The organism is Streptomyces sp. NPDC051020 (assembly GCF_040683105.1).
GTDB lineage: Bacteria > Actinomycetota > Actinomycetes > Streptomycetales > Streptomycetaceae > Streptomyces.
This window is the reverse complement of the sequence record NZ_JBFBCG010000044.1, coordinates 1-57671: the sequence shown is the minus strand read 5'-3', so window position 1 is coordinate 57671 and position 57671 is coordinate 1. Positions and strand designations below refer to the sequence as shown.

Here is a 57671-nt window from a genome sequence, read left to right as displayed (position 1 = left end):
CGGACCGGCCGTGGTGCCATCCCAGCAGGTTGGGCGGGCTGCTGTTCGGCGACGTGCACCAGCTCGTCGGCGTAGTAGTACACCCGGCCGAACGCGGACAGGGTGTCGGCGTCGCGTTGCTGCTGCCGCAGGCCGTACGCGTCGTCGTAAGGCTGGAACGTCTCGGGGTCGGAGTGCTGGTCGGAGTAGGCGTCCCAGGCGGCGAGGATCTGCCGGCTGTGCCGCAGACAGATGGCGAGTTGGCTCAGGCAGAGCTGGTGCGCCGGGCTCACGGGTTCCAGTGAGAGGGTCAAGAGGGGCCTTTGGGAGGGCAGTTCGGATGGGCGCGGGGTGCGGCGCGGCCGGTGGCCGGTCATTAGGGCCCCGCGTGTACCTGGCACGCCCACAGGCTGGGCGTCTGGGGATAGGTGTCGCGCAGGGTGCGTACGGCGCCGTGCAGGGCCTCGGCCGTGCGGGCGACGTCGAGCGTGCCGTCGCCCCGGTCCAGGGCGTCGTACACGCCGAGCGCCACCTCCCTCCCGATCATGTCGTCGACGTGCCACAGGGAGCCGACGACATGGGGGAAGCCCGCCATCTGGAAGGCGCTGACGATGTGGACGGCCTCGTCGGCGAGCTCGGGACTGGTGAGCAGGGTGTCACAGGAGGACAGGTAGGCGAGCTGGACCGACGGCAGCCGCAGCCGGGCCAACTCGCGGACGGTCAGAGGGTGTTCGGTGTGGTCGTGGAGGACGAGCCGGCTGCCCGAGGCGCGTTCCAGGTCGCCCAGGGCGTGGCAGGCGAAGTGGGCGTAGGCGTGCCGGTGCAGGGCCGACACGACCGCGGAGTGGGTGGCGGCGGCGTCCGCCAGCAGCTCCGCCCCGGGGAGCAGACGGGCCAGATGGTTGGCCTCATCGCGGGCGCCCGGGAGCGCGGCCTGTCCGGCGGCCTCGGCGACGCTGACGACGAGTGTTCCGCCGCCCGCCGGGCGAGCGGCCCGCCGACGGGCGTGGTGCAGGGCCCGCAGGGTCGGCGTGTACGAGGAGACCACCCGGTCCAGGGCGCCGGGAGCGGCGTCGGTGTCCGCAGGGGCCGCCGCGTGCAGGGGCAGCGTGCCCAGGAGGCCGCCGGGCGACCACCACACACGGGCCGCCCCGGGCAGCCGGTCCAGGACCGGGCCGGTGACCGCCCGCCACAGCCAGGCGAGGGTCTCCCGTACGTCCTGCTGCGCGCGCTGGGACTGCTTGCGCGAGGTTTCCGGTGCGTCGATGCGCACCAGCGCGTCCTGGAAGGTCCGTCGGCGCGTCGCCGTCGTTTTCGGGTCGAGGTCCGGGAGCGGTACGGCGTCGATGGCGTGCTCGGTGACGACCAGGGCGTGGCTGCCGTACGGGGAGACGTTCACCAGGACCACCGGGCCCGCGGCTGCCGTGGCACGCAGTTCGCCCGCGTCCCAGTCCCGCACCGGCCGCAGCAGGCCTAGTTCGGGATGCTCGGCGCGGATCCGGGCGGTGAGGTCGCGCCACTCGGCGGCCAGCCGCTGCCGCACATCGGCGCGGGCGTCGGCGGGGCCGGGCGGTAGGGGCCCCAGGTTGTCGGTCGCCGTGTCGAGGACCTCCCGGAGTTCCTCGAAGCGGTCGGCGAGGCCGGGGTCGGTCTCCCGAAGCCGCGTCAGATCGCTGTCGGCGTCGAAGGCGTGGGAGAGGATCACGCCCCTCGCCTGTTCGAGCAGGCCGACCGCGAGTCCGGGCCGGCCGCAGCGCACCGCGCACGCAGCGGCGGCGGCGCCCAGCCCGACGGTACGGCTCAGCAGGAACTCCTGGTCGTCACGGACGAGATGGCGGGGCGCGACGGAGTGCAGCAGGTCGACCGCCACGACATAGCCGTCCAGGGCGCCGGCCCAGTCACCCAGCTCCGCCCGGACGTCACCCCAGTCCCGTGCGGCGTCCAGGCGCAGGGCGGGCGCGCACTGCTGCTCCAGGGCCGCTTCCCGGAACCGCTCGGCCGCTTCGACCAGATCGGCCTGACGGTGACGGCGGCGGAGCCCCACACCGCGCAGTGCCCTGCCCAGGTTCGCCAGGCGCTGGGTGCGTGTGGGGTGGCCGGACGGGGTGGCCTCGACCGCCCGGCGGTACAGCGCGACCACCTCGTCCTGGGCGGCCGACGACAGCAGGGTGCGGGGGCTCAGGAGTCGTGCGTTCGCGGCCACCGTGAGGGCACTGGGCAGGTCGGGGGAGTCCGGGGGCAGTGCCGCGATGACCGAGTCGGCCAGCTCCCGTGCCTCGCGTGCCTCGTCCATCCGCATCGTCTTCGCGATGCGGAGCAGCAGGGCGACGGCGAGGTTGTGGCGGCGCCAGGGCAGCATCGGGTCGCCCTCCGGGGTGAGGGCGAGCGCCTGCCTCAGGAGCCGTACCGCCTCGTCGAGCCGGGCGACGGGGTCGGGGGCACGCTCGAAGCCCGCCATGAGACTGAGCCCGGTCGAGCTCGCCAGCGCCGCCTCGTGCGCGGGGCCCATGCCGGGCAGTTCGGCGGCCCGGCGCCGGCACGCCTCGGCCTCCCGCAGGTCGTCGCTGTCCTCGATCAGCCGGTACCGCAGACTCAACGCGGCACCGAGGTTGAGCAGCCGCAGCCCGAGCGACCCGTGCCCCTCCCGGGTGAGGGCCACCGACTCCCGATGGACCAGTACGGCCTCGTTCAACTCCTCCGGCTCTCCCGAGCGTTGGAAGCAGGCGATCAGCACCAGGCCGAGGTCGTCGAGCGCCGCAGGACGGTCCGGGTGGTCCGGTGCCATGAGCTTCTCGGCGCGCCGCAGTTGGCGTAGCGCCTCGTCCAGATCCGCCCCGTTCGCCCTCGGGTTGCGCAGGTAGCGGTTGTACAGGGCCATCGCGGGGGCGATGAGCGGCAGTTGCGGGTCGTCCGCCGCCTCCGCGGATGCCATGGAGAGGCCGGTGAAGCCGAGCGCCGCGTCCAGATCGGCCTGGGAGCCGATCGCGACTGAGCGGGCGCGCAGGGCGTTGCCCAGAGCGTTGCGCAGGGCGGCGGTCTCTCCCGGATTTCCTGCCGCCCGCAGCGCCTCGGTGAACACGGCGATCGCCTCGTCCAGATCCGCCACCCGGCCGGTGTGGTGCGCCCTGAGAACGAGCGCCATGCCCAGGTCGTGCCCCGCCGCCGCGGGTCCCTTCAGGTGGCCGTCGACGGCCCGGCGGCACACGTCCACCACCTCGTCGCACTGCTCGCGCGTCGCGCCCTCCACCTGCCGCAGCAGCACCAGCGCCTGCCCCAGGGCGCCGAAGCCGTGGGGGAGATGCGGGTGGCCGGGAGGCAGTTGGGCCAATACGTCCCGCGCGATGCCCACCGCCTCGTGCAGGTCCTCGGCGTCGTACGACTCCAGGTAGCGGTCCAGGAGCAGGCGGCCCAGACCGGCGAGGACGAGGACCCGTTCAGGGGAGGCGGCCGGGATCCGCCTGAGGGCACCGCGGACGAACCGGACCGGATCCGCGTCCGGCAGGTCCCCGAACGGCCACGTCGCCCCCTCGTGGGTCACGATGTAGCTGGCACCTCTGAGCCGGCCCGGGAACCAGGGGTCGTACTCCGGCGTCGCGAGTACGGCGAGACCGGCGAGCCCGATCGCGGTGGCGAGCTGGGCGTCGCGCGAGGGCGACATGGCTGCCAGCAGTACGGCCATCTCGTGGAGCCTGCGGACGGACTCGGAAGCGCCCGGCGGCGGGTTGTGCTGCCGCCCCTCCGCCACGATCTCGAACGCGGCGACCTGGGCCGCCCACTCGTGGGGACCGTCCGCGTTCGCCGGGTCGGGGTGGATGGCTGGATCGTTGGCCGCGTAGCCCGCGGCCACCTGCGGCGGCACCAACGCCGGACCGGCGACCCACACCGGGTAGAGCAGGGTCCCTGCCATGCACCCGTGTACGGCGCCACGGTGCCCGGGGTCGGCCATCGCACGGGCGACGCAGAGCCAGCCGGCTGCGTGCCGGGCCTCCATGTCGGTCCTCGTGTCGCAGGTCCGCAGCAGTCCCCGCAGTTCGGCATCCGCGGCGGGTCCGAACACCACGTCCGCGTCCACACGCCCGTCCGCCGTCCCGGCCCGGTCGAGACGCACGCGAATCGCCTGAAGAAACCAGTCCCGGTCGTACCTCACGCCGTCACTCCCCCCAGCCGTAGCTCCCGACAGCATGTCAACTCATGCTCAACTCCGCTTGATCTCAGGCACACTTGGACCATGACCGCATCCCCCTTCCCTCACGCCGACGATCGGGCCGCGGCGGTGTGCGCCCTGCTCGGCTCGCCCGATGACCTGGAGGACCCCGACATCCGGGGCCTGGCCGAGCGAGCAAGGGACTTGCTGCGGCCGGGCGCGAGCGCCGACGAACTCGCCACCTGCTACCGCGACCTGGACATGGCGCTGCGCCGAGCGGGAGACGCACGGGGCCTGGTCAACGAGTCCCGGAGCGCGAGGGTCCCCGGCATCTCGCACGACATCAAGGTGGCCGTATGTCCCGGACCGGCCCAGTGCACCCGGGTCGAACGGGCCCGCGACCTACTCCCCGCCCCGCCCTGCGCCGTCAACGGCACCCGTATGCGCAAGCGCCGTCTGGGCCCCGGCCAGTGACCCCGCCGGTATGAACCCTCTCCTCGCCACTCTGGGCGGCAAACTCGCCGAACGCTGGCTGAATCTGCTGGTCCTTCCCGGCGCCCTCTTCCTCGCCGCCACGGCCGTCGGCACCACCCTGGGACACCGCCACTGGCACGACATCGACCGGCTGCGCACCACGCTGGACGAACTCGCGACCCGACCCGCCCTCGACCGCGCCGGTACCGCCGCGCTCCTGGTCGTCCTCGTCCTGCTCGCCGCGACCGCGGCCTCACTCGCCGCGCAGTTCCTCGGCGGCGCGATCGAGCGGTACTGGCTCCGGTTCGGCCGCGACCCGCTGTCCCGTGCCCTTACCGCGCGCCGCACCCGCAGGTGGCGGGACCTGGACACGCAGTACGAGGAGGCTCACGACGGCATCTCTGCGCCCAACGGCCAGCCGTCGGCCCCGCCGGACGTCCAGGCGCGCATCGAGAACCTCGCCGAGGCCCGCGACCGCGTCGCGCTGCGCAAACCGACCCGCCCCACCTGGTACGGCGACCGCGTCCAGGCGACGGCGGAGCGCGTCCACACCACCTATGGAGTGGACCTCGCCGCCCTCTGGCCACGGCTGTGGCTGATTCTCCCCGAACCCGCCGTACGCCAGATCCAGTCCGCCCACGACTCCTTCGCCGCCGCCGCCCGCCTCGCCGCCTGGGCCGTGGGCTACGCCCTGCTCGCCTGCTGGTGGTGGCCGGCCGCCTTGGTCGCCGTCTGCTGCGCGGCCGTCGCCCGCTCCCGCGCTCACGACGCCCTGGACGCGTTCGCCGAGCTCATCGAGTCCGCCGTCGACGTCCACGCCCGGGAACTGGCCGAGAGGGTCGGCCTGATCGGGGCGGACTCGGCGGTGCTGGGCCATGGGGTGGGGGGCCGGATGTCGGAGCTGTTCAGGAAGGCCGGGTGACGGCTCCCTACAGGCCCTGGACCCGGCGGCCCGTTGCGGAGGCGAATCCCAGCGGCAGCTGGGCCAAGGCCGGCTTGGTGGCTTCGATGTGGTCGGCGGCGGTGTTGGAACCTGCGATGCCGGGCCGCAGCAGGCCCACGACCGGCTCGCCGGACCCGCCCAGGCCATGGCCGACGAACCCCATCAGTGGATGGTGACCGAAGGCCTTCTTCCAGGTCGCGGCGGCATCCTGCTTCTCGGAGTGGGCCAGCACGAGGACCCCGTTGCTGTCCACGATCACCTGCCCGTCCGCGTCCGGCGCCGCATCATCGGCCAACTTCCAGACATGTTTCGTACTTCGGCCCGGGCCGTGCGCAGTGCGGCCAGAACCCGCTTCCGTCCTGCGGCCAGCTGGCCGATCAGGCGGGAGACCGTCCGGCGGGTCGGAGGCCACCGGCCCGAACACGGCCGGCTCCGCCCGAAGGCCGGTCTTGCGGATCGTCTCCACCGGTTTGGGTGCGCGGGCTGTTCCTGGTCGGGCCGCCGCTGTCCGTCACGCTTCTCCCGCTGTGGGAACTGCGCCGACTGCGCACTCATTTCGGTCTGACCGTACGCGGTGTGCTGCGGCAGGACGCCCGTGTGCCGACATAGCTCCGGCGAGGTGCGCGGGGCCCTGCGCGCGCAGGGCCCCGCGTTACTTCAGCAGCCCGTACGGTCCTCCGTCAGGGTGCCCTGCTCGGTCCGCAGTGTGCGGTCGTAGCAGCCTTCCGACCCGTCCAGCCGGTAGTGCTCGCTCGACGTGCCGACAGCATGGCGCTGGTCCCGCGGGACACCCAGCGTCCAGGCGGCGTCGCCGGTGTTGGTGTCGTCGAGCCGCGACCAGGAGATGCGCTTGCCGGCGCGGACGACCGAGGTGTCGGCGCGGTCCCCGATCGTGAGGACGGTGCGCAGCCGGTTGTCCGTGCCGATCGTGATCTCGCCGTCCATGGTGTAGACGCGGTGGGTGTGCGCGACGCGCGCCGGGCCCCGGCCGTCGACGGTCACCGTCTCGTCGTCGTCCCAGCGGGCCGTGAGCCCGTCGGTGTTCTCGTCCTCCGTCCAGCGGTGGACGGAGGTGTTGGCGAGGGTGCGCGAGACGGTGGTCTCGACGCGCCCGTGCGAGGTGTCGACATAGCCGGCGACGGTCAGCCGGTGGCCGCCCTTGGTGTCCAGACGGTTCAACGAACCGGGCGTGACCGTCGTCGAGTTGGCCAGGTCGCTCTGATCGTGCTTCGTGAGCGCCCCGGTGACGTGCTCGCTGCCCTCGTCCTGCCAGACCAGCACGTTGGCGGGCGTGCTCCAGCCGCTCTGTCCGGCGGGCAGTCCGGCGACGGACACCTCGACGCGGTGCTCGCGCCCGTCGTTGAGGATGCCCGCGAACGGCGTCAGGTCGTACTCGATCGGCTTCACGTCGAAGGCACGCGGCGCCGGAACGACGTACCAGAGGAAGGGGTTGGACCATCCTCCGGTCCATACGTTCGGGAACGGCGCGGCTATTCCGGCAAGTTGGCCGTCGACCTTGATCTGCACCTCACGGTACGGGCCGTTGTCCGCCTTGCAGGAGTACGGAGCGGAGTCCGGCACGGTGAGGTACCAGAACTCCTCGCAACCGCCGCCCGAGCCGGTGGCGTACACCTCGGCGACGATGCGCTCCGAGTTGCGCGGTGTGGTGAGCCGGGCGCCGTCCAGCGGGATCACCTTGTCGGGCGTCGCCGCCGGCTTCGTACGCCCCTCGGCGGTGTAGAAGGTCAGCGTGACCTTGACATCGATGACGCCGGTGTACGTCTCATTGACGACGTTGCCGATGAGCATGTCGACGTCCTGCCCGCGGCGAAGGGTGTCGCCGTAGTGCGTGACGTCCTTCTCCACCGACCAGTTGATGCCGTCGACCGAGGGCTCGGGCGTGGACGTACGGAACATCTCCACGCCGCCGATGCGGAGGTAGCCGAGCCGGTCGAACTGGCGCCCCTTGACCTTTCCGTCGAGGCGCAGCACCACCTTGCTCCAGCGGTCGCCGCACTCCTCGGGCGGGGTGTAACTGCCCCTGTACGGCGTGAAGTCGCGGAACTGCGCCTCGGCGACGGTGACTTGGCAGGAGCGGGTCGGTGGCTTCGCGACGGGCGGCGCCGCGGTCAGTGGGTCGTGCCAGTCGGTGCCGAACTCCGTGGGAACCGGTTCGGCAGCGACCGCCGGGCTTGCGCCGAGGGCCGAACCGGCGGCCAGCACCAGTCCGGCGAGCATGGACGTGATCTTACTCTTCATGGGTCAGGAGTGAAGCGCGGGACGAACAAGTGCACCAGAGGCGAAAATTCGACCTTGGCGCGTTTTGTCCCCTCATGCGTAAAAATCAATTGGCGCGACTGCCGGCGGAACGCGAACCTTGCACGGTTTGAGCCACTCCCCACCCCCTCAGCGATCCGTGGGACGTTATGCAGATTCGCGATCCTGTGGATCGGCGTGTCAAGCGACTTGAGCATCACCTCCTGATTCGCGGGGCGTTCGACCGGTATCGTCCAGACATGGACACCACTGCTTCACCCCGCGTCCTCGTCATCGGGCTTGATCCGTATCGGGTGCCCGGGTTGTGGGATCCCGAGCCGGTAGCCAAGGCGATCGAGGCGGGACTGACCAAGTTCGCCGAACATGGCGTGGGCGTCGAGACCTGCCTAATCGGCCTCGATGGAAGTGATGACGTGGCAGCGGTCGTCGGGAATGCACTGCGAGCCCATCCGTGGGAGTGCGTCACCGTCGGCGGTGGCCTGCGGCACTCAGACGATCAAGTTGAACTCCTCGAGCAAGTAATCAACCTGGTTCGGCGGCACGCACCCGATGCGGTCATCGCGTTCAACAGCACCCCAGCCACTACCTACGAGGCCGCTGCCCGTTGGATCGAGTGACGACAGTAAACTTCGGGACTTGAGCGTCACCTCCCGAAGAGTTGCGCCGGCTGCGGAGGCTTGCCGCCGAGCAGGCGCAGACGATCGAGGTGCGGCGAAAAGCGGCGGTCCTCTTCGCGAAGGAGAGCGATCGATGAGCGAGGTGTACGCGTTCATCGAGGCGGAGAAGACCACCCACCATCCCTGTTCTTCGGAGGGAATCCCCGTCTTCAGGCGGGGAGGAAATCCGATCCATGGGAAGCGCCTCGCCCGTCACGGCCCGAGCGGTTCAGGAGCAACCGCACAAGCCGAGGGGTGACCGGCATGAACCAGCTTGCAGCGAAGATCGGAGTGGTCTTCTTCGTGATCTGGGGAATCGTGCTTCGACGATCCGCCTGACAAGCGGAGGCAGCAGGAGCGAGCAAGCAGCGACCAGGGCGGTCCCGGGTGCGAGTGACCGCTTCGTGCGGGATCGTGGCAATGAAGCGGCGGTGCCACGTCGAGACGTACGCCCGGTGATCCAACCCGGAGAATTCATGGACAGGAAAATGCCGCCGGCGCCGCGTTCAAAAATGTGGAGCTGCGCCGATGATGCGGTGCGTCAAGCAGGCGGGTACGGACGTCGAGAACTCTCGGACATGTCCGGCGCTTTCAAGGACTTTGCTGATTTTTTTCGGCAATACGGAGTCCCAGCAGGGTATTTGATTGCCAGTACAACGGGGTGCACCCCTGGCGCAAGGGCGTACCTTGTGCCAGGGGTGCGGTCAGGGAAGGGCTGCCGTGAGGGTCAGCGAACGGCGTAGGCCTTGATCAGGGTCTGCTCGATCTTGCTGCCGTTGGTGTCCTGCGCCTTGACGCGCAGTGACACATAGCCCTTTGCCGGGTTGCTCACGGACACCTTGTAGTGGCCGTCGACCTTTGCCTTCACCGTCGCGGGGCTCCAGGTGGCACCGTCGTCGGCGGACATCTCCACCTCGACCCCGTCGATGTCCGGGGTGGCGCCGGTCTGGAGCGCGAACGCCAGGTCGAAGTGGTAGGTTTTGCCACCCTTGGCGGTGTTCTCCGCATCCAGGTCGAAGCCGTACTTCGGCCAGAGGAGCGCCAGGTTCTCCTCCCCGTTCGCCGGCCGGGCGGACCTGAACGTCCAATCGGTGCGGGTCGCTGTGGACAGCGGGAACCACGCCGGGTGCGACGTGTCCATGGTGATCCGGTAGGTCGCCGGGTCAGGACTGACCGGCCCCAGCATCATCAGCGCGCGCGTCGTCTCGGCGAGGAGCTTCCCGTCCTGGTACACCCGTACCTTCGCCTTGTCGGCGTCCGCGCCGAACCAGCCGAAGTGCTCCGGTGTGCTGTCGCCCATCTCCGGCACGATGAGGGTCATGTCGTCGCCCTCGCGGACCGCGAGGGTGTTCGCCGGGCCGGCCGGGCCGTTCGCGGCGCCCAGCCAGGTCTCCTCATGCCGCTCGCCCGGGCTGTAGCTGCGGAGCACGTTATTCAGGCTACGGAGGATGTTGGGGGCGTCCGGGAAGACCGCGTGGGACCACCGCATGTCCTTCAAGGTCGGCCACTTGCTGCCGGTGGAGTGCCACTCCTCCCGGTCCAGCGGCCCGTCGGCGAACTCCACGATCTGGACGATGAGGCGCTCCCTCGGGCGGACCACCGATGCGGCCTCGCCGAGTCTGGTGCCCTTGGTGGCGCGGTAGTGGGACTTCACCACAGCCGAGTTCTCCGCGGTGACCGCGTCGACGGGGTCAGCCGGAATTCCACCGGGGACCATCAGCGCGATGTTGTACACGTAGGGGCTGCTGGCGATGCCGTGCAGGTTGACCTGCGCGGGACCGCCGGCCATCCGGTCGAAGAGCACCGCGCCTTCGTCCCGGTTGAGGGTCCAGGCCGGGATGGCCGTGCGGGCGGCGAACGGCACACTGGCGTCGAAGGTACCCGGCTGGTCGCCGACGATGATCACTGCCTTCGCGCCGGCATCGGCCACGGCGGCGATCTGGTCGGCCGTCTTCCGGGTGGCATCGTTGGTGACGACCGCGAGCGTGCCACTGACGTCCGTGCCGGCCAGGTCCTCCGGCTGCCCCTTGCCGGCGTCGACCGCCCGGAGCGTGCTGGGGCCGTCCAACCGGGCCGCATTGAACACGGGTTCAAGCGGGAGCGCGCCACCCTGCCCGGCAATGGACGCACGGATCGCCGGGGCGTACCTGCGCTGCTGGAAGTTGAACTCGAACGTGCCGAGCTTCACCGGCTCGGTGGGCACCACGTAGGCGTGGTCCCAGATCGGGCCGATCATGAACTTCGTGAAGTCGATCCCGTAATTGCCTGGGAGCTGCTGACGGTACCCGAGCTTGTAGCCGTTCGGCTCGGACTCCTTGGGCGTCGCGACTTTGACCTCCTTGCCCAGCTGGGCATCGAGCGTGATCGTCTTGTCCGCCTTCAGTTCCACCATGGGATCGCCGGCGAGGGTGCTGTTCAGGATCTCGACTCCGGCCTTGTCCCTCGTGTAGACGATACCCATGACGGAGTAGCGTCCCAGCGGCACTGAGACGGTCGTCGTTCCGTCCTGGAGGTTGGGCCGGATGATCTCGTCCTGGTCCAGGTCGAACACGATCACGTCGGCGCTCTGCGCCGGGTTTCCGTTCCGGTCGATCGCGTTGACGGTGAGGTCGACGGTGGGCACCCCCTTCGTCGCGCCGACGGTGGTGTGGATCGCGGTGCCGTCGGGCGCGGTGGCGGTGATGACACCGGTGTAGTCGCCCAGGACGCAGAGTTCGGGGTGGTAGGTCACCGTCATGCTCGCGGTGGAGTGCGCCGGGACCGTCACGCTGGTCGCGCTGAGCGTGAACGTGCCGTCCGGTGCGGGCCCGGTCTCCCCGGAGGTGGCCAGGCGGAGCGACAGCGTCTTCTCCGCGCCGGAGGTGTTGACGTAACTGACCGTCTTGGTGACCGGCGCGCTCGCGGCCGTCGACTTGCCCATGCTGACGACGGCGGGGCTGGAGTAGACCGTGGCGTCGATCGCCTTGGGCACGTCGACCCGGCCGCCGCCCTGCTGGTAGGCCGTGTACGAGCCCTGCTTGGCGGTGCTGACCAGCACCTGCTTGAGCCGGTCGGCGGTCCAGTCCGGGTGGCGCTGGGCGAGGATCGCCGCGGCGCCGGCCATGTGCGGGGTGGCCATCGAGGTGCCGCTGGCCGAGGTGTAGTTGCCGTCGACCGGGCTACCCATCGAGGTGCCGGCGGCGCGCGCGGCGACGATGCCCACGCCGGGTGCGGTGATTTCCGGCTTGACCGCGAAGGTGTCCTTCACCGGGCCGCGGCTGGAGAAGCCCGCGAGCAGCTCCGACTTGGACACCGCGCCGACGGTTAGCGCGGCGTCGGCGGCACCCGGCGAACCCACGGTCGACTTGCCCGAGCCCTCGTTACCGGCCGCGATGACGAACAGCGCGCCGGAGGACTCGGTGAGCTCATTGACGGCCTGGCTCAGCGGGTCGGTGCCGTTACTGGGGAGCTCCGAACCCAGACTCATGCTGACGACGTCCGCACCCTCGGCCACCGCCCACTCCATGGCGGCGATGACGCCCGACTCGGCTCCGACTCCGGCGTTGCTGAGGACCTTGCCGATGTACAGGTCGGCGCCCGGCGCCACACCCTTGTACGTGCCGCCCGACGCGGCACCCGAGCCGGCGATGGTCGAGGCGACGTGCGTGCCGTGACCGTGGTGGTCGACCGCGTCGGGGTCGTCGGTGAAGTTCTGGGTCTTCTTCACCTGCCCCACCACATCAGGGTGGTTGGGGTCGATACCGGTGTCGAGGACGGCCACCTTGGTGCCGGTGCCGTCGTAGCCGGCCGCCCATGCGGTCGGCGCGCCGATCTGCGGAACGCTCCGGTCCAGCGTCACCTTGACCGGCTTGTCGAGCCAGAGCTTCTTGATGCCGTCGGCCAGCTTCGGTGCCTTCGTCGTGGCCGTGCGGTCGTCGTCGACCGCCTCCCAGAAGGTCGCTGCCTTCTTCTTGCTGGCGTGCAGCGCCACCGCGTTGGCGCTGGGCAGCTCGTCGGCCTTCACCGAACCGGCCGGCGCGGCCTGCTTGAGCGCCTTGCCCGCCTTGCCCGGCGCGCCGGCGTAGGTCGCGATCAGCGGCACGGCGGGGCGGTGCGCGTCGTCGTAGCCGTACTCGACCAGCTTGGTGACGTTGAACAGCTCGCGGTCGAGCTCGTTCGCGGCGAGGTAGGGCTGAGCCTTGTCCGGGACGACATAGAGCTCATCGCGCACCCGCAAGGTGGAGAACGCCGCCGGAGTGCCGTCAGGCGTGGGCGCGATCGTTGCCGCCTGGAAGCCGTTGGCGTGGCGCTCCAGCGTCACCACCTCTCCCGTGACGAGTGTGAGCTTGTGCGTGGCGACAACCGGGCTGTCCTGCTGCCGCTGGGCAGCCTGAGCGGCCGACGCGGCCGGTGCCGCTGCGGCGACGGGCAGGGTGCACAGTGTTCCGGCCACACAGGCCGCGGTGAGCACCCCCAGGACCGTTCGCACTGGACGGCGTGTCAGCCGGTAGGCTATGGGCGTGGTTGAGCGGGCTGAGGATCTGGTCGACCCAGCCCGTCGTGACTGTCTCATTGAGGCGATGACCTTCTCTGAGAGGGAATGAAGGCGCGCGAAAGTCACGCGGTCGCGGGAATTCGGCGCCGCGTCGGATCACCGCATGGGGATGCGGTGTGTGGTTGTGCTGCACTTTCAGGTGCGAGCGGTGCAGCAGTACAGGACGGCGGACCGCGTGCCGTCTCGCGGTGTCGGCCATGGGCCGCCGCTGTGTCAGCTTGGTGGTGTGGCAGGGGAACCTCGCTGCGCTGTGGGGTCCGGAAACTCGGGCCGGCCGGAGGGAGTGGCCGGGGCTGCAGGATTCGGTCGTGCGGTCGGCGAGGTGGGGCAGGGCAGGGGTTCGGGGATCAGGCCGTGGGCCAGTGCCGCCGTCACGGCGCCGGTGCGACTGTCCACCCCGAGCTTGGCGAAGACACGGACCAGGTGCGTCTTCACTGTTGCTTCGCTGATGAACAGCGCGCGTGACACCTGACGGTTCGACAGTCCCTTCGCGAGCAGGACGAGAATCTCTGTCTCGCGTGGGGTCAGTGTGGACTGCGGTGCCCGCATGCGGCCGAGCAGCCGAGTGGCGACGGGCGGAGCCAGCACGGTCTCGCCGGCCGCGACGGCGTGCACTGCGGAGATCAGCTCGTCGACCGGCGCATCCTTGAGGAGGTAGCCGGTCGCACCCGCCTCGACGGCGGCAAGGATCTCAGCGTCGGTTCTGTAGGTGGTGAGGACCAGTACCCGGGGCGGGGCCGGCAGGGCCCTGATCCGGCGGGTGGCCTCGACACCGTCCATGCGCTCGCCGCCGCCTCGCCCGCTGTCGGTCGCATCGGTGGCGACGCCTGACACCTCGTCGGTACGGCCGCCCATGCGCAGGTCCATGAGGACCACGTCGACCTCCGTCGACTCGGCGACCATGCGCAGCGCCTCGGCGCCGTCCCCCGCCTCACCGGCCACCACGACTTCGGGCACGTCATCGAGGAGCGCGCGCAGGCCACGGCGCACGACCGGGTGGTCGTCGACGATCAGCACGCGTACCTGCGCCTTGGAGGCGGTCTGCCGCGCGGTCATGAGGGCACCCCATTCGGAATCGGCAGACTGGCAGCGACCGCCGTTCCCTCGCCGATCGCGGATTCGACGGTGAGCGCGCCGCCCAGCTCCTCTATCCGCTGGCGCATCCCGAAGAGCCCGAAGCCGCCACGGGAGTCCTGCAGGGGCAGCTCCGGATCGAAGCCCTTGCCGTCGTCGAAGACATCGAGCGTCACCCGGTCGTCCAGGTAGCACAGGCTCACCACGCACCTCTCGGCGTGCGCGTGTCCGCGCACATTGGCCAGCGCCTCCTGGGTCAGCCGCAGCAGCGCCACATCGCACTCGGCACCCAGCGGGTACGGCTCCCCGTGCAGCTGGAACGCGGTGCTGAGACCGTCCTCGGCACTCCGGTCGACCAGTCGGCGCAACGCCTCGGGCAGGGGCGTCTCGACCAGGGGCGGCGGGCTCAGTTCGTACAGGAAGCGCCGGCACTCGGCGAGGTTCGCCGTGGCGACCTCGGTGGCCGCGGCTGTCCGCTCCTGTGCCAGGGACGCGTCCGGAGGCAGCGCGGCGTAGGTGGCGCGCAACAGCATGATCACGCTCGAGAGGCCCTGCGCGACCGTGTCGTGTATCTCCCGGGCCAGCCGCTGGCGTTCGGCGAGCCGGCCGGCCTCCCGCTGCGATTCCGCCAGCGCGTCCCGGGTGACGATCAGCTCAGCGATGAGCGCCTGGCGCGCCTGGCTCTGCCGGTACAGCGACTGGTACCCGAGCACTGGCAGCGTGGAGACCAGAGCGCCCAGCAGCGGTCCGGCCACCTGGGGGATCCCCAGTGTGCCGGCCTCCGCTCCCTTGGCGGCGACCACGATGACGGTCCCCAGAGCGACGGCAGCGACCGCCAGCCGCAGCGGCAGGAGCAGGACATACAGTGCGAACAGCGGGAACCCCAGCCAGCCGAACCCAGCACTGAACGCCATGAGGCAGGTCCACACCGCGGTCAGCGCGCCAAGCCAGCGCAGTACACGGCCCGGGTTCCCTCCGGTCGTGCCGACGGATTCGGTGGGTTCCTCGCCACGTCGAGAGCCGGCAGGCCTGGCAGTGCCGGCGAATCCCACCGCGTACGTGGCGGCGAGGAGCACGGACAGGGCGGCCACGATGGACGTGTCATGGTTCGACACAGCCGTGCCCGGACCGATCACGACCACGAGGGCCGCAACGAGCGAGGAGACGAACAAGCCGTTCAGCGCATGCCATAGCGTCGGCGGCATGGCGTACGCCGCCCCTCTGGGCTGCCCCATCCTCATCCGCGCCTCACTTCTGGTTCACTTCAGGTGGTCAGCGCAGAGACTAAGCCGTGCACCGGCTCGGGGTCGTGTCCATCGTTCGGTTGACCTGGGAGGGTGCTTGATCCTTGATCGCCCTTGAATGCAATGGTTTTCGAGGCGGATGGCGGCCGCATAGAAGTGGCCTGCCGGGGCTGATGTGCTAGACGGGGGAGAGCGATTCGGACACTGCGCCCGTCTTGCCTCGCCTTCCTCCTCTTTCATCCCCGGACGCCTCGATCCTCCGCAACTGCCACGGACGGGACGTCAACCATGGGGACCGTCGCCGCCCCGGCCCCCATCCGGTCGGCGATCTCCGCATGGGTCAGGCCCTTCGCCATCAGACGCAGGACGTCCGCCTCGCGTTCGGTGAGGCGGGCCGCCCAGGGCGGGGGAGCGGCAGGCCGACGGGCGCCGTGTTCGGCGGCGAGGGCGCGTCCGGCGGCGGGGAAGAGCAGCGAGTCGCTGCGCGCGACCAGCCGGGCCGCCTGGACCAGTTCCTTCGCGGCGGCGCGCTTCAGGAGGAAGTCGGAGGCGTCGGCGCGCAGCGCGTCGTACACGTACGAGTCGTTCTCGAAGGCGGTGACGACGACGATACGGGCGCTTCGGAATCGAGCCCAGGATCTCCTCGGTGGCCCGAATGCCGTCGATTTCCGGCATCCGTACGTCCATCAGCGCCACATCGGGCCGCAGCTCCCGCACCACCGACACCGCCTCCGCACCCGTCGCCGACTCGTCGACGACCTCCAGCTGTCGTCCTCGCGCTGACCGTGTGTGCGGTGCCGGCCGGGGTGACCTCGCTGCTGGCGGTCGGCGAGTGGATCGCGGGCAGGTCGTACTTCTTCGCTGTATTCCACCGTCCGAAATCCGCCCTTTGGCTCAGGCCCGCTGGAAGGATTCCGGCCATGACTGACAGCGCCCCGGGCCGGCAGGCCCGCGAATTGCTCACCAAGGCATCCCAGCACCCGATCGCCAGCCCCCAGCGCGACGCCCTGGTGGCCGAAGCAGCCGTGTGGGCACGGCTGGAGCACGCAGCCAGCATGGACAAGTACACGTCCGCAGCAGTTGATATGGAGTCCGCGCTGGCCTCCCTCGCCGCCCCTGTGCAGAAACTCGGCAGCGAAGTCGGTGACCTGACCGAACGCATCAAGCTCGGCCAGAAGTGAGCGCCCACGCCTCCGTCCGCGGGGCAGCCCTCCGCACTCTGCCCAGAAGCAGAGGGCTCTCGTCACGGCGTATCAGGCTTCAGGAGGTCTAGTTTGGGGAAACCACCGCTCCGAAGCTTTCCCTTGCCCGTGGACACCTGGAGACTGGGGCATGAGGTTCCCGAGGAAGTAGCGCGCTCCTTTGCCGCACGCTCACGGCTGACCAGCCGGTTCGCCTGCTTCTGAGCGGCGGCGGGCGGATGGCCACGAGTTGCCCGGCGGCCGGTGACGATCACCGGGTCGTCGGGGTCGTCGTCCAGCCCGGCGAAGTCGAGAGCGGCCAGCGCCCCCAGGCTGAGACCCGCTCCAACTCCTCGGCCAAGGCCGGATCATTCGCCTGCCCGGACCGCACGGCGTCGATGAACTGCCCGATCACGACCTTCGCGGCCTCCAGACGGATCGCCACGCCATCGATCCCGGCGAGCTCCTTGCGCAGCCGCTCGCCGCGATCGGCCAGCACCACCCGCCGCTGTATCGACGCCCACGAGGGGCTACACCCATGTCCGCGAACAGGAGCCAAGGGTGTTGGCAGTCGTGCCCCGAGCGCCTCGCCGGCGCATCAGCTCGGTCCTTCGGCCGAAGAGCGCCCGGGTGCGGTCGCAGCCGGAGGCGTTCCGCTCGTTAGTCGCGCCAGGCCGGCGTTCGCTTGCTCAGTCCGGGTCGGCCGACGTGAAGGTGACGGGCAGCCGCTCGGGACCGCGCAGCCCGCCCGGCCGCCACTGCAGCTCGCCGGGCGGCACGGCCAGGGTGAGGTGGTGAAGGCGACGCAGGACGGTGCCGATGGCGATCTGGCCCTCGAGCCGGGCCAGTGGCGCTCCCAGGCAGTAGTGGATGCCGTGCCCGAACGCGAGGTGAGTGTTGTCCTGTCGGGTGATGTCCAGGTGATCGGGGTCGGAGAACCGTGCCGGGTCGCGGTCGGCGATGGCGGAGGCGACCAGCACGGTTGCGCCGCGTGGGACGGCCACGCCGGCGATGGTGACGTCCTCGCGCGCGAACCGGGCGATCCCGGGGCTGACCGGTCCGTCGTAGCGGAGGAACTCCTCGATCGCGCCCGGTAGAAGCGCCGAATCTTCCCGCAGCATCTGAAGCTGGCCGGGGTGGGCGAGCAGCGCCGCGATGCCGCTGCCGATCAGGTTGACCGTGGTGATGTATCCGGCCGCCAGCAGCAGGAAGGCCATGGCGATCAGCTCGTCCTCGTCCAGCCGGTGCTCCTCGTCCCGGGTGGTGATCAGCGCACTGAGCAGGTCGCCCCCGGGCTGGGCGCGTTTGGCCTCCAGGAGTCTGGTCAGGTACGAGCGCATCTGCTGCCACGCCGCATCCACCTGGGCCGGATCCGGCGGGGCCGTCCCCTGGAGGATCATGTCGTCGGTCAACCGTTGGAATTCGTGCCGGTCGGCCATGGGTACTCCGAGCAATTCGCTGATCACCGTGACCGGAAGCGGCAGCGCGAAGTCCTTGACGAGGTCGGCGTGGCCGACCGGCACGATCGCGTCGAGCAGTCGGTCGGCGATGACCTGGACGCGGGGTTGCAGCTCGGCCACTCTGCGCGCTGTGAACGCTTTGGAGACCAGACGGCGCAGGCGGGTGTGGTCGGGCGGGTCGGAGCGGAGCATGTTGCGCAGCATGGACTCGCGTTCCGTCGCGGGCAGCCGCTGCATGAGCTGTGGATCCGACGCGTCACGGACGTCGCTGCTCAGCCGGGGATCGGACAGGGCCACGATGCCGTCTTCGTAGCGCGTGACGAGCCAGGCTTCCAGGCCACCGGCGATGACGACGCGCCGTACCGGGCCGTCCTCGCGCAGCTGTCGGTAGAGCGGGAAGGGGTCTGCCACGAAGGCCGGGTCGGCGTAGGGCAGAAGGACCGGCTGCTGGCTCATCATGCCTCCCAGAAGGATCCGCGAATCTTCGCGGCAGATTTGCAGGTTTTGATGGTATATGTCCCATCGTGACGGATGCCGGGATTTCACCGAGGGCAGGGGCTGCGATGGAACGGACCACGTGCTGTGTTGTGGGAGGCGGCCCCGCCGGGATGGTCCTCGGTCTGCTGCTGGCCCGGGCCGGAGTGGCGGTCACGGTCCTGGAGAAGCACGGCGACTTCCTGCGCGACTTCCGCGGCGACACGGTGCATCCGTCCACCCTGGCGCTGCTGGACGACCTCGGCCTGGCGGAGCGGTTTGCCCGTCTGCCGCAGCGGCGGGTGACGACGGTGCAGTTGCCGCTCGGCCCTGACCGTTCGCTGGTCACCGTCGGAGACATCAGCGCGTTGCGGGGCCCGTACAACTACGTGGCGATGGTGCCGCAGTGGGACCTGCTCGACCTCCTCGCGGACGAGGCGGGTCGAGAGCCGTCGTTCTCCGTGCGGATGAGCACTGAGGCGACTTCCTTCCTGGTGGAGCGCGGACGGGTCATGGGGGTGCGGTACCGCACGCCTGACGGCCGCACCGGTGAACTGCGAGCCACTCTCACGGTGGCCTGCGACGGCCGGAGCTCGCTGGCCCGCTCTCGGCCCGAACTGGCCCTGCGGAGATTCGCCTGCCCCATGGACGCGTGGTGGTTCCGGCTGCCACGGCGGGAGGGCGATCCGCACGGGCTCGTGGGAGGCGTCGGTGACCGGTTCCTCACCGCCATGATCGACCGCGGGGACTACTGGCAGTGCGCGGCGCTGATCCCCAAGGGGACCGATGCCGACCGCCGTGCCGCCGGTCTTGAGCGGTTCATGGCCGACTTCTCGGCCGCCGTCCCGTGGCTCGCGGACCGGGTGCACGCGCTGCAGTCGTGGGACGAGGTGAAGATGCTCGACGTACGGCTCGACCGCCTCCGACGCTGGCACCGCCCGGGACTGCTGTGCATCGGTGACGCGGCGCACGCGATGTCGCCGGTCTTCGGCATCGGCATCAATCTTGCTGTCGAAGACGCCGTCGCCACCGCCCGGTATCTCGTCGAGCCGCTGCGCAGGGGTGTGGTCGGCCTGGGGGACGTGCGAGCCGTACAGCGCCGCCGGTGGCCGACCACAGCCGTGACGCAGGCGTTGCAGCGATTCGCCCATGCGCGGGTCATCGCACCCGTACTGGCGGGACGACCGCCCTTCGGGAACGCCGAGCGGTCACAGCGGATGACTGAACTGTTGACCAACTCGCGGTGGCTCAAGCGAGTGCCGGCGTACTTCATCGCCTACGGCGCGGTACGCGAACGTCCGCCCACCGCGTGCATGCGGTGATACCCGGCTCCCGGCCCGCGCTACTGGCCGGGGCTCCTCAACACGCCCGCCGCCTGACCACCGCGGGTCCGGACGGCACCGACGAGGGCGCGATCGCCCGCGTCCCGGGAGCGCCGCCGGCCCTGGTCGCCGGAGTGCCTCATGCTGCGGCGCGCGGCAGCATGAGGCAGCGGCGCAGTTCTGCCGAGTACCGGGGGAGGGCGTCAGGCGGTCAGCTGGTCTGCGGGGTCAGGAGTGGTCCGGGACGGGTGGGGTACTGGGGTTCGGTACCTGGGCGCGGGAATTCGGCGCGTACTGGGCGGCCTGGGTGTGGAACATGGCTGCGTACCGTCCGTCTGCGGCGATCAGTTCATCGTGGGTGCCGTGCTTGCTCAGGCGTCCCTGGGTGAGGACGTTGATGGTGTCGGCGTGGCGGACCGGACATGCGGTGGGTGACCAGGACCACCGCCCGGTGTGGCCCGGCGAGTTGGCAGATGCGGTTGAAGGCATCGACCTCTGCTTCGGGGTCGAGGATTATCAATAGCTGTCAACTATCTGTCCGCGTCGGATGGCACGGCTGCCCCCAGGCACGTCAGTCATGACCCCGGAGCAGGTGGAAAGTTGGTTGAGCCGAGGGTGATCATGTGGCAGGCTCGCCAGCCTTGACCGAGATCACCAAGTTGCACGACGACGGGGTGGACATCGATGCATCCCTGGTGGCGCGTCTGCTCTCCACACGGCGATGACATCCGGGGTTTCGGTGAACAGCACGTGGAGGGCTGATGGCATCGATCAAGCAGTTCCAGGTCACCTTCGACTGCGCAGAACCTGAGCGCCTCGCTCGTTTCTGGTGCGAGGTGTTGGGGTACGTCGTACCGCCGCCACCGGAGGGGTTTGCCACGTGGGACGATTTCAAGCGCTCGCAGCCACCTGAGCAGCGGGATTCATGGTTCGCCTGCAGTGATCCCTCAGGTGTGGGCCCGCGACTGTACTTCCAGCGCGTCCCCGAAGGGAAGGCCGCCAAGAACCGGCTGCATCTTGACGTGCGGGTTGGCACCGGACTCGTAGGTAAAGAGCGCCTCGCCGCACTTGAGGCCGAATGCGCACGACTTGTCCCGCTCGGCGCGGTACATGTGCGTACGCTGTATGACGGCAATGATGCGTGCATCCCGATGCAGGACATCGAGGGCAACGAGTTCTGTATCGACTGAGGGGCCGCGAACGCGGCCTCGTCCTCGTTCTGGCCTCATGGGCCAAGACGACGAACCGTCCCCGACCTGGCAGGGCGCTGCAGCGGCTCCCGGACCCTTCGGCGATGGATCCCGCACCTTCGGGCGGGCGCCCGGACACCCGTGCCCTCAAGCCGCGCGTCCCGCCGGATCGCAGCGAACAGCTCTACCTTGGTCATCCGCGCCATCTGTGCTCCTTGAACTCGGAGCGCAGATGGCGTCCCACTGCACCCCCTCCGGTGGGGCCAACTCGGGTCCTTAGACGTCATCCGGGTCGAAGATCTACTTGATCACCGAGCGCACCGGTCTGCCGCTGTCCATTGGCGTCTCGGGTGTCAGCATGCACGACAGCCAGGATCTTCAGCCGCTCGCGCGGGGCATACCGCCCATCCGTTCCCGCAGGGGGCCGCGGCGTCGCGAGCCCGGCAGGTTGCATGGCGACAAGGGCTACGACTACCGGCACCTGCGGCAACTGCTGCGCAGCCGGGGCATCACGCATCGCCTGGCCCGACGGGGCGTCGAGTCCTCCACCCACTCGGGCCGCCACTGCTGGGTTGTCGAGCGGAACGTGGCCTGGCCCGCCGGATGCCGCAGGCTCCACCGCCGCTACGAAGGCAAGGCCGACCACTTCCTTGCCTTCGACGGCATCGCCGCGGCGCTCATCTGCTTTCGGCGCCTCGCGCGTCAGCTATGAGGCAGTGGGCCTCCCGCCAGCCGGCCCTCTGCCGGAACGAGGCTCGATCCGTGCCCCGAGCAGACGGTGCGGCCGTGGGCGTGACGCGCCACCCGCTTGCGCCACAGGGCTGAGGGGTCCCGTCCCACTCGGCGATGATGTCCTGAGCCATGCCGTAACCGATGCTCAGGGCGCCCCTTTGCCTCTGGGGCCGACCCTGGTCTCTGCCCTCGCCCTCTACGCGACCGATCGAAGTACTGACCGCCACTCAGAGTGCCGCGACAAAAGGAAAATGACGGCCACTCAGATAGAGGTCAACATGACTATTTTTCAAATAGACGAAGCCCATATGCGTAAATAGCGCAAATTCACCCGATCGGCTGTGGGGTGTCACGCTTTAGGAGTGTCCGATATGACAGATAAAAACATCTTTCAGTACGTTTGTCACGTATCGGCTACAGCCGATGTCTCAGAGACAGGAGAAGCGATATGACCACGCGTACTGTCGCCGTGACCGCCGCCGTTGTAGGCGCCGCGGCCCTGGCGGCAACCGGTATCAACTACGCCACAGCCGCGGATACCCCCGCAGCCGCGCCCGTTGTCCAGCAACAGGCCGCCGCTCCCGCCGCGGCTCCGCTGGAAGAGGGCGGCGGCGGGAAGGGCAACAGCAACGGAGGTGGCGGCTACGGCGGCAACGGTGGCGGCGGCAACGGTGGCGGCTACGGCGGCAACGGTGGCGGCGGCAACGGTGGCGGCTACGGCGGCGGCTACGGCGGCAACGGTGGCGGCGGCAACGGTGGCGGCAACGGTGGCGGCTACGGCGGCAACGGTGGCGGCGGCAACGGTGGCGGCTACGGCGGCAACGGTGGCAAGGGCGGCGGCAACGGTGGCGGCAACGGTGGCGGCTACGGCGGCAACGGTGGCGGCGGCCGAGGTGGCGACAACGGTGGCGGCTACGGCGGCAACGGTGGCAAGGGCGGCGGCAACGGTGGCGGCAACGGTGGCGGCTACGGCGGCAACGGTGGCGGCAACGGTGGCGGCTACGGCGGCGGCTACGGCGGCGACTACGGCGGCGACTACGGCGGCGACTACGGCGGCGACTACGGCAGAGGAAGGATCTTCTTCAACGAGCGGTCCTACTCTGCCCACTCCGACGGCTGCATCACCGTGGTGAGCGGTCTGGGTTCCAGGACTCTCAACGTCCGCAACGACAGCCGCCGGACCGTTGAGGTCTTCCGCGGCGCGACCTGTGACAACGGCTCTCCCGTTGCCACTGTCGGCCCGTTCAGCACCAGCAACGGTGTCACGCCGCGCTTCGTCCACGGCGGCGTGTTTGTCAAGAACGGTGTCGTCGGCAGCTTCCGAGTGATCGAGGACCACTACCGCGACAAGTGGTAACAGCAACGCCCGCACATCATGGAAACCCTGGCCCGCCGGAATCGGGCCAGGGTTTCCGGTCTTCGATTGGCGATATGCACCGGGTCGGCGTCGCGGAAGCCGGAGGGTGCGGCCGCGCACAGTTGAACGACCGGTTTGCAGGCTTCATGGTTACCACACTCCCTGTCGCGGGAGGCCGTTCGGCACCTGTGCTGCGGTCTCACGGCCGCGGCCAGGGCCTACCGTCCAGGCGCTCGATGTCGGTGTTGAAGCGCTTGAGGTAGTCGGCGAAGGCGGCGATGTCCTCGTCGGACCAGTCGGCCATGATCTGTTCCAGGGTGTGGATGGTGCCCTCGCGCTCCTCGTCGAGGCGCTGCTCGCCTTCCGCGGTGATACGGAACTTGCGCGCCATGCCGCCGTCGGGGTCCGGGATGCGCTCGACGAGTCCGGCGCGCATGGCGGCCGCGGTCTGCCGGTTCAGGGTGGACGCGTCGAGGCCGAAGGCGTCACCGAGCTGGCCGATGGACATCGGGCCCTGCACCCGGATGCGGCTGAGCAGGATGTACGCGCTGCGCTCCAGGGTGCTGCCCTTGCGCCGCCCCTTCGACTTGTGAAGGTGAAGGTAGCGGCTCTGCAGCATCTGCTCGTACTCCACCTGGCGCGTGGCCCTGTTCATCGGATCTCCTCGACGGTCCCGTGCATGCCGGACGGTGCATGTGATGTCGCAATGATCCTGCACCATGCATGATGCATGCAGCATGGTCGATACATGAGATATGTATTATGCATACTCTTCCGATCTCGAATCCCGAACACGTAGAGGAGCCCTTCATGGACGGCCCCCAGCCAACCCACCGATCGGGCGGCACCGTCGCCACGCTCGCGCTGGCCGGCACTGTCGCCGCGATCATGCAGACCCTGGTGACGCCGCTGATCGCTGATCTGCCGCAGATCCTGCACACCACGTCCTCCAATGCCACGTGGGTGATCACCGTCACGCTCCTGTCGGCAGCGGTCTGCGTCCCCGTCGCCGGCCGCCTCGGCGACCTGCTGGGTAAGCGCAAGATGCTGCTCGTCTCCTGTGTGCCGCTGATCGTCGGCTCGGTGGTGTGCGCCCTGACATCGTCCGTCGGCATGATGATCGCCGGGCGCGGTCTGCAGGGCATGGGCATGGGCGTGGTGCCGCTCGGCATCAGCCTGCTCCGTGACCTGCTGCCGGCCGAAAAGCTCAGCTCTTCCATTGCACTGGTGAGCGCCTCCATGGGCATCGGCGGCGGCCTCGGCCTGCCGATCGCCGCCGCAGTCGCGGAGTACACGAGCTGGCGGGCACTGTTCTGGGGGTCGGCTGTCCTCGCTGCACTGATCGCCGTGATGATCTGGTCCTTCATTCCCAACGTACCGGCCGCGGCGAAGGGGGAGCGCTTCGACCTGGCCGGGGCGCTCGGTCTCGGCGTGGGCCTGGTCTGTCTGCTGCTCGCGATCTCCAAGGGTGCGGACTGGGGCTGGGGCTCGGGCAGCACGGTCGGCCTTTTCGCCGCCGCGGTCGTGGTCCTGCTGGTCTGGGGTTTCTGGGAGATGCGCACCCGCGACCCGCTGATCGACCTGCGCACCACCGCCCGCCCCCGGGTGCTGCTCACCAACGCCGCCTCGATCCTGATCGGCGTCGGCATGTACGCGCAGATGCTGATCGTGCCGCAGCTGCTGCAGTTCCCCGAGGCGACCGGCTACGGCCTCGGCCAGTCGATGCTGGCGATGGGCCTGTGGATGGCGCCCGCCGGCCTCGTCATGATGGTCGTCTCGCCGTTCGGCGGGAAGCTGACCAACGCGCGCGGCCCGAAGCTCACCCTCGTCTCCGGTTCCCTCGTCATCGCGGCCGGCTATGGCCTGTCCATGGCGCTGATGGGCTCGACCTGGGGTCTGCTGATCGTCACCGTCGTGATCAGTGGTGGCGTCGGTCTCGCCTACGGCGCGATGCCCGCCCTGATCATGAGTGCGGTCCCGATGTCCGAGACGGCCGCCGCGAACGGGTTCAACGCGCTGATGCGCTCGCTCGGCACCTCGATCGGCGCCGCGGTGATCGGTGCCGTCCTCTCGCAGATGACGGTCACCATGGGTGGCTTCACGTTCGCCTCCGAGGACGGCTTCCGCGTCGGCCTGCTGATCGGCGGCGGTGTCGCGCTCTTGGCAGCCGCGGTGGCAGCGGTCATCCCGGGCGTCGCCCAGTCCGCCGCTGCACAGGACGGTGAGGCGGGGAACGCCGTTACCGTTGAGCCCGCTGTCAAGGCCTGACGCAGGCGCATCGGCAGGGCCGTCCGCTCCGGGGCGTCGGTGTCCCGGGGCGGTCGCGTACCCACCCACCGCTCAGGGTGCGGTGTCGAACCACCCGTCCAGCAGCTGCACGTGGAACGTGTTGAACGCCATCATGGGCAATCCGTACGCCCCACCGTGAACACCAGGTCCATGAGCTGTGCTCGTCGCGTGCCCTCCGCGATGCGACGGTCGCCGATGCCGAATCCGCCGTCGCCGCCCCGCCGCGCCCCATCGTCGAGCGCACGCTCAGGGGGAGGTGGTGACGTGCGGTCGGCGCCGACCGGTCGTCCTGCAACGCGATGTGGTGCGCGAACGCACCCGTTTCTTCGCGGGTCCCGGTACGGCAGGCCGTGCCGGAAGTCATCCGTCGGGAGTCGGAGTAGCGCCATCCGGGCCCGCTGCATGCAGCTGGGCGACTCGGTCGATGTCGTGGGCGGTGACGATCCCGTCGAGCCGGCCGCTGTCCGTGACCAGGATGGGCAGCCCGCCGCCTGAGCCGAGACGGTCCAGGACCCCGGTGAGGAGCTCGTCCGGTGTGGCGAGCGTGCACTGCGACAGCGGGGTCGCCACTTCGCGTATACGCAGCGTCTCCCGCTGCTCGGACGGCACGGCACCGAGTCGGCGCAGTCGTACGACGCCGCTGGGACGGCCTTCGAAGTCCACCAATGGCAGGACCGAATGACCTGCCTGTGCGGCCACGTCGGACAGGAAACGGTTCACCGTCAGCCAGTCCGGACCGGTTGCGGCCGGACTGGTCATCGCCTCCCTCACGCGTACACCGCGCAGGACCGTACGGAGCTCGGCCCACCGTCGTTCGGCCGCGGCGGTGAGCGCCACGAACCAGCCGATGACCAGCAGCCACAACCCACCCGGCACCCCCCTCACAAAAGCCAGCCACCCGAGCACGGCGAGACCCATACCGAGGATCTGTCCGCTGCGCCCGGCCGCCCGCCGGGCCCGGTCCTCATCACCCGTACGCCACCACAGCGCGGCCTGCAGAACCCGGCCCCCGTCCAAGGGCGCGGCGGGAAGCAGATTGAAGACGCCCAGCAGCAGGTTCGTGCCGCCCAGCCACGCCAGCACAACAGCTGGTATCCGCCAGCCCCCTGCCCCGGCCCCGACCGCGACCCCCAGTGCGGCCCCGCCGAGCACCAGACTGGCCAGCGGCCCGCTCACGGCGACCGCGAGCGCCGCCCGCGCCGTCGCAGGCCGCTCCATCCGGGTTATTCCACCCAGCGCCCACAACGTAATGTCCCGCACGGGAATCGCGGACCTGCGGGCCGTGAGCGCGTGCGCCACCTCATGCACCACCAGACTCACCAGCAACAGCAGCGCACCGATGACTCCAGCCACCGCGTACACCACCGATGCCAGGCCCGGTACGTACGCAGGCAGTGTGCGGCTGCCCAGACCGTACGCGAAGAGCAGCATGATCAGCGGCACGCTCCAATGCGCACGCAGCTCCAGCCCCCGCACACTCCCGATCCGGATCGAACCCTTCATTGCGATCACCCGCAGACGGAACACGACGCACGGCCGCCGACGGAAGTCCGTCCCCTTACATGGTCCGTCAGCCGCCCCGGCGACCGGAACCACTCACCGACCTTGTGTCGGAGTGATGCCGCCTTGTGCCGGCCACAAGATCTCAGCAGGAAGCCCCGAGACCGGGGTCACCGTGATCCCGGGGCGTCTTTGCGATTTCATCTCCTTGGTGCCGTGACCGGGAAGGTTCACCGGGTTGCGGCCGGCGGTGTGGTGCTTGCTGAAATCCGTTTCGAGCGTTGTTGCAGTGCCGCTACTGTGGCGCGGTGACGACTCAGGTGATCTTTCTCAATGGTGGCTCGAGCTCAGGGAAGTCCGGGATCGTGCGGTGTCTGCAGGCGGTCCTGCCGGGTCCGTGGCTGGCCTTCGGGGTCGACACGCTGGTGGACGCGATGCCCGCGTCCATGCAGGCATCGGATACCGGGATCGAGTTCGCTCCGGACGGTGAGGTGATCGTCGGGCCGGAGTTCCGGACTCTTGAAGCAGCCTGGATTGAGGGAATCGCCGCGATGGCCCGTGCGGGCGCCCGGATCATCATCGATGAGGTCTTCCTCGGTGGCGCGGAATCACAGGAGCGATGGCAGAAGGCTCTGGGCGAACTGCGGGTGCTGTGGGTCGGCGTCAGGTGCGATGGCGTGATTGCCGCAGGCCGTGAGATCGCACGAGGAGATCGGGTCACCGGGATGGCTGTGTCCCAGGCCGATGCGGTCCACCGGGGCATGGTCTACGACCTGGAGGTGGACACCGGGCATGCCGAGTCGATGGAGTGCGCACGGGCCATCGCCGTACATGTCAGGTAATGACCTCGCCCACGATTGGCAGTGGGAGAAGGAGCGGCGTCTGGGGCCTTCGAATCCAAGGCGGAGGAGGGAGTCGGATGGGGTCTCCCCTGCTCGAACGCAGCTGAGAGCTTGGGGAAGGAGCGTCGGCGACTGACGACAACGCCGGAGGCGGAGGTCCCGGACGCCGCGACGCCGCTGACAATCGTGGGCGAGGTCGTAAGCGACGGCTCGGTTGTCGGCCGCTGTCACCGCAGTGCCGGGACGGTTTGCGTCAGGCGTGGCCGCTTCCGAGATCACCTGCACGCGTGACCTCGACGGCCGTGATGTCCTCTGGCCGGATGTGGTCCCGGGATGCCCGTGCTGGTTTGCAGCACTTCGGTGGCAGAGGCAGGGTGGGATGACAGCCCCGCATACCACAGCCCTGCCGAACGCTCGGAAGGACAGGGATTCTGATGACCAAGGGCACGGCGAAGGCGAAACAGGTCAAGGGCAAGATGAAGGAGACCCTTGGCAAGGCAATCGGCGATAAATCCACGCAGAGGCATGGTCTGGGCGAGCAGCTGCGCGGGAAGGCGCAGGAGATCGCCCACAAGACAGCCGACCAGTTCCGGAAGCGGACGGGGCACTGACCTCGACCACTCGGCAGGCGCAGGAGAAGTATCGGTCCTGCCGCTGGCGCCCCTGCTGCGCCATTCTTGCCCGGGCCCGGCGCGCGGGGTGGCTCACGCGTGGGCGCGTACCACCATGCCGGCGGCTGTCCAGTGGGGTGTGAGGTGCTTGGGCGGGGCGTTGGGCCTGAGTGGGCCGGGACAGCGTACGTTGGCTATCCGCCTATGGCCGCCGTCAGGCGTGGGGCCGGTGGCCCAGCGCCCGCACGATCTGCCCCGCGTTCTTGTAGTGCTCGCCCCCGGGCAGTTCACGCACCGCATCGACCAGAGTGTCCGGAGCGTGCTCCTTCGACAAGGTCTGCACGAGTGACGAACGGTCGCCCGGGAAGGCCGTGCGATTCAGGTGGCGCGCCAGATCGGACCTCAGAGTTTCGGCCGCCTTCTCGGCGCGTATCCGGTCCCTTTCCTTGCCTGGTGGAGGGACGGGGCCACCCGGGTCCACTCGCACGTCGTCGTCGGCTGCCGGCTCGGGGTCGTAGGTCTCCTCGGCATGGGTGGGGTGGCCGGACCTCAGATAGCCCTGCAGTTCATGCTTCCTCGCATCGTCCTTGTGCGGGCTGACCTGATTGCTTCCTCGTTCCATGGTGGAACACCTTCTCTGTGTGCGGTGATGCTGCCGGACGGTCAGCCGACGGACAGGGCTTCGACAGGCCCTCAACGGCCGGATCGGGCAGCGCCCGGCCGGGCCGGGCCTGCAGTTCACGAGCGGCTGGTGGCGGCTCCCTCAACTATCGAGGCATCGACACATCAGCTGGCGCGCCTCACCGACCGCCTCTTCGGACGGTTCACGGAGTGCTCCTGCACGCTGCTACGGCCCTGCGTGTGCTGCTGACGGGCAGTCGACGCCTGCGGCTTCAGGCCGAGGTCGTCGTGCCCTTGCTCGCGGGCGCGCAGATCGCGCTCTGCCGCCCCCCTTGTGCCTGCTCGCCCCCTCGCCGTGTGGGGGCTGCGATGGCTTCGGCGGTTTGGTCATGTCCTGGCCTCGCTGTCCAGAGTTCATGCTCAGGCGGCTCTCTGCACACCTTTTGAGGGTAGTCGAAATCGCCCATCTGCGCTTATGGGGCTACTGGGGATGTTTTGTACTCCTTTCCCTTGACGGTGGCCGTTCGGTGATGGTCGGGGCGTATGCGTAGCGGGTGGCGATGCCGCGCCACTGACTGCCCGACAGCCGAGAGGGGCTCCTGGTCGGCAAGGCGCCACGAGGACCCCGCCCACGGGCGGTGGACACGAGCCGACCCGACCGTGGACGTCAGGTCGTACGATGGTCGACTATGGGAGACGCTCGGCACGAGGTCAACGCATGGCATCAGGGGCGCAACCCGCAGCGCCGGAAAATCGGGGTCCTCGGCTGGACCTTGTTGCTCCTGCTCGTAGTCACGGTGTTCACCCTTGGGCCACGCTGACTCATGACAGGGTCCGGCGCGCCGTGAACCGGGAGAGTGGCTGTGTTGCGGGTGCCGGGACGTGCCCCGGGTTGTATGCGACTGCGTTGATCCCGGCCGGGAGGCGGCGCGCGTACTCGTGCACGAGGCGGATGGCGGCCGGCTTGCTGGTCGGGTACGCGGTGCGCCCGTCGGTCGTGGTGTCCGGCTCAGGGAACGCGCCCGTACGGGCGAGGATGTCCGGGGACGCCAGGCCGGGCGTCCTGCCCCCATGTTGTGGGTCAGCCGCCGCTCGGGCAGCGGCTTCGACGAGCGTGGGCAATCTCCCGTGTGGCTGGGCGATTTGCTCCGGTGTCCTGGTGAACAACAGTTCCCGGGCGTTCACGATGTCCTCACGTCCGGGCTTCGTTCGGGCTGCAACTGCGGCTTAGCGTCGCAGGGCCCAGTTCGTCCGACGTACATGAGGTTCCCATGTCCCTCCGGCATGCAGTTGCCGCGCTGGCCGTCGTGCCCGCGCTCGTGGTCCCCGCGACGGCCCAGGCGGCCACGGCTCACAACAACCACGTCCCGCCCCAGCAGACCCACTTCGACCTCCAGGCCCACCGTGGTGGCATCGGCATGACCACCGAGGAATCCCTGGAGGGCTTCGGCAAGGCCCTTCGTCTCGGAGTGACCACCCTGGAGCTGGACACCCATATCACCAAGGACCAGAAGGTCGTCGTCAACCACGACCGGCAGATCAGCGCCCAGAAGTGCAAGGACACCGGCCCGGTGACGCCGGGCGACCCGATGTACCCGTACGTCGGGAAGTACATAAAGGACCTGACGCTGGCTCAGATCGGGACAATGGACTGCGGTTACCAGCAACTGCCCGGCTTCCCCGAGCAGGAGCAGGTCAAGGGCTTCCGGATGGTGGAGCTCAAGGACGTCCTGAACCTGGTCAAGAGTTACGACGCCAAGCAGGTCAAGCTCAACATCGAGACCAAGGTCGAGGCGGGCGCGCCGGAGCAGACCGCACCGCGCGAGCTGTTCGTCCGCCGCGTCTACGAGGAGATCCACCGCTCGGGGATCGAGCGGCAGGTCACCATCCAGTCCTTCGACTGGGGCGCGCTGAAGGAGATGCATGAGCTCGCGCCGTCCTACCCGCTGGTGGCACTGACCAACTACGACTTCCTTCAGGTCGGCAAGCCCGGCGCCTCCCCGTGGCTGGGCGGCATCGACGTCGACGACTACGACGGCGACTTCGTCAAGGCTGCCTCCGCTGTCCCGGGTGTCACGGCGCTCTCCCCCAATTACGGCTTCCCGCAGAACGGCACCGTGGCAGACCCGAACTTCCGCTTCTACCCCGACGAGAAGATGATCTCCGAGGCCCACGCCCGCGGCCTGAAGGTCATCCCGTGGACCTGTGACGACAACGCCACGGTCGAGGCGCTGATGGACATGGGCGTCGACGGCATCATTACCAACTACCCCAACCACGTTCGGGAGATCATGGCCGAACGCGGCATGCGTCTGCCCAAGGCCTACCCCGCGCCGAACCACCGCTGACGAGTGCCGGCACATAGGCGCGCACGTCCCCGGAGCACCTTGTTCCGGGGACGTACGCCGTTGCGGGGCGAACGTCGTCACCAGGAGAAGGCGCCGCTGCTCGGCGAAGGGCGGCCACCGTGTCCTGAGCCGGGACCGAGCCTTGGCAAGCCGAATCCTGCGGCAGGCGCTTCCGGGCAATGCCTGTGAGCGGCACAGACGGGACTCCCTGGAACACCCGTTGGTTTGGATGCCGTTTGCGCCCAGGATGCCGCCGTCGACATGCCACGACCTCGGATCATCGGTCCCGACGTGACCCCACGGCATCGAAGGGCACCCGGCAGACACTCTAAACGACAGGTGTTGATTAATTCTGCGGGCAAGAGTACGCTTCAGATGTGGATGGGCGAAGGATGGATCCGTCCGACCTCCGAGCCGTGCGGAGCAGGCGCAAGCTGAACGAGGCCGTTCTGCACCTGGCCGCTGGGCAACCCGTCGAGTCGGTGTCCGTGGCGGAGCTGACCAGAGCGGCGGGGCTCAACCGCACGACGTTCTACAACCACGCGTCCAGTCCGGCGGACGCCCTGGAGCAGGCGCTGTTCGGCGAGCTCGACGGCATGCGTGCCGTCCTCTCGGAGAAGGCCGCGGACCGGAGCATTCCGCTCGAACAGGTCTGGGACGGGGTGACGCGCGATTTCCTCGGCTATCTCGAACGGTATGAGGACATCTTCACGACCGGGCTGCTCGACGGGCGCAGCCCGATCCTGACCCGCCTGGTCGGCCACCACTTCACGATCGCGATCGTCTTGCTGCTGGACACCCGGCCTTCGCTCGTGCCGCCCGACTGGGCAGGGGACGAGCTGGCGTTGGTGGCCCACAGCCGATTCGTCGGACTCGGCATCATCGGCGTGCTCCAGACGTGGCTGGAATCCGCCCCACCCCGTGATCCGGACGCCCTTGCCCGGATCCTCTTGAGCGTCCTGCCGGCATGGCTGAAACAGCCGACGGACACGCAGCATCCGAAGGAAGAAGCGTAAAGATCACGAAAGCACGTCGTCAGCGGCCTCGGTCAGGGTTTCAAGGTCCAGGAAGTCGACATCGCCGACCCCATCGGTCATGAGGGCTTCATCGATGTGAAGGCGTCCAGGAGGCACTCCGCTGCGGACGCGGAACCCACGGGGCAGCCCGTAGGGACCCAGTTGCCGCGCAGCCCGAACGGGCAGATGGATGCGGGCGACCAGTTCGCCCGTGAAGTCCTGGGCTGACAGGATCACCAGGTCGGCCGCGCTGCGCTCGGGGTCGTGCACGTACGCCATCACGTATCCGTCGTCCTCGGCGACGGGCGACTCTGCGGGGACGCCCACGCGCGCCTGGTGCGAGTCGTCCCAGACGAAGGGGACCCCGGTCGGCGGATGTGCTCGCTGAACACCACAGGGGCGTCGAAGACGATCACACGACGCCCGGTCAGCGCGAAGTCGAGGCTATACAGCTACGTTGGGCGAGAGTTAACCTCTGCGTATGTCTGGGAGTCGGCTCGGCCGGTTGAGTCTCCGTGCTGATGCGTTCCACTGTCTGTTCGTCGGGCTGGTGATCGCTTCTACTGCGCCCTCGACCGCGACTGCGGTCAGGCTGCCGGCACACGTCGTAGTCGGCATCGGTGGGGCTGTCGTGCTGTGGGCCGGCGTCGTGTGGTGGCTCAGTCTCCGTCCTTCGGCGGGGAGCCTACGGCTCGTACTTGTAGCGAATGTACTTGCGGCATGTGTGCTTGCTGCGGTGTCTGTGGCTGCAGCAAGTGTGCTTGTCCTGCTCACTCTTGTGGCGGTCGCGATAGATGTCGCTGGTTTCGCGGGCAGTCAGATCATTGCGCTCAGACGACTGGAGCGCGAAGTGTCTTGACGAGTCGACGCGAGCGCAGCCAGGTGCTGATCGCGCCAGACTCCCTGCCGGGCATTCCTCGCACGATCGTCACGGCGCCTGTCCTCCACCCAGCCCGCATGCGTAAGGACGCAGGTTGCGTGGAACGCGGATCCACAGGTCCTGACAGTTCCTCCCCTCAACGGGGGGCGCGGCGGGGGCGACGAACGGACAGGTGGACAAGTGGCGGCCGGCCCGAGGTGCGGTCGGCTGTTGCGGTTATTCCGTGGGCCGGCGTACCTGTCTTACCTCGCGGTCGATTGCCCAGGCGTCCGCTACTGGGCCCACGTGCCCGAGCTTGTCGGGGTTGATCACCGCGCGGATCGTCTGGATCTGCCCGTCGAGTACATCGAGGGTCAGGGTGTGGAGCACCTTGTCCTCCCGGTCGCGGAAGATCGCGCCCGGCTGGCAGTTGATCTCGTGCGGCTCGAACGTCACGTCGATCCGGGCCATCCACGGGAAGACGGAGGCAAGCAGCCGGGCCACGTTCTCGGCGCCGATGACGGCCCTGGCCAGCTGCGGGGCCTTGCCGCCGCCGTCGCCGACCATCGATACGTCGGCGGCGAGCAGTTCCTGCAGGCCGGCGACGTCGCCTTCGCGCAGGGCCTCGAAGAACCGCGACGCCAGTTCCTCCCGCTCTGCGCGGACCGCTTCGAACCGCGGCCGACCGGCCTCCATGTGCCGCCGTGCCCGCACCACCAGCTGCCGGCACGCCGTCTCCGACCGCCCCACCGCCGCGGCGACTTCGTCGAACCCGAAGCCGAACACCTCCCGCAGCACGAACACCGCCCGCTCCAGCGGGCTGAGCCGCTCCAGCAGCAGCAGCGCCGCCATCGATACCGAGTCGGCCAGCTCCACCGACCGCGCCGGATCCTGATAAGGGTCGGCGAGCAGCGGCTCGGGAAACCACGGGCCCACGTACTCCTCCCGCCGCACCCGCGCGGAGCGCAGCACATCGATCGAGACCCGCGTCACCGCGGCCGACAGAAAGGCCTTGGTCGACGTGGGCCGGGTCGCCGAGCCGTCAAAGCGCAACCACGTCTCCTGCACCGCATCCTCGGCCTCACCCACACTGCCCAGAATCCGATAGGCGATGGAAAACAGCAGCGGCCGCAGCTCCTCGAACTCCTCGACCTTGCTCACGCCGACTCCCCTCTCCTTGAAGCCTTTCCATCTGGCCGTACTCGCCGGCACAGGCACCTTCTGGTGATCACCGGAACCACCAGCAGGCCAGGGTAAGGCCACTGAGCCCGGGGCCCGGAGCCCGCAGCCGGACCCCGAGCCAGTTACTGATGCCGGTCAGTGGAACTGCCCGGGCTCGTAATTGCCTGCCGGCTGCTGGGTGATGATGTTCAGCCGGTTCACGGTGTTCATAAAGGAGACCAGGACCACCAGGGCGGTGAGCTGCTCCTCGTCGTAGTGCTTGGCGGCGTACGCCCACACCGCGTCGCTGACCCCACCGGCCGCATCCGCGACCCGGGTCCCCTCCTCCGCGAGCTCCAGCGCAGCACGCTCGGCCTCGGTGAAGACCGTGGCCTCCCGCCACGCCGCCACCAGGTTCAGCCGCACCGAGGTCTCGCCGGCAGCGGCGGCCTCTTTGGTGTGCATGTCGATGCAGACGGCGCAACCGTTGATCTGACTTACGCGAAGCGCCACCAGCTCCTGCGTCGCGGCCGGCAGCGGCGAGTCCTTGAGCGCTTTGCCCGCCGACATGAAGTACTTGAGGGTCTTGCCGGCGGTCGGGCTGGCGATGTAGTTCAGTCGCGCGTCCATGGTGTGCTCCTCTGTGGTCGTCAGTGGTTACAACCCTGAGACGGGGTAGCCCTTCCCCCTGTGACATAGCCGAATGTGACCTGCGTCTCCCGGCCGTCGGTGTGCGTCAGCCGGCAAATTCGGCGTCACCCGCCCGCCATCTGCCGACACCTCGACAAGACCCTGCCCCAGCAGGCACCCCGCCGATCCCGCTGTCGCGGGTGCGGACCTGGACCGAGCCGTGGAGCACGGCCGCCGGGTCGGATCCAGGTGACGCCGAGTATCCGGAACGGCTCGGTGGAGCGGGCGGCGAGGGCGCACTGGCCCTGCCCGGTGTCGGGGACTGCATCGGTGTGAACAACGCCGGTGTGCCCGGACGCGGTCGGCGCGAGGCCTGGCCGCCGGTCAGGGCGACACAGCTCAGGGCGATGGCGGTCGGAGGGTCACATGCGCGGCAGGCCGCATCGGAGCGGCGAGCTTCATCATTCTCCCTGCGCTGACAGGGGCGCGACGGTGCTGCTCCCGGGGGCAGGCAGTGCGCTCTGGCAGGTGGCACGGCCGTAGGTGCGTCTCTGACGGCACGTCGGAAGACGCTTTCTACGGCTACAACAGCCACACGGACGTCGAGACACTCATCGACAAGAGCGGCGACACGAAGGCCACATACGGCTACTCCGCCTTCGGCTGCCGATCAGTCCGAGTTCACCGGCATTGACAAGCCCGAGGTCACCGACCCGACGGGGGTGCTTCCATGGGCTCACTCGGCGTCGAGCGAGAAGGCGTACTTCCGGGTTCCCCGTGATGACGCGGACCGTTGGGTCATCGGTGTGATCGAGCGCGTCGGTCGTGCCTCGTCTCAGGTGCTGGAGTTCGCAGCGAAGTCGACGTCCGCGGTATTGACCGTGCCCGCGGTCCGGCCGGGAGCCGTGTGGTACTTCCAGTACAGGTTCGTGTGGGCGATGACCTTCGGGCGTCGGCGCTCCGTACTGCGACAAGTTCTCCGTGGTGTGGGCGTCGCCGACCAGCGTGGCGTCGTAGCCGCGGGTGATCGCGCCGTGGAGCGTCGAGCGGATGCACTCGTCGGTCTGCGCGCCGACGACGAAGAGACGGCTGATGTCGCGCGCGGCGAGCACCGACTCCAGGTCGGTTTCTTCGAAGGAGTCGGCGTACTCCTTCTGGACCAGGGGCTCGGAATCGCGCCGCACGAGTTCGGGTACGTACTGCCAGTTCTTGCTGTCCCGGGGCAGTTCGTCACTGTTGTGCTGGACCCAGACAACGCCGATGCCAGCAGCGCGCGCCTTGTCGACCAGGGTGCCGATGTTGGCAACGACGCTGTCCGGCGAGTATGCCTCCCCCACGACACCGTTCTGCACATCTATGACGAGCAGGGCGGTGTTCGGCCGGTTGACGAGCGTGCTCACGGCGCCTTCTGGCACATGGGGATCGCGGTCCCGACGATGCTACGCCAATTCGGGCTTGCAGCGGTGCGTCGTCAGACTTCAGTGGCAAACGGCCAAGGATCAGTGATCCCCGGTCTCGAGGTACGGATTCCTCAGGGCGAGTGTGGGCCAGGCTCCACCGCGTCCGCTCCAGGCAGGCCGTTCTCTCTGCGGCAGTTGGTGCGCGACGCCTCTGTCTCCGGACCGATCGGCGCGCCCGCTCACTGGTCCCGAGCGCTTACGACCTCGCCCACGATTGTCAGCGGCGTCGCGGCGTCTGGGACCTCCGCCTCCGGCGTTGTCGTCAGTCGCCGACGCTCCGCGTCGACTCCCTCCTCCGCCTTGGATTCGAAGGCCCCAGACGCCGCTCCTTCTCCCACTGCCAATCGTGGGCGAGGTCGTTACACGGGAAGGGGCTGCTCGGCCCAGATGGTCTTGCCTGTGCTGGTATGCCGCATTCCCCAGCGCTCGGTGAGCTGGGCGACCAGCATGAGGCCTCGTCCGCCCTCGTCGAAGATGCGGGCACGGCGCAGATGCGGTGCGGTGCTGCTGGCGTCGGCGACCTCGCAGATCAGTGTCCTTTCCTTGATCAGTCGCAGCTGAATGGGCGCGGCAGCGTAGCGGATCGCGTTGGTCACCAGCTCGCTGACCACGAGTTCGGTGACGTAGGCCAGGTCGTCCAGCCCCCAGGCGTGGAGTTGGGCGGTCGCCTGAGAGCGGGCTTCGGCCACAAAGGCCGGCTCGGCGGGAAGATCCCAGACGGCGACGTGCCCGCTGTCCAGGGCGCGGGTACGGGCGATGAGCAACGCGACATCATCGGCGGGCCGCTCGGCGAGCAGAGCATCGAGCACGTGGTCGCAGGTGGTCTCCAACGACGGATCCGCGTCGGCGAGGGCTGCGCGCAGAGCGTGCAGGCCGGCGTCGACATCGCGATGGCGCGCCAGGACAAGGCCGTCGGTATAGAGGGACAGGAGGCTGCCTTCGGGCAGTTCACGTTCAACGGATTCGAATGGCAGCCCGCCCAGGCCGAGCGGCGGGCCGGTGGGCAGTTCGAGAACGTCCACCTTGCCGTCAGGGGTCACCAGAACGGGCCAGAGGTGGCCGGCGCTGGCGAGCGAGCACTTGCGGGAGATGGGGTCGTAGACCGCGTACAGGCAGGTGGCTCCGAGTTCCCCGAAGGGCGCCTCAGCTGCGGACTCGGGCCCGGATCCGAGCCGGACGACCAGATCGTCCAGATGCGCAAGCAGTTCGTCCGGGGCCAGATCGACGTCGGCAAGGGCGCGTACGGCAGTGCGAAGGCGCCCCATGGCGGCGGAGGCATGCATCCCGTGACCGACCACATCGCCGACAACGAGGGCCACGCGGGCGCCGGAGAGCGGGATCACGTCGAACCAGTCACCGCCGACACCGATCTTCGAGTCTGCGGGCAAATAGCGGCTGGCTACGTCGACAGCGGTCTGATCGGGAATCCCCTGCGGCAGAAGGCTGTGCTGGAGGGCCAGAGTCGTGGTGTGTTCGCGCGTGTAGCGGCGGGCGTTGTCGAGGCAGACCGCGGCGCGCGCGACAAGTTCCTCGGCGATCTGCAGGTCGTCCTGCTTGTACGGCGCGGCGGACGGATCCAGACGGATGAAGAGCACGACGCCGAGGTTGGTGCCGCGGCCGCGCAGCGGCACCGCCATCAACGAGTGCGCGCCGTGCCGACTCACCCAGGCGGTCCGGTCCGGGGCTTGGGCAAGCCAGTGGGTGATGTCGGGGTCGTCGATCTGGTGCACGGTGCCGCGACCGGTGGCCAGGCAGCGAGCAATCGGCGAAATCTCCGGGTAGTGGGACAACCCGCCGACTGCGATGGCAGCTTTCTCGTGGGGGCAGACGGCCGCGCGCCGCAGCAGCAAGGGTCCGTGGATGGGAACCGGCGGAGGCTCGTCGCCGTGCAGCACGGCGTCGAGGAGATCGACCAGGACGAAATCCGCGAGGGCGGGCACGGCCACGTCGGCCAGTTCCTGGGCGGTGCGGGTCACGTCCAGGCTGCTGCCGATACGTCTGCTGGCCTCATCGAGCAGCGCCAGGCGTTCGCGGGCCGCGTACTGCTCGGAGAAGTCGAGGGCGGCCAACTGCACGCCGTGCACCAGCCCGAGGGAGTCCTTCAGCGGGGTGAAGTCGACGATCCAGGCATGCGCTTGGGGCTCTCCCGGCACCTTGACGTTCATCTCGATGTGCTCGGGCTCACCGGTCTGCAATACGCGATCGACGGACTGCTCGGGGGCCCGGAAGGCGGGATCGGGCATGTGCTCGGTGATCCGGAGGCCGCGAAGATCCCGCTCCGAGGCAGCGAGCTGCTTGCTCATGGGCTTGTTGACCCGCAGGAACCGGCCCTCGGAGTCGTAGATCGCCAGGGCGAACGGCGACTGGTCGAACGACCAGCAGAGCAGAGGGTCCGTGGCGCGGTCCTCCTCCTCCACCGGGACGGCCTCCATCAGCCAACTGGCTCGCCCGTCGCCCATGGGCAGCGGACGCGCCCGCAACCGGCACTCCACCGCGCTGCCGTCCTGGTGGCGGAGTACCACCCGCCCGGTCCAGTCCTCCTGCCGACCCAAACGCTCACGAACGCTGATGGGGAGGGGTGATGCAAGCAGCGCCGCCGCGAGCTGGCCGACGGCCTCACCGGCGGAGTACCCGAGCAACTGTTCCGCACCGGTGCTCCAGCTGGTCAGCGTCCCGTCCGGAGCTGCCACGGCAAGAGCCGCGGCGGAGGTGAGGGAGTCACGAGGCATGCTCGTCGGTGTGTCCATGGCTGATCCACCCGCCTTCGAGTCCACTGCTGATTCAAGGATCTCTCGGTCCTGCTGCCAGATCGCGTTGGACGGGGCCGCACGTGCCGGACGCAGAGAATCGGACTTTGGGGGAACCGGGGAGTCGACGACGGTGACCATCCGTAGCGGTTTTCGGGCAGGCGAGCGACTGCCGGTATCGCGCTGATCAGCACGCGAGCCGATCCGGCGGTGCCGCGCCCACTCCGGGGCGCCAGGCAGGACGGCGGGTCGAGCGCCCTTCGCCGCAAGCGTCGGGCTTCCACCCGCCCCGCCTCGCCCACCACCCGGTCCCAGGTCCCGCCCTGCCGATCTTCGTGGGCCCGGAACGCCTGGCACGGCACCTCGCCGCGTTGTCTTCAGTCGCCCACGTACGTCCAGTACGAGGACGATCCTCCGTCTTGCGACGCGCCGCACCGGACGCCCCGGGCTGATCCACGAAGGATCGACAGGACAGGACCTGGTGCCGGGAGGGGCACCAGGGCGTGTTTCGAAAGTCCCGTCTGCCGGGCGGCGTCTGGCACGCACGCTCGCTGCGTTGTCGGGCTCGCCCTGATACGCACAGTATCGGGGCGACCCTCCGCCTTGCGATCGCACGCACCAGAGGCCGCCCGGCCCGCCCTACGGCCGGACGACCCTACTTTCGAAACATGCCCCAGCTCGGGTGAGCAGGATCCCAGCCGCCCCAGGCGTGAAATCAGCACACCGGCTCGACCGACCGTCCGTTTCGAGAGCAGCGGCATGGTCATCGCTTCGACGGGGGACCCAGTCATGCCGTGCCCGGCGCCATCGTGCAGGACCGTCCGACACCGACACCGACACCGAGGCGCAGGCAACAGACGGTGGGACCGGCCGCCGGGCTGGGCCTATGGAGCCTCGTCGACATCGGCGATGACGGCCACGTCGTGGTCGCCCCCCTTGCTGCTGGGCCTCTGGTGGCAGCGGTCCTTGCACGGCGCCGGCGATGACCGTGGCCACGGTCCTGTGAACGGCTCCAGCCTCCGGCGGGGTGCTTTCCCGGTCGGCGAAGAGCAGGTGCCCGGCCCCGATCAGCGTGGGCGCCAGTATGGAGACGTCGGCATCGGCCGCGATGCGGCCCCGCTCACGCTCGATGGTGAGGTAGGAGGCGATCACGGCCGTAGCTTCCGTCAGGACCGGCACGCCGGTCGGCGTGGCCTGGCGCAGCCGGGCACGGAGGTCATCCCGTGAAGTGACGAGGCCGATGATTGCCACGGCGACCGACTCGAACAGGGTTGTCCGCCTACCCCAGGAACGCCTCGGTGGTCGCCACGAACCGGTCGGCGTCGTCGAGCCACGGAAAGTGTCCGGCCCCGGCCTGAACGACGAGCTCGGCGTTCGGAAACAGGTCGGCGAACTCGGCCATCGTGCGAGGAGGGGCACCCAGATCGACCTCTCCGGCGAGTAGGAGCACCGGCGAAGCGAACCGGGCGAGCGCGGCACGGGTGGCGTCCGGGTCGAAAGCGCCCTCGGCACCGAAGGCAGCCACGATCTCCATGTTCATCTGTTCATCCCCAGCGGCCTGATGAGCCTGAGCCACCTCGTCCCAACGGCCATAGGAAAATGGCGCGATGGCCTTCCAATCGTCGCTGGTGGCCTTGCCCGCCCCTATCGCCTCCAAGGCCGCGAACGCTGCCGGGAACCACGGCTCGTCCCGGCGGAGCTGCGCAGTCTCGCGCCGGAGGTCTCCTGTGATCGTGAAGTCGACGGCCCGGACGCTCGGTGTGATCAGCGCCAGCTTGCTGACGCGTTCCGGATGGCGGCCCACATACAGCGCTGCCAGATTCGCGCCGGCGCAATGTGCGAGCAGGTCCATCCGGTCCAGGCCGAGGTGCTCGCGCAGGGCTTCCAGGTCGTCGACGAGTCGGTCGCAGCGGCAGGAGGTGGCGTCCTCCGGCATCTCTGACCAGCCGGTTCCCCGGAGGTCCAGCCTGATCAGCTGCCGGTGCGCGGAAAGGCCACCGAGATCGCCGAGGTATGCGGAGTCCGTCGGACCTCCGGGCAGGCAGACCACGGGATTTCCGTCGCCGAAGACGTGGTAGGCAAGCTTGGTGCCGTCATACGCGGAGAAGGCAGGCATGGCAAAGATCCTTTCAGTGGTGTTTCGGAGAGAGGTGCCGAAGCGGAACGTCGGCTTGATCCACGCGGGTCAGCTGTGTGCCTGCGGGGCGTCGAGGTCTCGGACGAGATGACATGCGAAGAAGCGCTGTGAGCTCTCCAGCTCGAACCTGGGATTGCCCGTGTGGCGGCCCGAGTTGGCGTCGGCCCACGCGCCGTCAGCGAGGCATTGTGTGCCGTCATGGGTGAACGGACGTTCCGAGACGCCGCTCGAGGTCGTCTCCGAGGTGAAGTGCATAGGTTTGTGGCCTTTCGGGATGCCTACGGGCGCTCCCAGGGCCACCTATGTCAGATGAACCGCACAGCCGCGGGGGAGGAGAGCACCCAGCCTGATACAGCGTTAATGGGTCTCACCTCCTCGGTCGGTCACGGGTACGGCGACGTTATCAGGCCCCGGCCGGGGGGAACAGGATTGGGATACGAACACGGGTCTGGCCGAGCTGCTCAGCGATCTGCGTTTCGTCCGCTGGGCCGATCCGGAGCACCGAACTGGTCGCCCTGCGTGCCGATTCCCGCGTCGAGCCGGTGCCGGATCGGGGCCGCAAGGCGCGGCTGCGCCATGGCAGTTCGTTCAGCCACGGGTCCAACGCCGCGTGCCCCTCCACCCTTTGGCCGGCACGTGCCGCCTCCCTCGGTGGCATGGAGCTGGTCAACCTGAGGCTGGGCAGCAGTGCCCTGCTCGGCCCGTTCACCGCACGCGCCCTGCGTCGGCGACGGCCAACCCACCACACCGCTGCTGGTCTGGCGGCACCCCGTGCGAATGCGGCGACTGCGGGACGAACTCACGCCCGGCGATGTCCGGCTCTGTGCCACGGGCGATCAGTCCGTCGGCGAATGATCGTCACCGTGTGCCGGGAGCCATGAGCGTCCCGACGCACGGATCGTTGACCCGGCCGAGGGAATGTCATCCCTGCACGGGACGGCAAGGAGGTTCCTTCCGATCACGGGACGCATCGTTGCTGCATGCCTTCCGACATCGCGCACAACAGTGCCGGACCGTCGCGCGCCGAGAAGCATCCGCCTCAACGGGCAAGGCCATGGGGACGAAGGCAGCCCTGCCCGCAGCAGCGTCCATGTGGTGCCCGACAACAAGCACAGGTCGCCCGTAGTAGTGCCCCTACCGAATTCGAGACAGGGAGAAGAGAAGCACCGATGACTGCCGTGCACGGAACAGCGGTGAATATTCCCACCCCGGATGGCGCGGCCGACGCCTACCTGGCCCATCCCGACGACGGCAGCCCCCATGCCGCTGTCCTGCTCTACACGGACGCCTTCGGCCTGCGCCCGCACGTGAAGAAGATGGCTGACCGCCTTGCCGGGGCCGGGTACACCGTGCTGGTTCCCAACGTCTTCTACCGTCATGGCCGCGCTCCGGTGGTCGAGCTTCCGGACTTCATCGACCCCGTCCAGCGCCCCGATATCTTCCAGCGCCTCGCCCCCATCATGCGGTCACTCACCCCGGAACTGGCGATGCGTGACGCCGACGCCTACCTGCGCTGGTTGGCCGCTTGCCCACACGCCACCGACGGCCCGGTCGGCGTCACCGGCTACTGCATGGGCGCAGGACTGGCCCTGCGCACCGCCGGCACCTACCCGGACCGCGTCGCCGCCATCGCCGGCTTCCACGGCGGGCATCTGGCCCCCGACACCCCCGACAGCCCGCACCTGCTCGCCGACCGCATCACTGCCGAGGCGTACTTCGGGCACGCCGATCAGGATCAGACAATGCCCCCCGAGCAGATCGACCGTCTCGAGAAGGCACTCACGGCAGCAGGCGTCCGCCACCAGGGCGAGGTCTACCGAGGGGCGCACCACGGGTACACCCAGGCCGACACCGCCGCCTACAATCCAGATGCAGCCGAACGCCACTGGACGGCACTGCTGGACCTCCTCACCCGTACGCTCTGACCGACCCCGACCCCGACCCCGACCCCGGCTCCGCCCCGCTCCCGTGGAGCGTCGACTGGGGCGCCGGGCGAGTTCAGTGACGCCGGCCGGCTGAGAAGATCGCTACGCCCGCAGCTGAGGAGCCCGGGCCCAAGACGAGCAGCTGGTCATCAGAGGTGCACGAGGTGTTGGAGGCGTCAGGATGGACGCCTGGGGGCACGGGGGACTGCACGCACCGTCGCAGCCGACGGGTAGACCTCCGTGAAGGCGAGCGGTGGATCCCCAGGCTCCCGGGGCGCTACCCCCACCCCATCACGCCATTCACCGCAGGCTCGACTGCAGGCGCGGCGCCCGGCAAGCCGAGCCCATTTCAGCGGCTCGGCCGAGCAGGAGTTGGCCGCGGCCTGAAAGCCGGCAGGTCCACCATCGCTCCGCCTGCGACCTCCTGCGTGCGAGCGGCTACGCGCCCAGCCGCCAGCGCAGAACGAGACGCCGCTCAAGGTACGGCTACTGAGGGCCGGATCTCTTCGGCGACCGCAGAGGTAATCCTCTGTGGTTCACGCTCAGGTCCACAGGGCTGCTCCTTCGACGTGGGCGTGTCCGGCGAATGCTGCAGCGGTTTCTGACAGTCCGGTGGACCTGAGCGTGATCAGTCGAGACGGTCGTATCTGTCTGGCTCCCAGTCGGCGAACAGGGTCAGAGCCTTCTCCGTTTCGGTGCGCTCTGGCGTCGTCGCGGTGGCAGGCCACCAGTTCTCCACCTGGTGGGCGTCTACGAGGACGAAGCCGCGGTACCCGTCGAAGTCGCCGGGGTCGCTTGCCACACCGATGTGGATGGGTGCGTCATCCGGCAGATCTTTGAGGGCGTCGCGCAGCTGTGCGGCGTTCCAGATTTGAGGGGTGTGCTCGAAGGTGTCGGCCATGCGCACAGGTTGCCGGAGCGGGCTGTCCAACTGGGGGAGACACGGCTGCTTACCGGGCTAAAGCGCTGATCCGGTGCAAGGGTGGGGCAACGAACAGACCATCCGCCGGGAAAGACCAATGCCGTCAGTCGGCAGCGTCGAGCAACTCGCGCTCGCGCTGGGCGCTGAGGCCGGCACGTCTTGCCCGGCTCAGACCCTGCTCCCGTTCCCAGAGCAGCGTGTCGGCCAGCAGCTCTGACCGGGGCCGATGGTGGAGCCCGGCAGCGCGCGCCGCGGACCCGTTCCGGGCCGACCACCCTTCCCAGCCCGGCTTGACCAGCCACATCGGCAGCGACTCGGCCCCCATGTACTCGGCCACGCCGTTCGTGAGCAGCCAGGCCGAGTCGGTGGTGACCACCGGACCGGTGTGCCCGCCGATAGCGCGGGACAGTTCGACCCACTCGCCGAACGGAACGACTGGACCGACAGCGTTGTATGTGCCGATCCTCCCCGTCTCCGCGGCGTCGAGCAGCCAGGCGGTGAGGTCCCGCACGTCGACTGTCTGTGTCGGCACGGCCGGTGTATCCGGAACCAGCATCGGCCCTTGCGGATCGCGTGCGGCACGGGCCACCCAGTAGCCGGAGCGTCCGCTGTGATCTCCCGACCCACCCACGCCGTTCCGCCCAGAACCAATATCTCCATCCCGGCATCCAAACACCTCGAACAGCGAGCACCCAGGCGGTTACGCTGACAGCAGACCCGAAGCCGTCAACTGAGAGCCGTGACGCACACACAGCACATCCGGCCGCCGATCAGCTGCCCGCAGGGCTACTGCCGCCTTTGCCGGCACCAGGCGCGCCAGGACGCCAGGGACGAAGTCACGGTGCCGGCTCCTGCACGACGGTGGCCCCCGCTCGCACCCCCCGGGACGTGCACACCATGCGTGCGGCATGATCAAGGACGGTCGGTCTTTTGGGGGGCTGGGGTGGCGTGGTCTGAGCGTCTGGTAGTGCGAGATGGTGTTCGACTGGTCTGTCGGGACTGGGGAGGCTCGGCACAGGCCCTCCTGTTGCTGCATGGTCTGGCTGGGCACGTGGGTGAATGGGACTCGCTGGCAAACGACTTGAGCTCCCGGTTCCGGGTCGTTGCGGTTGACCAGCGCGGGCACGGCGCCAGCGAGCGCCACCCCCAGGATGTTTCCCGCAGGGCCTACGTTGCCGACGCTGTCGCTGTTGTCGAACAGCTTGACCTGCGGCAGCCTGTTCTGGTCGGCCAGTCGATGGGCGGGCACACGGCCATGCTCACCGCCGCAGCGCATCCCGAGCTGGTCCGAGCCCTCGTGCTCATCGAGGCGGGCCCGGGCGGTCCGAACCCGAAAGTCCCCACGGACATCGGTGCATGGCTCGACTCCTGGCCGACACCGTTCCCCTCACGAGAAGCTGCGGTCTCCTTCTTCGGCGGCGGACCGGTCGGTGAAGGCTGGGCGTCTGGACTGGAGGAACGCGACGGCGCTTGGTGGCGGCGCTTCGACCGCAACGTGATGGTCCGGTCAATGGAGGAGAATGCTCGGCGTTCCTTCTGGCACGAGTGGGGGCAGGTCACGTGCCCCACCCTCGTCCTGCTGGGCCAAGCGGGTTTCATCTCTCCGGAGGAGGCCGACGAGATGCTCCGGCGGCGACCCGCCACCCTCGCCATGAGCATCCCTGGTGCCGGCCATGACCTGCACCTGGAACAGGCGGAAACCGTGCGCGCAGCGCTCTCCGATTTCCTCAGGAAACCGGCCTGAGAAGCACCCCCTGTGCGCTTCGACGTCCGTAAACAGCCATCGGCCCACAGGTCTTGACCGGTCGGCACCTCTCGCTTGTGGACGCATCGCCCAGCGGCTCCGCGGAGGGGCGCGATCATGTCCGAGAGGTTTCTCAGCCGATCCCTGAACCGTTGGTCACATGGGCCGACCGGCGTCGAGAATGTCGCCATGACCGACAGCCGCGACGACGCAGACCACATATTCATTCGAAGTAAATGGGGCACCAACCGATACGTCTACAACCCGCACAACCCCGTCGGTCGCGCCCTCATCATCGGCTCGCTGCTTTTCGCTACCGGCGGGATGTACTTGCTCTACCATCCGGGGCTTCTCAGCGGCTCCAACAACTGGGACGGGGACGAACTGCGGTCCGCCGTGACAGCGGCGACCGCCGAGCTGTCGAGCGAGGCGCAGTTCGGGCCCGGGACCATCAACTACGAGGAGATCCTGCAGGCCGGTATCGCGGAGAAGGGCCACAGTTCCCAGGACGCGGTGACTGTCACGCTCGCCTCGGAGCCGCCGGATTCCGCCGTGTTCAACGGTGGTGCGGAACAGGCCGACTACACCGTCACAGCCGACGGCACGGACACTGCCTTCTGCCTCAAGGTCTACGCGATGAAGCGCAAGCAGGCGATGGGCTACGACTTCGTCACCGCCTCCATCGGCGAGGGTGCATGCCCCGCCGCCTGATCTCCTGGGGCCAGTCCCACAGCACCGCGATGCGCGAGCCCGGCTCCAACAGCACCTATCTGCACTCCTCGTCGAGCAGCACGGTCATCGCGATGGACCTGACGGGCTGCAGGCAACTGTGGGCGAAGGACACCGCGGGCGACATCGACAGCCACTCGTCGCCCGCTCACCGACCCCGCATAGGGCCCGGCGAAGCCGGTCACCTTCACCGCATACGGGGTCCGCGGACACGACCCGATGACGGGCGCGGTGACCTGGGAGTGCAAGCTCGGCGGCGGCAGCACCTGTGAGCCGGGGCGAGCCCCGCTCACCAGCCCGGCCGCACGGGCGGGACATCGCCTACGTCGTGGGGTGTGACGGTGCCGTCCGCGCCCACGACACGAGCGCGGCCGACCCCTCGAAGCCGGTGTGGGAGACAACGTCCGGCTATCCGGCCGGGGACGGTTCGCCGACGACGTATCCGCTGGTGACCAAGGCGCTCGTGTACGTGGGACGGGCGGCTTCTCGTCCTGGACCGTGCCACCGGCCGCCTCGCCGCGTACAACCTCGGCGCGGGCGTCGCGTCGGCCCTCTCCGTCAGCGGTGACCGGATCTTCGTCCTCACGGACGACGGCGGCACGGTCCACGCCCTGACCGCGCGCCGGGACTGAGGGGAAGCACCACCGTGCGATCACTCCGGACCGGGGTGTTGCTCTTGCTGCCCGCCGTCCCCGCGCTGCTGGGCAGCGCCGCGACGGCCCACGCGCATCCCTTCGGCACACCACCCGCCGTCAGGGTCTCGGGCCGCTGACAGGCAAGGAAGGTCGGCATCGCCCTCGCGATGGTGGCCGCCGTTTGCGCCGGCATGGCTCTCACCCTGATGGGCTTCGGTCTGATCGTGCTGCGAAGCCGTGACGCGCTGTTGGCCATGCCAACTGCCCCGGGAAGAAGACCGGCCGCCGGCTCAAGTGAACCGACGGCCGGACAGGACCTAGGTGTCCGCGCGTTCGCGTCAGACGGTGACCCGCTCGGCCTTGAGGGCGGTGGTCTCCTCGGTGGCGGCGGACGTGTTCTCCCGGGGCGCGGGGAGCACGGCCATGATCACGCCGGAGATCACGATGGTCGCCGCCCAGGCGAGCCCGTACTTGCCGATGGGAGTGTCGGAGAATGGGCCAGCGAACCAGTCGCACTTGGTAAAGGCGAGCCCGATCAGCAGTGAGACCCCCCAGGACACCATCGCTTGCCAGCAGAAGCCGCCCACGTACCAATACCGGCTGCTCCGGCTGGTGTCCATCAGCGCGGCGGCGTCGTAGCGCACCGCAAGCGACCGACGCCGGAACATGTCCACCGCGTAGACGCCGATCCAGGCCGAGAAGGAGACGGCGAGCAGGGTCAGGAAGGTGATGAAGGAGCCCAGGAAGCTCTTGGCGACCAGCATCAGCATGAGGCCGCCGACCAGCGAGATCACGGCGTTGATGCTGACGGCCATGGCACGCGGCAGCTTGACACCCATGGTCTGGGCGGTGAAGCCGGCCGAGTACATCGAGAGGCTGTTGATCAGCATCATGCCCACGATCGCGGTCAGCAGGTACGGCACGGCCAGCCAGGTCGGCAGCAGGTCGCCGAGGAACGCGACCGGGTCCGAGGCCCGCGCCAGACCGGGCGAGGCCGCCGCCATCACCGCACCCATCAGCACCATCGGCACCATCACCAGAGCGGCGCCCGAAACCGTCACGCCGACGATCTTCCTACCAGAGGCGGCGTGCGGCAGGTAGCGCGTGAAGTCCGGGCCGGTGGGGACCCAGCTGATGCCACCGGCGGCGATGGTCCCGATGCCGGCGATCATCATCGCGGTGGTACCCGCGGGCTTGGAGAAGACCTCACTCCAGTGCATGGTCGCGATCAGGTAGCCCAGCACCAGGATGCTGAAGACACCGAAGAGGTACGTCGACCAGGTGTTGCAGACATTCAGTGCCTTCCGGCCCATGCCGGAGACCAGGAACGTACCGGCAACGAAGACGAAGAGCGTGATGATGATCAGCGCGGTGTTGCTCTTGACGCCGAAGAGCAGGTCAAGAATGGTCAGCACGGCGTAGGCACCGGTGACGGCGTTGATCGTCTCCCAACCGAACCGAGCGATCCAGAGGATTGCGCCGGGGAACAGGTTGCCGCGCACACCGAAGGTGGCCCGCGAGAGCGTCGCGCCCGGCGCCCCGCCCCACTTTCCGGAGACCGACAGCAAGCCGACCATGCCGAACGAGGCGACCGCGGCGCACGCCGCGACGATCAAGACCTGCCAGAAATTCAACTCGTTGAACACCACCAGGGCCGCACCCATGGTGAGAAGCAGGACGCTGATGTTCGCCGCGACCCAGGTCGGGAAGAGTTCGCGGACTCTGCCCCGGCGCTCATGGTCCGGGACAGGTTCGATACCGCGTGTCTCTATCGCGCCGTCGGTGTCGGCGGTGGACAGGTTGTCCATGAGGGTGGCTCCGTGCGTGTGAAGCGGGAGATAAGTAGGGCGTATTCCAGATTTATGGAACTCTTCGCGCTTAGCGCACGAATCAGGCCATCCTACGTTGATCGTGAGGCGTGTCCGCAGAGCAGTGACAAAGGTCTCGGTGCAGTCGTTTCATGGAGGAAACGGACTTGCACATGTCGGCGCCGGGCCCACCGGGCCACAGCAGACATGTACGGAGCTCGCCGACGACGAGTGCCCGATTCAGCTCGATCCGCACGACCAGGAATAACCCGTCACGGGCAGCCGCAGGCCGTGTACCGCCCGCTGTCCGTCACACGAGTCCTCTCCGGTCTGCCAACCGTCTTGCGCTGGGATGGCGACGGGGCTCGGGGGAGTATGGGGGTATCCGGAGCAGCAAGGAGACCGGCGCGACCGAAGGTCGGCAGGAGGCCCCGCGCCGGTTGACAGGCGGAGGGAGTGCCTTGCATGAACAGCATCGAATCCTTCCGGACCGACATCAGCCGACTGCGCCCCGGGTGTTCACGCCCGGGTGGGCTGCTGGATCTGCTGACTGTCGCCGCGGTGGTGCTGGACGCCGACGGACGGATCGCTTTCTGGAGCCCGCAGGCCGAGGAGCTGTTCGGCTATACCGCCCAGGAAGCTCTTGGCCAGTACGCGGCACACCTGATGGTCCACGAGGAGCACCTTGATCTGGTGATCAAGCTGTTCGCCGAGGTGATGGACACGGGCCGGAGCTGGGCCGGTGCTTTCCCCATCCGGACCAAGGACGGCACCACTCGGCTGGTCGAGTTCCGCAACATGCGGCTCCTGGGCCACCTCGGCGACGTATATGCCTTGAGCATCGCGGCCGACCACACCACCCTCCAGCAGCTCGAAACCGAGCTCGCGCTCTCCGAGCGGCTGGTCTCGCAGTCCCCGATCGGGCTCAAGGTCATGGACACCGACTTGCGGTACGTGACCGTCAACCCAGCCCTGGCCCGCATCAACGGCCTGCCCGCCGCCGACCACATCGGCCGGAACGTCCATGAAGCTCTGCCCTTCCTGGACACCAAGGCCATCGAGTCCGTGATGCGCCAAGTCCTGGCAACGGGTGTCCCCGTCCTGGACCGGTACGTCGTCGGCCGCACCCCCACCGAACCCGAGACCGAGCACGCGTGGTCCACCTCATATTTCCGGCTGGAGGACCGCGCCGGGCGGGTGCTCGGGGTGGCTGCCTCGGTCGTGGACATCACCGAGCGGCACCGTGCGGCCACCGAGGCCGCACGGGCTCGGCGGCGCCTTGCCCTCATCGCCAACGCCTCCGCTCGTGTCGGCACCACCCTGGAGGTGGACCAGACCGCCCGGGAGCTGGCCGAGGCCACGGTGCCGGACCTCGCCGATGTGGTTGCGGTCGACGTGCTCGACTCCGTCCTGGCCCTGCGCCGCTCGGCCGCGCCCGCGACCGGCCCGGAACTCTTCCGCGCCCTCGCCGTTGTAGCGGCCTACCCCACCGAGGTCGTCCGCGCCGCCGACAGGCCCGGAGACCTTGCCGTGTACGGCGCTGACCGCCTGGTCACGCAGTGCGTACACACGGGTCGGCCGGTGCTGGTGCCGCACGCAACCGATCAGGATCTTCCCCGCATCGCCCGCGACCCGGCTGCCGCCGCCCTCCTGGCCCAGGCCGGCGTCCACTCGTATCTCGCGGTGCCACTGATCGCCCGCGGCGAAGTCCTGGGCGCCGTGGACTTCATACGCGCTCGCAACCCGCTGCCCTTCGACGAGGACGACGCCACCCTGGCCGGTGAGCTTGCCGCCCGCGCCGCGGTGTGCATCGACAACGCGCGTTGGTTCCAGAGCGCACGCAACATTGCGGTCACCCTCCAACGCAGCTTGCTCCCGGATCACCCTCCGCACCATGCGGGCCTGGACGTCGCCTCCCGTTATGAACCCGCGGGAGCTGCCAGTGAGGTCGGCGGGGATTGGTTCGACGTCATCTCCCTGGACGGCGACAAGACCGCCTTGGTGGTGGGTGATGTGATGGGCTGCGGGATAGACGCCGCCGCGACCATGGGCCGACTGCGCACCGCGACGTGCACGCTGGCCGACCTCGACCTCGACCCGGCACAGGTGCTCCGACAGCTCGACAAGACCACCGCACGCCTGGAGCACTACATCGCCACCTGCGTCTACGCCGTCTACGACCCGCGCCGCGCGGAGTGCCACATCGCCACAGCGGGACACATGCCTCCCGTCCTCGTACGCACAGGCCATCGCCCGGAACTGCTCGACCTGCCCACCGGCGTCCCCCTCGGCGTCGGCGGCGTTCCCTTTGAAGCCGGCACCGTCGGATTGCGGAACGGAGATCTGCTCGTCCTCTACACCGACGGACTGGTCGAAACCCGCGAACGTCCCATCGACGAGCGCCTGAACAGACTTCTCCAGCTGCTGGAAGGCCCCCAGTACCCCTTGGAAGAGACATGCGACCGGCTTCTCGGCGCACTGCGGGATCCGGAGCACCACGATGACGTGGCTCTGCTGATCGCGCGCCCTCGGGCTTAGACCGACCGGCAAGGGGGTTGGCGGGAGTTCCGCGGAGCGCCATCGTCGCACAGGGGGAGGGCGGGCGAGGTCAGCTCGAACGATCACGAGTGCGCTCGGGCCGTGACCGCCACTGCGCTCTCCCGCGAGCACAGGCCCTTCCCGAGGTGGCACGAGACGGTGCTGCGCTGTCGTGACGGGGACCGCGTCCAGGTGGGTGATCACGCAGGCCCATGCCGCTGGTCGCCTTGCGTTGGGATGAGGCTGAGCACAGCCTCGTAACGTCCAGAGAGACGCCCGACACAGCGCGAGGAGTAATCGACCATGGCGGTATGTGAAGTCTGTAGCAATGACTACGAGAAGGCATTCGAGGTGCGTACGGACGGGGTTCTTCACATCTTCGACAGCCTTGAGTGCGCAGCCCAACGGATCGCTCCGTCCTGCGAAAACTGTCAATGTCGGATCTTGGGGCATGGTCTCCAGGCGAACGGCCAGTTCTTCTGCTGTGCCCACTGCGCGCGCCAGAAAGGCCACGCGCAACTGGTTGACCACGCTTGAGCGAACGCCGGATTCCTGCCTGTAGCAGGTCGCCCCGGTGATCGGTTATCGACTGTCGTCGAGCAACTGGCCGAACAGGATCGCGCCAATGGTTCCTACGGCCCGGCCCTCGTGCTACGCGCACAACCGGTGAACAGCCCTGGACCGCTTTCGTCCACGGCCCGGGCGTGCCGCAGACGGGGTGTGGCGTCGCGAAGCCGATGTCGTGTGCCGACAGGCCTTGCTCCCGTACTCGGCGGGCCATCTTCATGGCTGGTGAGCGCCCCGACTTTCGGTGCTCCCGCAGGTGAGGTGCCGATCCCCAGCTGCTGTTCCCGGTGTGCCACGATGTGCCCGACGCGGCGATGTCGAGCCGCACGGGGTCACGACAGCTGCTGGGCCCAGACACGTAGATGGATCATCGGCGTTGCGTGACCTGAGAACCTGCGGCTGGAGTTCGTCCTGGCGTCGGCGCTTGAACAGGCTCCTGTGGGCCGGCGCCACCTCGGCCTGCCCGTCGCAGGGTCTCCGCAGCGCGACGAACGGCGCGGGATCGGGCAACAAGCCGGGTCCGGATGCCGACCGCCCGTAGTTGTCCACCCACCACTGTGTCACGGCGCCCGTGGCCAACCACGTTGCCCACGGGCCCAAGTGGCCGGCGTCCGCGTCGGCCTGCCTCAGCACTCGCGGCGACGTGTTCCGCCGACGAGGCCTGGTGCCAGAGGCCGTTGTCGTACCGGGTGGCTCATCACGCCCCGCTCCGGCAGTCAGTTTTGACCATAGAACGCGACAGATCGGGAGAACGCGACAGATCGGGACGCCACGTTGAGCCGGATGGGAGAGTGCGCCTCTGCCGACGTGCCGGCGCCGAGCAGCAGGTCAGGTCGGTGCGCTGAAGGGGATGCAGACGGGCAGGTCTCGTTGGTGGTGTGGTCGGTGTTGTGCCGTCTGCTGTCGGAGACAGAGGAGGCCGTCACCTTGCGTGCTTGCGTCCGTCCCGGGGGCCGAAGGCTTCGAGAGCGTCTGCGTCGGTTGCACGCGCGTGCAGGAAGTAGTCGGCCCACTCCGCGATTTCGGGGTACGAGGAGTCCTGGCTGACCCGGGTGACGGCGGCCTCGATGTCGAAGTCGGTGACGCGCAGGTCGATGCCAGGGCCCAGGATGGCCCAGTGGGCTCCGCTCCGTCCGTAGGGCATGCCCACGCTGCCCGGGTTGATCACCAGTCGGCCGTGGGCGACGCGGACGAATGGCATGTGGGTCTGGCCGCAGACCACGGTGCGGATGTCGGCGTCGAGCCCACCGAACACGTCCTTCCAACGATCGAGGCGTGAGTCGACGAGGACGACCTCTTCGTCGTCCCGAGGGGTGGCGTGGCAGAACAGCACCTTGCCCAGGCCGTGCACGGGCAGGGAGAGTGATCGCGGCAGTCGACCGAGGAGGTCGAGGTGGTCCTCGCGCAGCTGTTCGGCAGCCCAGGGCGCGATCGGATCAGGGATCGAGTCGCGCTGCCCGCGGCGGTACTCCAGAAGTTCGCGGTCGGCGTTGCCACTGATCCAGACGACCCGGTCGCCGAGGCTGGTCAACAGGTCGAGGACCTGCGCCGGTTGCGGACCTGCGGTGATATCGCCGGTGAGCACGATCTGATCAGCGCCGCTCACGTCCGGCTCGGCCAGCACGGCCTCGAGCGCGGGGAGGACTCCGTGAATGTCGGAAAGGACGGCTACTCGGTTCAGCATGGTCACCACTGTGAGGTGAGGACAGCCGGGAAGTGAGAACGTTCGCCCGACGCGAAGGCCGCGGTGGGGTCGCTTCGCCGTGCATGGTCACCGGAGGCGTAGTCCTTCCGGGGGCTCCGGCCTCGGTGACGATGAGGGTCGTCTTCCTGTCGAGGTAGCCGAGTGCCCGGGCGATGACGAGGGCGGGGGATGGGACGGGTCGGTGGCACGGTGACCGGCTGCACTTTCCGACAGGACCGCAGGCAAGTGATCGCCGCGCCGGGCCGGCCGGAGCGAGGCGATCGCTCACGTCGCCTCGGTGGCCCCGGACACCGGGACCACCGATCCTGTGATGACGGCGGCCGCAGGACCTCATCACCGGCCGCGGCGAGCATCTCCGTCTCCGCTGTGCGGCGGCGCCTTCGCCGGTCTGCCGGTATCGATCACACCGGTTCCTGGTCGGCTGTGGTCACCGGCCCGGCGAGTACCGATTCGGTCCACACGGTGAAGAAGCCGCCGCTGGGGTCGCTGATGACGGATTCGGTGCCGCCGCCGGGCGAGGGGGCCACGGGGGTTGCGGTTCCACCTGCCCCGCGTGCGGCGGCGATGACCGATTCCACGTCGTCGACCTGGAAGTGCACGTGCCAACGTGGCTGCACGCGGGGGTCGGGAGATTCCCCGACGCCGCCTCCGCGCAGGGTGGCCACAGTGTTTTTGCCGTGGCGGACGGTGACGGTGTCCTGCTCGTAGGCGTAGGTGACCTCGCAGCAGCCTGGTTCGCCGGAGGCCCAGTCGAAGATCTCGGCGTAGAAGATGGCGGCGTCGAACGCGTCGCGGGTGCGCAGCTCGAGAAAGGCCGGTGCGTTGCCGCGACCGGCCGACCAGGGAAGGGCGCGGCCTTCCCAGAAGCCGAACACGGCCCCGTCGCGGTCGGCTGCCATCACGCCCCGGCCCAGGCCGAAGCGCACCGGGCCGACGGCGATGGTGCCTCCGCGCTCACGGACCCGCGCTGCGGTGGCGTCCGCGTCCGCCACGGCGAAGTACGGGCTCCACACCCCGGCCATCGGCAGACCGGGCGCCACCTCGGCCAGCCCGGCTACCGGTTGCCCCTGAACGGAGGCGACCGAGAAGCCCGTTCCCAGGCTGCCCGGGCGGAACTCCCATCCCAGAACGGCCGAGTAGAAGTCCTGTGTGGCGCGCAGGTTGCGGGTCATGCGGTTGACCCAGCACGGTGTTCCGCACACCGGAGTGACGTGGCGTGTAGGCGTCATCAGGATTCGTCTCCTCGCCCCCGCACGAAGGGCTGTCAGCGGCCGAGTGCCTCGCGCAGCTCCTGTTTGTTCATCGCCGAGCGGCCCTCGACGTGCTTCTTCTTCGCCTCTTCGTAGAGCTGGTCCTTGGTGGGCCCCTGCGGTCTGCGATGGGATCGTTCGCCTCCACGCTGTGGGGCGGATTTTGGATCGCGCAGGGATGTTCTGCTCGCCGTCTTCGCCTCTCCCGAGCGGGCCCGCTCCTTGTTGACGGTGCGCGCGGCGATTTCCTTCGCACGCTCCTCGGAGACAGCGCGCTTCTCGGCACTCTCCTTGATGTGCGCGTACTGTCGCTCCCGCTCACGACTGGACCCGGCTGGCATCACACCGCACCTTTTCTGCTGTCCGACCTTGCGCGCGGCAGCTTGGGGGGCGCCCCGCGCACCACCGCATGCACTCCACGCATACGCCCACAACGCTTCGTGCGCCACCCGGGGCAGCGTCGGGCTTCCCCTGCTTGGCCCCGAGGGAAAGGTGCCCTGCGAGCGGCATGGACGGTGAGGTGCTGCCGGCGGGGTCCCCTCGCTGCGCGACAGCCCGGAGCCGGCGCAGACTGGGGGTATGAACCCCTACGAGGGTCTGGCAACTGTTGAACGCAGGGACGGGACTCTGGTCCGTGTGTGGGCGGAGATCATCGTCGTCCAGGGACGCGGTGCGCAAGGCACCGAGCGGTCCTGGACGGCGCGGCTGACTGCGCCCGGCGGCGAAGGGCTGCTGGTGCGGGACGCCGTCACCTTGATCCTCGACTCCGGGACCCGCTGGCCCGCCGAGGTCACCCACACCCAGCTGTCGTCCGGGCTGCACTCCCCGAGCTGGACCGAGATCCAGGGCACCGGGCCCGCCGTGACCCGGCCCGGCGAGATCTCCGACGGCCACGCCGTTCGGGACGACGCGCCGAAGCCCGGCGCCACGGGTCCTGGCGAGCGGCGAGGAACCGTTCTCCGGCCCGAACCGGACCCCGACGACAACGGACCCGCCTGAAGACCTGGGCTCATGCCGCACAGGGTGGAAAGGGCGGCCATGGGTGAGGGGTGAGTTGTGGGGCCACCATGCGGTTTGAGGTCGCACGAGGTGGGCGGGACTGAGTTTCGAGGCATGGAACCGCGTGCGTCAGCGGCTCCGCCAAGAGTTGTGCTCAGCCGCAGGGTCCCGGGGGCCTGCTCAGCGCGTGGTCCAGGGACCGGCCGATGGACCCGGACGGCGCCAGGATTTCTGCGCTTCACCCACAAGTGTGATCGACCTGCTGGTGGACTACCTCACCGAGCGGGCGGTGGACGTCGACTGCACCACCCTGGAGGACATGGCCCGCGCGCTGGCCGACCTGTTCTGGCGCGGCCTGGAGCAACACCACCCGGGCATCGACTCGCACAGGCAGGCGCGCCGTGCGGAACCACCGCACAGCGCGCTGTACGGGGATCAGCCCTTGCGGGAGGTGACTTCTTCGGTGAGCTGGGGGACGACCTGGAAGAGGTCGCCGACGATGCCGTAGTCGACGAGGTCGAAGATCGGGGCCTCGGCGTCCTTGTTGATCGCGACGATGGTCTTGGAGGTCTGCATGCCGGCCCGGTGCTGGATCGCGCCGGAGATCCCGGAGGCGATGTAGAGCTGCGGGGAGACGGACTTGCCGGTCTGGCCGACCTGGCTGGAGTGCGGGTACCAGCCGGCATCGACCGCGGCACGCGAGGCACCCACGGCCGCGCCGAGGGAGTCGGCGAGCGCCTCGATGATGTGGAAGTTCTCCGCACCGTTGACACCACGGCCGCCGGAGACCACGATCGCGGCCTCGGTCAGCTCCGGGCGCCCGGTCGACTCGCGCGGGGTGCGGGACAGCACCTTCGTGCCGGTGGCCTGCGCGGAGAACGTGACCGGCAGGGTCTCGACCGCACCGGCGGCCGGGGCCGACTCGACCGGCGCCGAGTTCGGCTTGACCGTGATGACCGGAGTGCCCCGCGAGACACGGGACCTGGTCGTGAACGACGCGGCGAACGCGGACTGGGTGGCCACCGGACCCAGCTCACCGGCCTCCAGATCGACGGCGTCCGTGATGATCCCGGACCCGATCCGGACCGCGAGCCGGGCCGCGATCTCCTTGCCCTCCGCGGAGGACGGGACCAGCACCGCCACCGGGGACACCGCCTCGAACGCACCCTGCAGCGCGTCGACCTTCGGCACGACCAGGTACTCGCCGAACTCCGGCGCCTCAGCGGTCAGGACCCTCACCGCACCGTGCTCGGCCAGCACCGCCGCGGTGCCGGCCGCACCACTGCCCAGCGCGACCGCGACCGGGTCACCGATCCGGCGCGCCAGCGTCAACAGCTCCAGGGTGGGCTTGCGGACGGCACCGTCCACGTGGTCGACATAGACGAGAACTTCAGCCATGGGACTTCAATCTCCTGCGAAACGAGAGTTCAACGATGGATGTGCGGAACCGAACACGCCGGCGGGCCAGAGGAAACGGCCCGCAAGGCAGCGCCTAGGGCGTGTTTCGAAAGGAGCGTCGTCCGCCCGTAGGGCGGGCCGGGCGGCGTCTGGTGCGTGCGATCGCAAGGCGGAGGGTCGCCCCGATAC

Annotated in this window: 44 protein-coding genes and 9 pseudogenes (1 of these 53 running past the window's edge); 25 read left to right on the top strand and 28 right to left on the bottom strand. The window is 69.0% G+C overall.

Annotated features, from left to right (window positions below; translation table 11 throughout):
* Together AB0N06_RS23585 and AB0N06_RS23580 are read right to left on the bottom strand one after the other, a co-directional pair.
* Positions 1-272: the 5' portion of a hypothetical protein gene (locus AB0N06_RS23585; RefSeq protein WP_366136659.1), read on the bottom strand. The gene continues 130 nt to the left of window position 1, outside the view; only the first 272 of its 402 coding nucleotides appear in the window; it begins with the start codon at positions 270-272; the stop codon falls past the left edge of the window.
* Positions 273-355: 83 nt separating this feature from the next.
* Positions 356-4126 (bottom strand): CHAT domain-containing protein, encoded by a 3771-nt coding sequence (locus AB0N06_RS23580; RefSeq protein WP_366136658.1) that lies wholly within the window; start codon positions 4124-4126, stop codon positions 356-358.
* 81 nt (positions 4127-4207) lie between these two features.
* Here AB0N06_RS23580 and AB0N06_RS23575 point away from each other — a divergent pair, with 81 nt between their 5' ends.
* Positions 4208-4597 (top strand): hypothetical protein, encoded by a 390-nt coding sequence (locus tag AB0N06_RS23575; RefSeq protein ID WP_366136657.1) that lies wholly within the window; start codon positions 4208-4210, stop codon positions 4595-4597.
* A 10-nt stretch (positions 4598-4607) separates the two neighbouring features.
* Positions 4608-5519 carry a hypothetical protein gene (locus tag AB0N06_RS23570; RefSeq protein WP_366136656.1) on the top strand — a complete coding sequence of 304 codons (912 nt, stop codon included), beginning with the start codon at positions 4608-4610 and terminating at the stop codon, positions 5517-5519.
* A 52-nt stretch (positions 5520-5571) separates the two neighbouring features.
* Here the strand turns inward: AB0N06_RS23570 and AB0N06_RS23565 are convergent.
* Positions 5572-5982 (bottom strand): annotated as a pseudogene (locus AB0N06_RS23565) (transposase); the annotation flags it as partial.
* 32 nt (positions 5983-6014) lie between these two features.
* Here AB0N06_RS23565 and AB0N06_RS23560 point away from each other — a divergent pair.
* On the top strand, positions 6015-6149 hold the full coding sequence (locus AB0N06_RS23560) for a hypothetical protein (protein ID WP_366136655.1): 135 nt from the start codon (positions 6015-6017) through the stop codon (positions 6147-6149).
* 48 nt (positions 6150-6197) lie between these two features.
* Here the strand turns inward: AB0N06_RS23560 and AB0N06_RS23555 are convergent, their stop codons facing one another.
* A complete protein-coding gene (locus AB0N06_RS23555) occupies positions 6198-7799 on the bottom strand; it encodes a peptide-N4-asparagine amidase (protein ID WP_366136654.1) in 1602 nt (533 codons plus the stop codon).
* Positions 7800-8056: 257 nt separating this feature from the next.
* On the opposite strand from AB0N06_RS23555, the gene AB0N06_RS23550 reads away from it, so the two are divergent.
* Positions 8057-8434, top strand: coding sequence for a hypothetical protein (locus tag AB0N06_RS23550; protein ID WP_366136653.1), 378 nt, complete (start codon positions 8057-8059; stop codon positions 8432-8434).
* A gap of 766 nt (positions 8435-9200) precedes the next feature.
* On the opposite strand, the gene AB0N06_RS23545 is transcribed toward AB0N06_RS23550, so the two are convergent.
* The 4 genes and pseudogenes from AB0N06_RS23545 to AB0N06_RS23530 form a co-directional block, all read right to left on the bottom strand.
* The gene (locus AB0N06_RS23545; protein ID WP_366136652.1) at positions 9201-12941 is read right to left on the bottom strand and encodes a S8 family serine peptidase; all 3741 of its coding nucleotides are present in this window, start codon (positions 12939-12941) and stop codon (positions 9201-9203) included.
* Positions 12942-13352: 411 nt separating this feature from the next.
* A pseudogene (locus AB0N06_RS23540) lies at positions 13353-14063 on the bottom strand (response regulator transcription factor); the annotation flags it as partial.
* Entirely contained in the window at positions 14060-15316 is a 1257-nt protein-coding gene (locus AB0N06_RS23535) for a sensor histidine kinase (protein WP_366136651.1), read from the bottom strand. The pseudogene AB0N06_RS23540 and the gene AB0N06_RS23535, both read right to left, overlap by 4 nt.
* A gap of 302 nt (positions 15317-15618) precedes the next feature.
* Positions 15619-16090, bottom strand: a pseudogene (locus AB0N06_RS23530) (response regulator transcription factor); the annotation flags it as partial.
* 155 nt (positions 16091-16245) lie between these two features.
* Here AB0N06_RS23530 and AB0N06_RS23525 point away from each other — a divergent pair.
* Positions 16246-16506: a hypothetical protein gene (locus tag AB0N06_RS23525; RefSeq protein WP_366136650.1), complete on the top strand. Its 261-nt coding sequence runs from the start codon at positions 16246-16248 to the stop codon at positions 16504-16506.
* Positions 16507-16777: 271 nt separating this feature from the next.
* Here the strand turns inward: AB0N06_RS23525 and AB0N06_RS23520 are convergent, their stop codons facing one another.
* The gene (locus tag AB0N06_RS23520; RefSeq protein WP_366136649.1) at positions 16778-17008 is read right to left on the bottom strand and encodes a hypothetical protein; all 231 of its coding nucleotides are present in this window, start codon (positions 17006-17008) and stop codon (positions 16778-16780) included.
* A gap of 187 nt (positions 17009-17195) precedes the next feature.
* Entirely contained in the window at positions 17196-18422 is a 1227-nt protein-coding gene (locus tag AB0N06_RS23515) for a cytochrome P450 (protein WP_366136672.1), read from the bottom strand.
* Between the two features lie 107 nt (positions 18423-18529).
* On the opposite strand from AB0N06_RS23515, the gene AB0N06_RS23510 reads away from it, so the two are divergent.
* Positions 18530-19762 carry an FAD-dependent oxidoreductase gene (locus AB0N06_RS23510; RefSeq protein WP_366136648.1) on the top strand — a complete coding sequence of 411 codons (1233 nt, stop codon included), beginning with the start codon at positions 18530-18532 and terminating at the stop codon, positions 19760-19762.
* 228 nt (positions 19763-19990) lie between these two features.
* Here AB0N06_RS23510 and AB0N06_RS23505 read toward each other — a convergent pair.
* Positions 19991-20273: pseudogene (locus tag AB0N06_RS23505) on the bottom strand (ABC transporter ATP-binding protein); the annotation flags it as partial.
* Between the two features lie 250 nt (positions 20274-20523).
* Between AB0N06_RS23505 and AB0N06_RS23500 the strand changes: the two are divergent.
* The 3 genes and pseudogenes from AB0N06_RS23500 to AB0N06_RS23490 all read left to right on the top strand — a co-directional run bounded on the left by AB0N06_RS23500 (position 20524) and on the right by AB0N06_RS23490 (position 23041).
* Positions 20524-20952, top strand: a complete 429-nt coding sequence (locus tag AB0N06_RS23500) for a VOC family protein (protein WP_366136647.1) — start codon at positions 20524-20526, stop codon at positions 20950-20952.
* A 289-nt stretch (positions 20953-21241) separates the two neighbouring features.
* Positions 21242-21664, top strand: a pseudogene (locus AB0N06_RS23495) (transposase); the annotation flags it as partial.
* 468 nt (positions 21665-22132) lie between these two features.
* Positions 22133-23041 (top strand): hypothetical protein, encoded by a 909-nt coding sequence (locus AB0N06_RS23490; protein ID WP_366136646.1) that lies wholly within the window; start codon positions 22133-22135, stop codon positions 23039-23041.
* A 199-nt stretch (positions 23042-23240) separates the two neighbouring features.
* On the opposite strand, the gene AB0N06_RS23485 is transcribed toward AB0N06_RS23490, so the two are convergent.
* Complete coding sequence (locus AB0N06_RS23485; protein WP_366136645.1) at positions 23241-23696, bottom strand: MarR family transcriptional regulator; 456 nt, start codon at positions 23694-23696, stop codon at positions 23241-23243.
* A 155-nt stretch (positions 23697-23851) separates the two neighbouring features.
* On the opposite strand from AB0N06_RS23485, the gene AB0N06_RS23480 reads away from it, so the two are divergent.
* A complete protein-coding gene (locus AB0N06_RS23480) occupies positions 23852-25309 on the top strand; it encodes an MFS transporter (protein ID WP_366136644.1) in 1458 nt (485 codons plus the stop codon).
* Positions 25310-25690: 381 nt separating this feature from the next.
* On the opposite strand, the gene AB0N06_RS23475 is transcribed toward AB0N06_RS23480, so the two are convergent.
* On the bottom strand, positions 25691-26833 hold the full coding sequence (locus AB0N06_RS23475) for a site-2 protease family protein (RefSeq protein ID WP_366136671.1): 1143 nt from the start codon (positions 26831-26833) through the stop codon (positions 25691-25693).
* Positions 26834-27138: 305 nt separating this feature from the next.
* On the opposite strand from AB0N06_RS23475, the gene cpt reads away from it, so the two are divergent.
* Positions 27139-27672, top strand: coding sequence for a chloramphenicol phosphotransferase CPT (gene cpt, locus AB0N06_RS23470; RefSeq protein ID WP_366136643.1), 534 nt, complete (start codon positions 27139-27141; stop codon positions 27670-27672).
* A gap of 434 nt (positions 27673-28106) precedes the next feature.
* Complete coding sequence (locus tag AB0N06_RS23465) at positions 28107-28283, top strand: CsbD family protein (RefSeq protein ID WP_366136642.1); 177 nt, start codon at positions 28107-28109, stop codon at positions 28281-28283.
* 214 nt (positions 28284-28497) lie between these two features.
* Here the strand turns inward: AB0N06_RS23465 and AB0N06_RS23460 are convergent, their stop codons facing one another.
* Entirely contained in the window at positions 28498-28905 is a 408-nt protein-coding gene (locus AB0N06_RS23460; protein ID WP_366136641.1) for a DUF2795 domain-containing protein, read from the bottom strand.
* Between the two features lie 1270 nt (positions 28906-30175).
* Here AB0N06_RS23460 and AB0N06_RS23455 point away from each other — a divergent pair.
* Positions 30176-31252: a glycerophosphodiester phosphodiesterase family protein gene (locus tag AB0N06_RS23455; protein WP_366136640.1), complete on the top strand. Its 1077-nt coding sequence runs from the start codon at positions 30176-30178 to the stop codon at positions 31250-31252.
* 392 nt (positions 31253-31644) lie between these two features.
* Positions 31645-32268, top strand: a complete 624-nt coding sequence (locus AB0N06_RS23450; protein ID WP_366136639.1) for a TetR/AcrR family transcriptional regulator — start codon at positions 31645-31647, stop codon at positions 32266-32268.
* Between the two features lie 3 nt (positions 32269-32271).
* Here AB0N06_RS23450 and AB0N06_RS23445 read toward each other — a convergent pair whose 3' ends face one another.
* The 7 genes and pseudogenes from AB0N06_RS23445 to AB0N06_RS23415 form a co-directional block, all read right to left on the bottom strand.
* The gene (locus AB0N06_RS23445; protein ID WP_366136638.1) at positions 32272-32595 is read right to left on the bottom strand and encodes a carotenoid oxygenase family protein; all 324 of its coding nucleotides are present in this window, start codon (positions 32593-32595) and stop codon (positions 32272-32274) included.
* A 769-nt stretch (positions 32596-33364) separates the two neighbouring features.
* Positions 33365-34288 (bottom strand): RNA polymerase sigma-70 factor, encoded by a 924-nt coding sequence (locus AB0N06_RS23440; RefSeq protein ID WP_366136637.1) that lies wholly within the window; start codon positions 34286-34288, stop codon positions 33365-33367.
* Positions 34289-34444: 156 nt separating this feature from the next.
* A complete protein-coding gene (locus AB0N06_RS23435; RefSeq protein WP_366136636.1) occupies positions 34445-34918 on the bottom strand; it encodes a carboxymuconolactone decarboxylase family protein in 474 nt (157 codons plus the stop codon).
* Positions 34919-35753: 835 nt separating this feature from the next.
* Positions 35754-36318 (bottom strand): annotated as a pseudogene (locus tag AB0N06_RS23430) (isochorismatase family protein).
* Positions 36319-36737: 419 nt separating this feature from the next.
* Complete coding sequence (locus tag AB0N06_RS23425) at positions 36738-39107, bottom strand: SpoIIE family protein phosphatase (RefSeq protein ID WP_366136635.1); 2370 nt, start codon at positions 39105-39107, stop codon at positions 36738-36740.
* Between the two features lie 984 nt (positions 39108-40091).
* Positions 40092-40394, bottom strand: a pseudogene (locus tag AB0N06_RS23420) (TetR/AcrR family transcriptional regulator); the annotation flags it as partial.
* Positions 40395-40404: 10 nt separating this feature from the next.
* Positions 40405-41241, bottom strand: a complete 837-nt coding sequence (locus tag AB0N06_RS23415; protein ID WP_366136634.1) for an alpha/beta hydrolase — start codon at positions 41239-41241, stop codon at positions 40405-40407.
* A gap of 518 nt (positions 41242-41759) precedes the next feature.
* Between AB0N06_RS23415 and AB0N06_RS23410 the strand changes: the two are divergent.
* Together AB0N06_RS23410 and AB0N06_RS23405 are read left to right on the top strand one after the other, a co-directional pair.
* A pseudogene (locus tag AB0N06_RS23410) lies at positions 41760-41987 on the top strand (lipase); the annotation flags it as partial.
* 444 nt (positions 41988-42431) lie between these two features.
* Positions 42432-43187, top strand: coding sequence for a dienelactone hydrolase family protein (locus AB0N06_RS23405; RefSeq protein WP_366136633.1), 756 nt, complete (start codon positions 42432-42434; stop codon positions 43185-43187).
* A 628-nt stretch (positions 43188-43815) separates the two neighbouring features.
* On the opposite strand, the gene AB0N06_RS23400 is transcribed toward AB0N06_RS23405, so the two are convergent.
* Together AB0N06_RS23400 and AB0N06_RS23395 are read right to left on the bottom strand one after the other, a co-directional pair.
* Positions 43816-44088, bottom strand: a complete 273-nt coding sequence (locus AB0N06_RS23400) for a DUF6225 family protein (RefSeq protein ID WP_366136632.1) — start codon at positions 44086-44088, stop codon at positions 43816-43818.
* Positions 44089-44212: 124 nt separating this feature from the next.
* A pseudogene (locus tag AB0N06_RS23395) lies at positions 44213-44740 on the bottom strand (oxidoreductase); the annotation flags it as partial.
* A gap of 312 nt (positions 44741-45052) precedes the next feature.
* Between AB0N06_RS23395 and AB0N06_RS23390 the strand changes: the two are divergent.
* The 5 genes from AB0N06_RS23390 (at position 45053) to AB0N06_RS23370 (ending at position 47354) form a co-directional block, all read left to right on the top strand.
* A complete protein-coding gene (locus tag AB0N06_RS23390) occupies positions 45053-45853 on the top strand; it encodes an alpha/beta fold hydrolase (RefSeq protein WP_366136631.1) in 801 nt (266 codons plus the stop codon).
* 189 nt (positions 45854-46042) lie between these two features.
* Positions 46043-46564, top strand: coding sequence for a hypothetical protein (locus AB0N06_RS23385; RefSeq protein ID WP_366136630.1), 522 nt, complete (start codon positions 46043-46045; stop codon positions 46562-46564).
* On the top strand, positions 46549-46854 hold the full coding sequence (locus AB0N06_RS23380; RefSeq protein ID WP_366136629.1) for a hypothetical protein: 306 nt from the start codon (positions 46549-46551) through the stop codon (positions 46852-46854). Before AB0N06_RS23385 ends, AB0N06_RS23380 begins: the two co-directional genes overlap by 16 nt.
* Positions 46855-47073: 219 nt before the next feature.
* Positions 47074-47214: a hypothetical protein gene (locus tag AB0N06_RS23375; RefSeq protein WP_366136670.1), complete on the top strand. Its 141-nt coding sequence runs from the start codon at positions 47074-47076 to the stop codon at positions 47212-47214.
* A 14-nt stretch (positions 47215-47228) separates the two neighbouring features.
* Positions 47229-47354 carry a hypothetical protein gene (locus AB0N06_RS23370; RefSeq protein ID WP_366136628.1) on the top strand — a complete coding sequence of 42 codons (126 nt, stop codon included), beginning with the start codon at positions 47229-47231 and terminating at the stop codon, positions 47352-47354.
* A 201-nt stretch (positions 47355-47555) separates the two neighbouring features.
* On the opposite strand, the gene AB0N06_RS23365 is transcribed toward AB0N06_RS23370, so the two are convergent.
* Positions 47556-49025, bottom strand: a complete 1470-nt coding sequence (locus AB0N06_RS23365) for a cytosine permease (protein ID WP_366136627.1) — start codon at positions 49023-49025, stop codon at positions 47556-47558.
* A 465-nt stretch (positions 49026-49490) separates the two neighbouring features.
* Here AB0N06_RS23365 and AB0N06_RS23360 point away from each other — a divergent pair, with 465 nt between their 5' ends.
* Positions 49491-51563 (top strand): SpoIIE family protein phosphatase, encoded by a 2073-nt coding sequence (locus AB0N06_RS23360; protein WP_366136626.1) that lies wholly within the window; start codon positions 49491-49493, stop codon positions 51561-51563.
* A gap of 303 nt (positions 51564-51866) precedes the next feature.
* Positions 51867-52100, top strand: coding sequence for a hypothetical protein (locus tag AB0N06_RS23355; RefSeq protein WP_366136625.1), 234 nt, complete (start codon positions 51867-51869; stop codon positions 52098-52100).
* Between the two features lie 952 nt (positions 52101-53052).
* On the opposite strand, the gene AB0N06_RS23350 is transcribed toward AB0N06_RS23355, so the two are convergent.
* The 3 genes from AB0N06_RS23350 to AB0N06_RS23340 all read right to left on the bottom strand — a co-directional run bounded on the left by AB0N06_RS23350 (position 53053) and on the right by AB0N06_RS23340 (position 55426).
* A complete protein-coding gene (locus AB0N06_RS23350) occupies positions 53053-53814 on the bottom strand; it encodes a metallophosphoesterase family protein (RefSeq protein WP_366136624.1) in 762 nt (253 codons plus the stop codon).
* 422 nt (positions 53815-54236) lie between these two features.
* A complete protein-coding gene (locus tag AB0N06_RS23345) occupies positions 54237-55064 on the bottom strand; it encodes a VOC family protein (protein ID WP_366136623.1) in 828 nt (275 codons plus the stop codon).
* 35 nt (positions 55065-55099) lie between these two features.
* Complete coding sequence (locus AB0N06_RS23340; RefSeq protein WP_366136622.1) at positions 55100-55426, bottom strand: plasmid stabilization protein; 327 nt, start codon at positions 55424-55426, stop codon at positions 55100-55102.
* A 238-nt stretch (positions 55427-55664) separates the two neighbouring features.
* On the opposite strand from AB0N06_RS23340, the gene AB0N06_RS23335 reads away from it, so the two are divergent.
* Both AB0N06_RS23335 and AB0N06_RS23330 read left to right on the top strand, forming a co-directional pair.
* Positions 55665-56084 (top strand): hypothetical protein, encoded by a 420-nt coding sequence (locus AB0N06_RS23335; protein WP_366136621.1) that lies wholly within the window; start codon positions 55665-55667, stop codon positions 56082-56084.
* 250 nt (positions 56085-56334) lie between these two features.
* Positions 56335-56592: a hypothetical protein gene (locus tag AB0N06_RS23330; RefSeq protein WP_366136620.1), complete on the top strand. Its 258-nt coding sequence runs from the start codon at positions 56335-56337 to the stop codon at positions 56590-56592.
* On the opposite strand, the gene AB0N06_RS23325 is transcribed toward AB0N06_RS23330, so the two are convergent.
* Positions 56520-57482 carry an electron transfer flavoprotein subunit alpha/FixB family protein gene (locus AB0N06_RS23325; RefSeq protein ID WP_366136619.1) on the bottom strand — a complete coding sequence of 321 codons (963 nt, stop codon included), beginning with the start codon at positions 57480-57482 and terminating at the stop codon, positions 56520-56522. The two genes, AB0N06_RS23330 and AB0N06_RS23325, sit on opposite strands and share 73 nt — an antisense overlap.
* Positions 57483-57671: the final 189 nt, after the last annotated feature.

Excerpts from the sequence above, each read along its gene's own strand:
- AB0N06_RS23415 (WP_366136634.1), bottom strand. The coding sequence starts at position 41,241 with ATGCCTGCCTTCTCCGCGTATGACGGCACCAAGCTTGCCTACCACGTC.
- AB0N06_RS23355 (WP_366136625.1), top strand. The coding sequence starts at position 51,867 with ATGGCGGTATGTGAAGTCTGTAGCAATGACTACGAGAAGGCATTCGAG.
- AB0N06_RS23510 (WP_366136648.1), top strand. The coding sequence starts at position 18,530 with ATGGAACGGACCACGTGCTGTGTTGTGGGAGGCGGCCCCGCCGGGATG.
- AB0N06_RS23575 (WP_366136657.1), top strand. The coding sequence starts at position 4,208 with ATGACCGCATCCCCCTTCCCTCACGCCGACGATCGGGCCGCGGCGGTG.
- AB0N06_RS23345 (WP_366136623.1), bottom strand. The coding sequence starts at position 55,064 with ATGACGCCTACACGCCACGTCACTCCGGTGTGCGGAACACCGTGCTGG.
- AB0N06_RS23335 (WP_366136621.1), top strand. The coding sequence starts at position 55,665 with ATGAACCCCTACGAGGGTCTGGCAACTGTTGAACGCAGGGACGGGACT.
- AB0N06_RS23465 (WP_366136642.1), top strand. The coding sequence starts at position 28,107 with ATGACCAAGGGCACGGCGAAGGCGAAACAGGTCAAGGGCAAGATGAAG.
- AB0N06_RS23535 (WP_366136651.1), bottom strand. The coding sequence starts at position 15,316 with ATGGGGCAGCCCAGAGGGGCGGCGTACGCCATGCCGCCGACGCTATGG.
- AB0N06_RS23365 (WP_366136627.1), bottom strand. The coding sequence starts at position 49,025 with ATGGACAACCTGTCCACCGCCGACACCGACGGCGCGATAGAGACACGC.
- AB0N06_RS23555 (WP_366136654.1), bottom strand. The coding sequence starts at position 7,799 with ATGAAGAGTAAGATCACGTCCATGCTCGCCGGACTGGTGCTGGCCGCC.
- AB0N06_RS23515 (WP_366136672.1), bottom strand. The coding sequence starts at position 18,422 with ATGAGCCAGCAGCCGGTCCTTCTGCCCTACGCCGACCCGGCCTTCGTG.
- AB0N06_RS23350 (WP_366136624.1), bottom strand. The coding sequence starts at position 53,814 with ATGCTGAACCGAGTAGCCGTCCTTTCCGACATTCACGGAGTCCTCCCC.
- AB0N06_RS23385 (WP_366136630.1), top strand. The coding sequence starts at position 46,043 with ATGACCGACAGCCGCGACGACGCAGACCACATATTCATTCGAAGTAAA.
- AB0N06_RS23485 (WP_366136645.1), bottom strand. The coding sequence starts at position 23,696 with ATGAACAGGGCCACGCGCCAGGTGGAGTACGAGCAGATGCTGCAGAGC.
- AB0N06_RS23525 (WP_366136650.1), top strand. The coding sequence starts at position 16,246 with ATGACTGACAGCGCCCCGGGCCGGCAGGCCCGCGAATTGCTCACCAAG.
- AB0N06_RS23450 (WP_366136639.1), top strand. The coding sequence starts at position 31,645 with ATGGATCCGTCCGACCTCCGAGCCGTGCGGAGCAGGCGCAAGCTGAAC.
- AB0N06_RS23570 (WP_366136656.1), top strand. The coding sequence starts at position 4,608 with ATGAACCCTCTCCTCGCCACTCTGGGCGGCAAACTCGCCGAACGCTGG.
- AB0N06_RS23500 (WP_366136647.1), top strand. The coding sequence starts at position 20,524 with ATGGCATCGATCAAGCAGTTCCAGGTCACCTTCGACTGCGCAGAACCT.
- AB0N06_RS23480 (WP_366136644.1), top strand. The coding sequence starts at position 23,852 with ATGGACGGCCCCCAGCCAACCCACCGATCGGGCGGCACCGTCGCCACG.
- AB0N06_RS23435 (WP_366136636.1), bottom strand. The coding sequence starts at position 34,918 with ATGGACGCGCGACTGAACTACATCGCCAGCCCGACCGCCGGCAAGACC.
- AB0N06_RS23360 (WP_366136626.1), top strand. The coding sequence starts at position 49,491 with ATGAACAGCATCGAATCCTTCCGGACCGACATCAGCCGACTGCGCCCC.
- AB0N06_RS23340 (WP_366136622.1), bottom strand. The coding sequence starts at position 55,426 with ATGCCAGCCGGGTCCAGTCGTGAGCGGGAGCGACAGTACGCGCACATC.
- AB0N06_RS23400 (WP_366136632.1), bottom strand. The coding sequence starts at position 44,088 with ATGGCCGACACCTTCGAGCACACCCCTCAAATCTGGAACGCCGCACAG.
- AB0N06_RS23460 (WP_366136641.1), bottom strand. The coding sequence starts at position 28,905 with ATGGAACGAGGAAGCAATCAGGTCAGCCCGCACAAGGACGATGCGAGG.
- AB0N06_RS23425 (WP_366136635.1), bottom strand. The coding sequence starts at position 39,107 with ATGCCTCGTGACTCCCTCACCTCCGCCGCGGCTCTTGCCGTGGCAGCT.
- AB0N06_RS23405 (WP_366136633.1), top strand. The coding sequence starts at position 42,432 with ATGACTGCCGTGCACGGAACAGCGGTGAATATTCCCACCCCGGATGGC.
- AB0N06_RS23475 (WP_366136671.1), bottom strand. The coding sequence starts at position 26,833 with ATGAAGGGTTCGATCCGGATCGGGAGTGTGCGGGGGCTGGAGCTGCGT.
- AB0N06_RS23325 (WP_366136619.1), bottom strand. The coding sequence starts at position 57,482 with ATGGCTGAAGTTCTCGTCTATGTCGACCACGTGGACGGTGCCGTCCGC.
- AB0N06_RS23380 (WP_366136629.1), top strand. The coding sequence starts at position 46,549 with ATGCCCCGCCGCCTGATCTCCTGGGGCCAGTCCCACAGCACCGCGATG.
- AB0N06_RS23490 (WP_366136646.1), top strand. The coding sequence starts at position 22,133 with ATGACCACGCGTACTGTCGCCGTGACCGCCGCCGTTGTAGGCGCCGCG.
- AB0N06_RS23550 (WP_366136653.1), top strand. The coding sequence starts at position 8,057 with ATGGACACCACTGCTTCACCCCGCGTCCTCGTCATCGGGCTTGATCCG.
- AB0N06_RS23455 (WP_366136640.1), top strand. The coding sequence starts at position 30,176 with ATGTCCCTCCGGCATGCAGTTGCCGCGCTGGCCGTCGTGCCCGCGCTC.